This is a genomic window from Okeania sp. SIO2F5 (genome assembly GCF_010692685.1).
In the GTDB taxonomy this organism is placed as follows: Bacteria; Cyanobacteriota; Cyanobacteriia; order Cyanobacteriales; family Microcoleaceae; genus Okeania; species Okeania hirsuta.
On record NZ_JAAHGU010000044.1, the window covers coordinates 1 to 49,596 of the forward strand.

Below are 49,596 nucleotides of genomic sequence, written 5' to 3' on the forward strand. Positions count from 1 at the left end.
TTAAGAGGGAAGATTTGGGGAGAGATAATACAAAAAATTCAACACTCCTTCAACTGAATTTTCCTCAAAATTAATGCGCGAAAAGACTTGACTACCATAATTATATAGATCTCAAATGGGTTCTATAACGCTAAAGCTCAGTGATGTGGATTCTTTGAGTCCACTACAGCAACTTGTTATGTTTCAAGTTTCTTGTACATGACATAAGCATCAACAAATCCTTCCTTAGGATGTTTGAATGCTTCGGGAAGCGTGCCGATGATATCAAAGCCATGCTTTTGCCAAAGACGAACAGCACCAGTATTAATGGATACAACAAGGTTGTACTGCATGGCGTGGAAACCAAGCTCCACCGCTTCCTTCTGAGAATGCTCACACATAGCAGAGGCGACCCCTTTGCCACGAGTCGCTTCCCTGACCACATATCCGCAGTTGCATACATGAGACCCCTGACCAGGCTGATTAGGCTTGAGGTAGTAGGTGCCCAATATCAACCCTGAATCATCTTCAGCAACGTATGTTGCCTCTGGCACCTCAATCCAGGCATGAAAGGCATCCTGCTCAGGAATATTGGTGGGGAAGGTATAGGTCTCGCCAGCTCGAAATACTGGCTTGACAATCGCCCAAATTCTTGGCCAATCTTGCTCCTGAAAACGGCGGATTTTAATCATGCGTAAGTAACCTTTCTTGAAGTATAAACTTGTAAGTACATCGCAGTTGGGGTACAACATTTTATATAAAATGACTGTACTGCAAAACAATATAATTACGTCAATGTTCTAAAAATGTCTAGAACCCGTGGTTGTTCATGATTTATATCTTGTTGACGTAAAAGCCTCTGCTAGTCTATATTTGAGACTGTTTTTCGGTTCTATTTTATTTAAGTCCCAATAGCTCGCTTAACTGATAACTGATGACTGAACCTCATGCTGGATATACTCTACCTGTATTTGCTTGTGCTGCTGCTGTAGCTGCACTCCGTTGGGTACGTCAAAATATCTCGTCTTTGCCTACCGTATCAATTAATTTACTAGAACCAGCAAAAATTGTCGATATTCTTATCGAACAGGTAGCTTTACTGAAAAATAATACTGCCTTAGCTATTACCCGTTCCGACCCCGGTAATAATCTCGACCTAACTCGCAATACTCCTGTGTGGGCTATGATAGAATTGGCCAAAGTTTCCCCTACAGAGGCTTCAGAACAAATTGTAATTATAGGTGGAGCAGGAATTGGACATAATATTCATTCTGGGGAAGCAGCTATATATAGTTATGCGCGACGACTGCTGCAAGAAAATCTTCCACCCTTGCTCAACCAAAATGAACAAATTAAAGTCTCCATCATTTTACCAGAAGGTCGTCAATTAGCAACTCGGACTTCTAATTCTGCTTTTGGTATAGTTGAAGGTCTTTCTTTGTTAGGCACTACCGGGGTTTCTCAACCTTTAAGTGTGCCTGGGCAACTTGATGCTTATCGGGATGAGTTACAACAAAAGGCAGCACAGTTTAATTGTTTGGTGTTTTGTGTGGGAGAAAATGGTTTAGACCTAGCGAGGAAAATGGGAATACCACCACAGCAGACTATTAAAACAGCTAACTGGTTAGGCCCAATGTTAGTAGCTGCTGCTATTGCTGGATTAGAGTCTATTTTATTATTAGGCTATCATGGCAAATTAATTAAGTTGGCTGGTGGAATTTTTCATACTCATCACCATCTAGCTGACGGACGATTAGAAATTTTAACAGCTCACTGCGCAAATATAGGTTTGCCCACTCCTGTGCTACAAAAAATTTTTGCTTGTACTACTGCCGAGGCGGCCTTGAAAATCCTACGGAGTTTAGATAAAGATAATGAAAAGAATTGGGTGGGTCTAGTCTATGGGGCGATCGCCTCCCGTATAGAGGAACGTAGTCAAGCTTATATTTTTAATCATAGTCAAAAACAGGTCCAAGTAGGTTCGATGTTATTTGACCGCGATCGCCAAATTTTCTTAAAAACTGAAGTTGCCGATACACTTTTTGCAAAAATTTGTTATTCTATTAAAAATGTTGAAAAAAGACTCCCGTTATAATCGCGAGATTTAACAGTGAGACGGGGCGTATAAATTGCGCGGGAAACCCATGCACACAGCCCCTGAATTTCAACCAGAAAAATAATTGAGCAATACGCACGCATATTTTTGGCGTTATAATTTTATCAATAGCCGTGGGGCACACGGCACGATAAAAGGGCACCTCCTGGGCGGAAGTTTCCTTAGCGTACAGACGGAGCAAGAAAAAGCTTGTGGAGATGGTCTGACGGGGGTGCAACTCGACTAGTTTGATTTGTTATCTAGTTAAGAATCTATGTTCGTATAGCGTTGCGTCAGCAAAACAAGAATCTCCCGTTATAATAGCTCTTATTTAACGGCGAGAGTGTCAATAGGAATACCCTCAGCTAGAGTTACAGCGGTTTTCATTTCGGTAGACTACAGAGGGAATGGCCATTTCCCCCTACAGGGTTTTGGTTATGACGATGTGGTTGAGCAATCAGCAAAAGCGCTGTAGCGTATTGTAGGAAAAATAAACAATAGTGGATAGTGGATCAGGCGCGGGGGAAAATTAAAATAAATTGGTAAATTTCATAACTAGCTAGAGTGAGCAACTGGTTTAGAAGTAGACGCTCATTCTTTAGTCAGAATACCAAAACATTTTTAATAGAACTAGCCTTGATTAATAATTCGCTAGGAAGAGCGATCCCTATTGATAATTAATCAATTTAGCCTGTTAGTTTTTAGTTAGCCTGTTAGTTTTTAGGTTACCATTCAATCCAAGTATAAACCTTTTGTGGCAGTAGGCAAAATTTAGTTTGATACAAAAAGTGTGGAGAAAGAAATTTTCCTTACAAAAAACATATATTTATAGCTTATAAGCTCGGGCTGACAACTTAAAACTCAGGAAAATCAACCTCACAAGTAAAATATCATAGCACATTAACCGTGACTCTAACAAGACAGACAGAAAAAATTTCTGATTCCTCCACTCAGTTTAACCGTCAGATGATCGTGATTCTGGACTTCGGTTCTCAATATTCAGAACTAATTGCCCGCCGGATTCGCGAAACTCAAGTATACTCAGAAGTTATTTCTTATCGGACAACTGCTGAAAAACTGGTAACTCTCAATCCCAAGGGAATTATTCTTTCTGGAGGCCCTAACTCAGTTTACGATAAAGTGGCACCTCATTGCGATCCCGAAATTTGGCAGTTGGGAATACCAATTTTGGGCGTGTGTTACGGTATGCAGTTAATGGTACAGCAATTAGGGGGTGAAGTTCAACGCGCTCAATTAGCTGAATATGGCAAAGCATCTTTATCTATAGATAACCCCACAGATTTACTGACTAATGTGGAAGAGGGTACAATTATGTGGATGAGTCATGGAGATGCTGTGACAAAAATGCCCTCAGGTTTTGAAGTATTAGCTCATACGGATAATACTCCCTGTGCAGCGATCGCTCACCATGAGAAAAAGCTCTATGGGACTCAGTTTCACCCAGAGGTAGTTCACTCTCTTGGTGGTCAAGCGTTGATTCGGAATTTTGTCTACCATATTTGTAAGTGTGAACCAACTTGGACTACAGAAGCTTTTGTAGAAGAAGCGATTCGAGAAATTAGAGCTAAGGTAGGGGACAAACGAGTATTATTAGCATTGTCTGGAGGAGTTGACTCTTCAACTTTAGCATTTTTGCTGCATCGAGCGATCGGGGATAAATTAACTTGTATGTTTATTGACCAAGGGTTTATGCGGAAGTATGAACCAGAAAACTTGGTGAAAATATTTCAAGAATCTTTTCATATATCAGTTGAGTATGTAAATGCTCGCGAGCGCTTCTTGACTAAACTCAAAGGAGTCACAGACCCAGAACAAAAACGCAAATTAATTGGCCATGAGTTTATTCAAGTATTTGAAGAAGAGTCAAAACGTTTAGGGCCTTTTGATTATCTGGCTCAAGGTACTCTTTATCCAGACGTGATTGAATCTGCTGACACCAACGTTGACCCTAAAACGGGTGAGCGAGTAGCAGTTAAAATCAAGAGTCATCACAATGTCGGTGGTCTGCCAAAAGATTTAAGATTTAAGTTAGTAGAACCTTTGCGCAAGCTATTTAAAGATGAAGTGAGAAAATTAGCTCGCTCCATAGGTTTACCAGAAGAAATCGTGCGACGACATCCTTTTCCCGGTCCAGGGTTAGCAATTCGGATTTTAGGAGAAGTTACAGATAAACGGTTGAAAATTTTGCGAGATGCTGACTTTGTTGTGCGTGACGAAATCAAACAACAAGGGATGTATCACGATTTTTGGCAAGCGTTTGCGGTGTTGTTGCCTATTCGCAGTGTGGGGGTAATGGGAGACCAACGTACTTATGCTTACCCTATTGTTTTGCGGTTTGTTTCTAGTGAGGATGGGATGACTGCTGACTGGTCTCGGGTACCTTACGATTTGCTGGAAATTATTTCTAACCGCATTGTGAATGAGGTTAAGGGAGTTAATCGGGTGGTGTATGATATCACTTCTAAGCCTCCTGGTACTATTGAGTGGGAGTAATATAGTCTGCACTGTAGTAGACTGACACAGCTAAAATAGTGTATTAGAAAAATGCTCTAATCTTTACGGTTCATGTATTTGAATAAAAATCTATTGCACCATTTTAGGCGTGTCACGCCAGTAGGTTGGGTTAAGCGGCAGTGCAATCTAACATAACTAGGGTTTTTGAACCCATCCCACTATTCTTGAAACCTTTATATTGAGGTAATATAAAATTCGTTAAATTCCCAAAAATCATGTTAGTGGGATAGACTTATGGTTTTTGGTTTTCAAGCTACCTCAATTAAATCAACCTCGACAATTCGAGGGTGTTGGGTTTCGTACCTTAACCCAACCAACCTACAACTTTACTATTGAATAGGAGTAACATAGTGTGTACTGTAGTGCCGTGGCACACCTAAAATGTTACAAAAATAGGGGGGGTCTGCATTAAATTAATGGTGTGTCAAACGATCGGATGAACCCGTCCACGACCCAATAATAATTATGCACCCCTTATCGTTGAGAGAAAAAAAGAGAAGGGGTATTTCTCCTCTCTTTATCGTTTCAATCACTTTTTAGCCTTTAGTCTTTCTTCTGCTGCCTAGCATTAAGCCACCTAGTGCGATCAAACTCACTATAGATGCTGTTGGTTCAGGGGTTTAGGATGCCTGGGTTTCTCCACCACTCTGCTTAAAAGAGGAAGAAGACACTACAGTTTCGCTCGACACAAGTACTGTTGTGATATCCACTGGATATCGCTCAAAAGGCACATACATACTAACTATACTACTAATTGCCATATTATTCTAAATGAGAGGCCTTCATCCGTGTATGGGTTGGTAAACAACTTCACATCATCTGCGTCAATGTAATACAAAAAATCAAGATTTGCCTGCCACTCAGAGGCGAAGGCAGAATCTGAAGAATCCCACAACAGGACTCCAAGACCCAAGACGGAAGATAGCTCAACATACCAGGAGTCTAACTCCGAACTAAGAATCACGCTGTCAGAGTTGTCATCTTGAGCTGTCCAATCAAAGATCAACCGGTAATCATTAGAGAAGGTTAAGTTTGTCCTACCTGTGAAACTGGTTGCGGTTGCAGGCAGCAACCATGAGCAATCTTCTGCTCCGGCGACTAATATCCCTTTAGTCAATGTTTATGTAAAGATTTTAGCTATTGGTAGCCAAAAAAATCTTGGAATTATTGCTCTGTCTAGGTTGGAGCAATTTTTTACCTCTATTTAGCGATAACTCTAATTTATAATTTCGTTGTATCACAAATAGTAGTACTATTTAAGTAATGGCAAACCTATCTAAAGAATCATCATAAAAATTCGGTAAGTGGAAAACCACATTCCGAGTTTAATTTATGTGTAACTGGCGGATAAATAATTAAGTTTAAGACTCCACCAAATCTTTAATAATGGGAATTATCGCCACAATTAATTCTTTCTTAAACGAGCTGCTATAGGTCATCAATCCAAGTCTCCCCTAGCTAACTTTTTCTTCAATAGACCTCTCCGAATAATTAATTTAAAACCCTTGTAATGGTAGGATAAAAAGTTAGTTTCCGGAGGTGTCTAATGCTTCTAGAATTATCTAAACTGAGGACCGCCTACCCAACAAACTAGCGCCCATCTCTTACCTTGAGTAATAGGTGTTACTTCATGGAGTATTATAGAAGGAAACAAAACCATTGTTCCTCTTTCTTTTGGTAATTTTTCTGGTTCTCTGTTAGTATACAACTTCAATTCTGAACCTTCATAATCTTGAGGATTGGAAAGTTGGATCGAGATAGAAATTTTGCGATAATAATAAAGATCCCCATTATCTAGATGTTTATTGTAATGATCCTGAATATTTTCCTGATTGTTACTAGCTTCATAACATAAAAGGTTTAAAGAATCAATAATACCGTAAATATCATAATTCCACCACTTGTTATTGGCATATTTAACACTATTAGTTAACCTTTCCCACAGCCATCTGGTTGATGCCGAATAATTCACACCCCAGGCTTTTACTTGACGAAACTCTGGTTTCAATTTTCCATCTACAGTAGGGTTTGATGGCTTTATTTGTTTTGATAAAGAAATAACCGATTCACACTCTTTTGCTGTTAAAGCACCCCAGTTTTCACCTGGTTTACAGAAATGTTCTTTTTGAGAAGCATCATAGCAAGCGTATGTAATTTGACGATACTTTTGTTCAGGAGAAATCCAAACCATATTTTCTCAATCCTAACTTTATGAAAACCATTTATTTTTGCAAATTATCGGAATTGATGACCACTAATCCAACCAATAAGTTCCCATCTTTTACCTTCAATAATAGGCGTTACTTCATGCAAAATAAATGAAGGAAACATAATCATTGTTCCTTTATTTATAGGTAATATTTGGGGATTTTCTTGTAGATACAAATTTAGTTTCGCACCATCATAAGTATTGGGATCGGATAATTCTACAGAAAAAGAAATCTTCCTACAAGAAAAAGGATATTCATTATCTATATGTAAATCACAATTATCTTTAATCTGATTAGAATTATTTGTGCTGTCATAACAGAGGAGCTGTAAAGGCTCTATAATTCCCACAATATCATAGTTCCACCAACGATTATTTGCAGTTATAAGATTATTAATTAATCGTTGCCAAAGCCAATTTGTTGTTTCAGTTTGAGATATTTCCCAAGCATTAGCTTGACGATAGTTCTGGTGAAGACCTTCAAACCTATGGCTTTTATCCTTGAATAAATTTTGTGAAAATGAGATAATCAAGTCACACTCTTGTGTTGTAAAAGCTCCCCAATTTTCACCTTTTTGACAAAAATGACTTGGCTGACTACCATCGTAACAAGTGAATGGAGTTTGATTATATTTTTTCTCAGGATACATCCAAAACATCTTTAATGCGTTGTCTATGTAATCTAGTTAGCTTTTATAAATATCTAAGAAAATATTATACCAATTATTGCGTATGAATATTATAAAAAATAAATTTTAAACTTAGATTAAGGAGATATCTCCAATCCTAGAAGCTACCTATTATCATTGTTTCGGTTTTTTTATTCTTTCTTGATTTCTTCTTCTTTCTGCCTTGAAATTCTAAAATAACTTGTTCCCAATATAGTAATATCATGTCCGGTTGAATACTTATAAATAAGTAAACAGGGAGCAGAGGAGAAAAAGAATCTAAAGAAAGATCGGGCAGGAGAAATTTTTTTGATTGTGCTACTAAGCGGACATGATATAATACCAAGGGTGAAAAAAGAATGTTTTTGTTAGGTGAAACTTCAATTATTAAGTAATTAACATAGGCGCATCGGAGATTTTTGATAATTATTAGCTAGTAGCGTATTAATTAGGGTTTGCTGAAAAAGTCTTATGGGTGAGGGGAGGAGACAGGAGACAGGAGACAGGAGACAGGAGGGACGGGGAATGTAGAAGAGGTAGGAGCTAAGTTTTGTCCCTTAATTTTTCTGCCCAACTCTTGCACAAAATGCTAGTTTTTTGAGCTTTCTTGAGCGAAAACAGGCGCACTTTTTTCAACCTAAAACAGCTAAAACCTTGATATATCAATGCTTTTATCTTTGATCGGTAAGCCCTAATTATTCTTATGTTTACTTCTCACCCACTCCCCCTAATGGGATGGGTTAGGGGTGGGTTCCCCACTCCCCTACTCCCTTACTCAAGAAAATGTAGCAAACATTGATCAAATTGGTATAAAAGTGAATCTTCACGTCAGAGTAATGAAACTTTTTTATTCATCACATATACAATTTATTGGTGCTGCCATAAATATTCAGAAAATCTAGAAAAGCTATAAATATATATAGCGATCGCCTAAAATGAAAACTGTGATAAATATACATTTTCTAAAATCCTGAGTAAAGTCATTTCATGGAACATCTGTCTATACATTCTTTAAAAACATCAAAAACTCTGATGGAAAAATCACGATCAATATTCGCAGTTGTAATACCAGGTTAACTTTACTATCTAAAAACTAGACAACTCTTCGCCAAAAAATATACTTAAAAACCAGAGCTACTATAACGCTCTTCTGCCCAAGGTTCACCTCTTGTGTGATAACCATTCTTCTCCCAGAAACCTAACTCTTCATCTTTGAGGAATTCTAATCCATTAATCCATTTGGCACTTTTCCAAGCATAGAGGTGAGGAACTACCAATCGCACAGGGCCACCATGATCTGCTGGTAATGGCTCACCAAATAAAGTGTGGGCAAAGAAATTTTCTTCTCTGAGAAAATCAGTCACAGAAATATTAGTAGTGTAGCCTCCATAACAATGTTCCATAATATGGACAGCTCTAGGATCTACTTCTACATGACCCATCAAATCTGTAACTTTTACTCCTGTCCACTGAACATCTAGTTTTGACCAGCGAGTCACACAATGAAAATCTGCTGTGAAGTGATTTTGTGGCATGGCCATTAAGTCTGACCAAGTAAAGGTTAATGGTTTAGCCAAACCCCATACTTTCAATTCCCATGTATCTGTACTTATATTAGGAGTTTGGCCATAAGTTAGTACGGGAAAGCCTTTAGCCAAGTATTGACCGGGAGGAACGCGATCGCTATTTTCTGCTTCTGGTTTGTGGAAAAATTTACCTAACATGGTTAAAAACTTTTAGTAACTTACCTTGAATAATTGAAATTAACTACTTTAGTTTCTGCAAATGCCGATCTTCCTGAATTATTTCAGGAATTTATTCGTTTAATGATGAATAAAATTAATAAGTTTATGCTTTTACTTTTTTAGTTGAGGAACTCAAATTTCACCTAAAAACTTTGATAGTTTGGAGGTTTCCGTGCTTCCACTGAGGGCAGAAAACTTATCAGTAATTTTTCAGTGATTTCACTGTTATTCTCAACTCGCCAATTGCAAATAAAATATGGTAATTGCAACTATTATATATTTTTATTTTTGCACTAATTCTGTTTTGTGTGCAATCCCAAGGTCAAATTATACCTCAGATTGAAAGTCAATGAAGCCTTATTTATCCTTTTAATATTTACTTTATAAATCAGCTCTAAGATGGGAACTTATTCGATCTTTAGCTATACTGTTTATCTAGATCGCTCATTAATTTATAAATCACTCATAAATACCATGAATCTGAACTATATAATTCCCTTATGTATTTCTTGTCTGGCTATTTTTGTCAGTGTCAATTCTGATGTCAAAACTCTGGATGGGATTCCTCGCTTGCTCGCACCCTGTATAGGATTCATTGGATTAATATGGTTTTTTAACGTTATTCCTTGGTTATTGAAGGTTGCTTGTATAGTAATTTTACTTTCTATTCGTAAAAATTTTTTAATCCAATAACTAGATTTTTTTTATGTTAAAAAACTTTTTTTTGAGAAAAACTACCAATCTTTTCAGAATAGAATTTTACTGAATTAAGGTATAGTATTAGAACTTATAGGGTAGTTTTTCGCAGCTTATACTGTGAAAAATAGATCCCATTTTCTATGATCGCGGAGACTTGTTTATAGAAGACATTTGGTATCTATTTAAGAAGTTACAAGTTCAATACCCATCTGAGTTTTATGATTCTGGCAGTCATTTTTCATAATTTTTCGGTTTCCTGAACCCTTATAGTTGTTAGGAGCCTTAAAATGGCTTTCCTGAAGCTTTTGTATTTCAATAAAAGATACGGTTAGGGGTTCTATAACTTTCATTCATATTTTTTTGAAGTAGCACTCAGCACTCGGCGTTGGTGACAAGAGGTATGATATCTTGTCCGGATAAGAGCGCAAACAAAAAACTTTCTCCTTCTACTACTCTTTCTTCTTCTTTCTTTCTTTCCTCCTGACTCCTGACTCCTGACTCCTGACTCCTAAATAATTAAGATTAATATCATACATTAATTCACCAACGCCCAGCACTCAGCTATCAGCGATCAGCTTCTCAAGGTGTATAATGGGAGATTCAAACCCCCGTAAAAGTCCCACCACGCGCTTTTTCAAATATAGAGGGGGCTTTAAACCCTTGAATTTTTGGCGATACAGCTAAATGCTGTTGGCGAAGCATGACCTAAGGAAAAGCTGATAGGTAGTTAAATTCTCATCAAAATTAACAAAACCTAGAAAATTTTTTAGGATAAAAACATTCCAGGGGAATGTCTCTCTAGATTTAGGCATAATATTACAGCACTTTTTAAGATGGTAAGGTACAGCTACTCCCTACTTCTAGTTCCTGTGTTCTCTACTGCCAAGATGTACCTCATCAAATAGAAAATTTCTGCAAGTATAGCGCCCTAACTGCAAAATTTGACTTTTGTACTACCAATCTCGTTAATTTTGAGACTCATCCTGAATTGATAACCAATCTTTTCCTAACTGAATAGTCACATCTGACCTTAGATATCCCGTACTTTCTACAAAAACTTCTCCAAAACCTAGAGACTTTTGAACTTCCTGCGCAGCTTGCATATCTCCTTTCTGGGCAATAATTCGAGTCACTTCCAAAGGTGAATTCCAACGTTTAGCCACTTTGACATTCCAATAACCAGCATCGTTTAAGGAATTTACTAATTCATCAACAGAGTCCCAATCATCTGTACTATCTTGAATTGCTACTCTAACATAAGAAGACTCATAATTTTCTAATTGTTCGCGATCGTAACCAAAATCAAAGTGTTTAGCAATCATCGTATCTAGAGTTGTCAGATCGGGCAACCAGTAACTAGCATTATACTTTTCAGGGTTGCTAAACTCACCAGGTACCATCAACATCTGCACATTCGAGCGCTCAGTTTTAGCAGCAAAATTCATCAAAGCGACTAACTCCTCAACACTCAAATTTGTATCAATATGAGACTGAATTACCGAAAGAATTTTTGGTAGTCGTGATAAAGTTTTGACATTAACCAACTGTTCCATAAATGCTCGCATCAGAAGTTGCTGGCGTTGCACTCGCCCAATGTCTCCTAAATTATCGTAGCGGAATCTCAAAAATTGTAGAACCCGATCGCCATCGAGATGTTGTTCCCCAGCTTTGAGATTAATATACAAATGTTGACTATCATCTTGATATTTCATGTCTTTGGGCACATTAACTTTGACACCCCCAAGAGCATCTATTAATTTTTCTACTCCTTGTACATTGACTCGAATATAACGGTCAATTCCTACCCCACCAAGAAGTTCACTCACAGCTTTGGCACTTTTAGCAGGTCCACCATAATAGTTTGCAGCATTAATCTTGGTTAAGCCTCGATCTTCTACGTAAGTACGAGTATCTCTAGGAATAGAAAGCAAAGTTAACTTCTGATTTTTTGGGTCGAACCTTACTAGAAGCATCGTATCAGATAATCCTTTAAAAGAATTAACCAAAGCGTGATATCCTATATCATTATCATGGGGATATTCTTCTAAATCTGAGGTTAATACTTTTATTCCTAATAACAATATATTTACAGGTCGGGTTAACTCTGGCAATCTCATATTACTTTTGGCCAGGTCTTGTTGAGAAAATACTGCTGCTTCTTCTGGAGAGAGCTTTTGTTGCATTAGTGGAGTGCTGGAAAGAGATACGGCTAAGAGAGCGCCTGCTGTTGCAGATATCATTGCCACTCCGGCTAAACCTAGACCTAAACCAAACCAATGTCCTGGACCAAATTGGGTAGGTGGTCTCTGTAGATTTTCTGTTATTGAATATTTTCTAGAGGTTGAATGTAAAAATTTATTAGCGGGCACTGGCTTCCTCACACACTAAATATTAAAATAAGGTTTTATTGTCAGAAAAATTTTACTGAAAATTAGAATTTTCAATAGTTTAATAGAATCTTCGACTATCATAAATGTTTACCTACCACTTTTTCTGCTATCCGGCTAATTCCTGGTAGCCATAATGGTTGTCTTTTCCAAATACGAACCATTAGCCCTAAACTTATTATGAAGTAGCTAGTAGTTAGCAGGCTATTTATTAATAACAGTGTGATAGTCCCAGATGCCCCAACTTCAGTCCCTGGTTGTAATAAAATATTGCCCAAGATCCACATCATGGTTAAAGTAATAACTAATTTGCTGACTGCTCTATGTTGTGGACTACGGTGTTGACGATACAGAATCCACATTGCCATGAAGAAACCTAATACTGGAGTGACTAATAAATATAGTTGTAGGCGGTTAATGTTAGAGTTTTCTAGTTGCTGAGTATTTTTCATTTTGGTTATTAGCAAAAGTTCAGTTTTTGTTGGTATTTATATAACTTAAATCTGTCAGATTCTGGTAATCTCTTTTTTTTGAGGGTACAGAAAATCAAAGTCACTATAATAACAATAAGAATATTTGAATTAGAATAAGTATATCCCATTTTGGTTTCTTCGTTTAATTACCTTAAATTAACAACTGAAAAAATATATAGAGGTGATGATACATTTAATTCAATCTGAAAATATAAAATATATACCACATTTAATCAATGAAAAACTTGACTTAAACAAGTTGATTTTTTATCTACAAACTAATGCTTCTATAGAATAAGTTGAGAGATTCATTCTAGATTATAAAAAAAATAGAGGGTTTCAATGGAAGTTTGATATTAATTTTGAGTATGTACTTGAGGATGAAAAATATACATTTACAATCATGGTAGATAGCAAATTACCGATATTTATTGCGTATATATATCAAAATAATTTAAAAATTCATGTTTGTCAAAAAGTTAAAATAACTGATTTTTGTTATTTCACAAAGAAAAGTTATATGTTATTATTCAAAAGTTAATTTTTCTTATAATAAACTAATAAAAAATTCAGTATCAATGCAAGGATTTTTACCTGATATTGGTGAATTTTTTGGAGATTTTGATGATTATTCTGACCGGAATGATATATCTTTATTAGATTTTCCTAAAACAGATTTCTCTACTCACCATGTTACTGACTTTCTTGGTAAGTATTTTGTAAGTTATTAATTTTTTCTCCTCCTAAAAACCCTGTCAAACATTTGACTTTCCCCTGTTTCCTCAAACATTTAATTTTTTGTTTAGATCTCAAATTTCAATGCTACATATATATTCTGACAATAAATTATTAAATTAGTGTTAAAATTTACGCAACAGAGAATAGTAGGAGAACATTCACTCTTATGACCACTATGCAGAAAAAACCTATTGTTATTGCCCCATCTATACTATCAGCAGATTTTAGCCGTCTTGGAGATGAAGTACGAGCTGTAGACCAAGCTGGTGCTGACTGGATTCATGTTGATGTAATGGATGGCCGTTTTGTACCTAACATTACTATCGGTCCATTAATCGTCCAAGCACTTCGCCCTGTCACTGAAAAAACTCTTGATGTCCACTTAATGATTGTGGAGCCAGAGAAATATGTTGAAGATTTTGCTAAGGCAGGTGCTGATATTATATCTGTTCATGCTGAACATAATGCTTCACCCCATTTGCACCGAACTCTAGGCCAAATCAAAGAGTTGGGTAAGCAAGCTGGTGTAGTTCTTAATCCTTCTACACCATTAGAATTAATTGAATATACTTTAGATTTGTGTGACTTGGTGTTGATTATGAGTGTCAACCCTGGTTTTGGAGGCCAGAGTTTTATTCCTGGAGTAGTATCTAAGATTCGTAAGCTTCGTGAAATGTGTGATGAACGAGGACTCGATCCTTGGATTGAAGTTGATGGTGGCCTTAAGACTAATAATACTTGGCAGGTGTTAGAAGCTGGTGCTAATGCTATTGTTGCAGGTTCTGCCGTGTTTAAAGCTGATGATTATGCAGAAGCAATTAATGGTATTCGTAACAGTAAGCGTCCTGTTTCTGCACCTGAGTTAGTTACTGTTTAATAACAAAAAATACAGTTTAATAAAAAATTATTAAAATTAAAAATGGATATACAATCCATTTTTAATTTTCTTTTGGTTGAGATTGATTTAAAGCTCTCGCAAAAGTCAAAATTCAATTTTTTTTTACGCTTTTTGCCTCTTACAAAACTAGGCAAAATATCTACCGACTAATACAGCGCTTCCCGTTGTTATGAGATACACCTATGGCGGGCAAGATGCCCACACTACAATATCTTTATCATTTACCAAATAATTAATAATTAATAATTAAATAACTCTGGTTTAAAGCCTTCCCTTTTGAGGGCAAAAAAGCGGTCGTTTCGGCTATCGCCGACATGAAAAGCGGAGCTTCCCGAAGGGTGGGATGGATGGGTTTCCTAACCATATCCAATCGACCAAGAGAAGAAATAATATTTCCTTATATTCAATTCGGTAACGGTTTTAACCAGAGGTAATTATCAATTATCCACGATCAATTATCAATTAATTAACCTGTACCTCGTTTGCCCGAAATACGCTGTATCATGTCCGGATAATAGGGTGATAAAAAAAACTTTCTCCTTTTGAACCTTTCTTTCCCTTCTGCCTTCTGCCTTCTGCCTTCTGCCTTTTTCAATTACTAACTTTAGCCAAAAGTTTCTCCATATCTGATACTTTTACTGCACCAGAAAAAGTTTCTCCATTCATCACAAAGAAAGGTGTACCAGAAGCACCAATTTCTTGAGCTAGTTGAAAATCTTGTTGAATTGAGTCAGTTGCTTCCTGAGACTTTCGATCGCTATTAAACTTCTCTATATCTAAGTTCAAATTATTAGCAATTTCTATATAGAACTCTTCACCTAATTTGTCCTGTTGTTCAAATAAAGCATCGTGATATTCCCAAAATTTACCTTGTTGTTGAGCTGCCCAAGATGCTTTAGCTGCTGGAATTGCTTGAGGGTGAATTCTTACTAGAGGTAAATGCTTAAATACTAAAGTTACTCTATCTTGATGTTTATCCATAAATTCTTTAAGATTTACTTGCACTTTAGAGCAGAAAGGACATTGAAAATCTGAGAATTCAAACAACACGATTTTTTGCTCGGTAGAACCAAAAGTTGGAGAATTACCAATTTTTGCTTGAGGATTGGTTTTAAACTGTTTTAATACTTCCTGCTTACTAGCTTGTTGTTGTTCCTGTTGTTGTTGTTGGTAAGCTTGTACTGATTCTATAATTGCTTCTGGATTATTACGAATAATCTGTAATACTTGCTGTTCTAATTCTTCTGAATTTACTTGAGTACCAGTTGATTGAGCTGATGGAGTACAACCACTAATGGCAATAACTATACTGAATATTGCTATGAAGTATAAAACTTTCAAATTATATAGATTAAATCTAGTAGAAAAATTACTCATAGTCCTCCATTTAAAGTCAAAAAAATCATGAATATAATATAGTATAAATTTTATTTGAGTTGTTTCAAAAATCTGGCAAATTTTAGGAAAAAGGCGAAAGGCAAGAGGCAAAAGGTAAGATGGTTTACCGGACTTTTTAATGTTAGTAAATAACTAACTATTGTTTGACATTGCAAATAAAAATGCTATATAGCGCTGTGCGCAGGCAACAGGCAACAGGCAACAGCGGTCAGACCCCGCGACGACGCCAGCTCGCTTGCGGAATGCTGACCAAGAGAGACAACAGGGGGAATAAAAAACCGATAATATCAGGCTTTTAGCTATTGGACAGTTACTGTAATTTGTAAATATGCCAGCGCACATTGCTATACATGGTAGTCCTATTTTAGTTGTGAATAAAATCTAGGAATTACGAAAATTTTTAATTAGGGGTTAGAGATAAAGTTTTTTGATTTTCTATCTATAAGTTCTGGATTTTTCACAAATCATTATCAGACTGCTTAAATTAAATAATAAACAAAACCTTTCTCCGTTCGAGTAGCTATAAGGTTTAAAATTATATGTAACTAGAGAGAGAATAGTAAAAAATAAAATTAGGGAAATCAATAAAATTTTTGAGAAAAATTATTTAACAGAATTATTCCGCAAAAAAATTTAGTATATCTTTCAGTATTTACCGAATAATTCATAGTTAAAGCATCTTTATCATCTGAATAAACAAACAACAAACAAAAAAATATTTTACTTTTTGTCAATCCTATCTACTTCAAGGAGAGGTAATAATGAATAGTGAATTATTTATTGGATATCTCCAATAATCAAAAATAAAATCAATTATCCCACAGAAATTATTAATTATTTCTCCCTTTTCCCTACTCCCTACTCCCTACTCCCTACTCCCTCTTTTATAGTTACAGTTTGCCAAAATAATCTAAATTTTGACAAACAAACGTAATTAATAATCTATAGACACACTTTCTAAATTAGAAGAAAATGGTTAAATTCTAATCTAAAAAACCCATCAAACCTTCATTATCAACCTGATTAGAAGCAACTGGACGATTCATCAAAGTTTGACTAACTTCTAAATGATTAGTACCTATAGGGCGAACTCCAGAAGCAGTAATAGTACTATTAAATTCTAATCCACTAGAAACAACTGGACGAATTCCAGAAGCGGACATTGTATGATGTACTTCAAGACCTGTTGAAACTACAGGACGATTAGAAATTGTTTGAGTATACTTAAGATTAGTTGTGCCAATAGGACGATTTCCAGGTAAGGCTAATTTTCCAGAGACTTGAGACTCTTGTGCTTGCTTTTCTTGGACTGGTTTAGTCTCAACTTGTAAAGTGGTACGCTGTTGAGACCCTTGATCCAATTTTGTTGGCTGATTACTTTGAGTAGTAGTTTTACTACTACTATCAGTAGTTTTATTAGTTTCTGTCATAGTTCCATTAGTGCTCATAATTTTACATCTCCATTATTAAAATTGGTTGACCACTTGATAATTAGAACCACCAATTTTTATGATTGGTCTTTGTTTGTTTATTGAATTCTTAAATTTTAATAAACCTGTAGTTATTGTAACCATACTTAAAGTCAAAAACATAGTTTTGTTAAAAAATACAACATCTCAGGGAGTGTGGGGAAATGGGGAGATGGGGAGATGGAAACCCACCCCTAACCCCTCCCAGGAGGGGAATTTGGGGAGATGGGGAGGTGGGGAGATTTGTATAGTATATTTGTACAACTAAATGTATTTTATATTAGTATTTTCTGGCGACAAAAAATTAGCCCTGGGGGGATGGGGCAGTAGGAGAAATTAAAAAATATATAATAAATATCCTTACCATTACTATGCAGGACTACTGAAGAAGGTTGTTGGTTCAGGGTTTTAGGTTTAATCAGCCTGAAGTTGACGATAAAATTTATTTAGAGTAGGCAACAGCGACCGAGCAGTCTTACTTTTAATTTTTGATTTTGAACTTTTAAATTATGCAAACAACAATTCCTACTCTTCTAGCTCTTGACTTTGATGGCGTTTTATGCAATGGACTGGTTGAATATTTTCAAACGGCCTGGCGCACCTACTGTCAAATTTGGCAACCATTAGAGCAAAAACCAAATAATGATTTGGCAGAACAGTTTTATCGATTACGTCCCGTAATTGAAATTGGCTGGGAAATGCCTGTTTTGATTCGGGCATTAATATTAGGTATTGAAGAAGAAAGTATTTTACGAGAATGGCAAGCGATCGCTACAAAAATTGTGACTGAAGAGAATCAAAATCCAGGAGAAATTGGTAGTTGTCTAGATACTACTAGAGATGAATGGATAGCAAAAGATTTAGAAGGATGGTTGTCTTTACATGAGTTTTATCCAGGAGTAGTGGAAAAATTAAAGCAGTTAATAGTATCAGAAGTTAAACCAGTTATTGTGACAACTAAAGAGGGGCGGTTTGTACGATCGCTCCTGCAAAAACAAGGTGTGAATTTACCAGAAACGGATATTATTGGTAAAGAATGTAAACGTCCTAAATATGAAACTCTGAGAATGTTATTAGCAGCATCAGGAGCAGGAACAATTATTTGGTTTGTTGAAGATAGATTGAAAACTTTACTATCTGTACAAAAACAATCGGATTTAAAAGAAGTAGAATTATTTTTAGCAGATTGGGGTTACAATACTCAGAAAGAACGAGAATCTGTAACTCAACATCCACCTATTCATTTATTATCTTCTACTCAGTTTTGCCAGAATTTTTCCCTATGGAAATAAGGAAGAGGGAAGAAGGAAGAAGGAAGAAGTTAAAAAGGAAGAAGGAAGAGGGAAGAAGGAAGAGGGAAGAGGGAAGAGGGAAGGAAGAGGAAGACCCCTTGAAGGTTAGGAAAAAATCGACCAATAGAAAATAGAATATTCCAGATTTAAAGCCTCCTGATTACAGATGTAATGTTAACGCAGTTCCAATCTTAGGAGGCTAACTGATAACTGAAATGACCAAGTTACTCAAAGTTTAATACCAGCTTGAAAAAAAAATGCGACAAAAAGCTGTATTTTGTTAGATTATCTTAGATAGATATAGCAATATAGCTATTATTTTTACCTTTTTTTCTTCAATGTCACTATTGATTCTTTCCTTCTTTCTTCCCTCTTCCTTCTTCCCTCTTACTTCTTCCTTCTTCCTGATTAATTAACTACTTAAATCTATAAAAATTAGGAAATAAAAACAATGCTAGACCTAACAAAACTAGCGAAACAAATGCAAGGGATGAGCCAACATCTCACAGCAGAAGCAATGGCAGCACAAAATAGATTAGAAATAGCTCAACAATTATTAGAAGAGGCAAAAACTGAACAAGAAGAATTATTAGAATTAGAAGAAAGTTGGAGCGATCGCATACTTTTTAATCCAGCTATTCCTATAGAATCTTTAGATACTTATCCCTTAATTAATCCTCCGCCAAAAAATCATACAGTATTTGCCACAGACGGTTCTCAAATAGCACCAAGTCACCATGAAATAGCCTATTGTTATTTGCTAAATATTGGGCGAGTAATGTTGAATTATGGTGAAAGTATTTATCCACTTTTAGATAGTATTCCAGAAATTTTTTATCAAGCAGATGACCTTTATATTTCTCGACAATGGGGAATTAAAACTGAAGAATGGATGGGTTATCGACGGACTATTTCTGAAGCTTTGGTTTTGGCAGAATTGGGTTGTGAATGGAGGAAAAATAATTCGGATAATTTAGATTCCCCAATATTAGCAATGGTTGATGGTTCTCTGATTTATTGGTTCTTAGAATCTTTGCCTTCTGAAGCACGGGATAGAATTTTAAATCCGATTTTAGATGCTTGGAATAAATTAAAGTTAGCTGGTATTCCTTTGATTGGTTATTTGAGCGCTTCTCGGAGTAGTGAAAGTTTATCTTTTTTACGCTTAAAGGCTTGTATTTATGATGAACCTGATTGTATAAGTAATTGCCCGAATGTTGGATTAGGGGGATTTGGTTTTACTGAAAAAGCTCCTTGTCAGTCATTTGAACCCTTGCGAGATGTGGTATTTTGGGGTTCAATATTGCAACCTGGGCAAAGAAGTCCTTTATGGCAATCTTCGGCTAGAATTTTAGATTTATATGGGGATAATATTATCTATTTTTGTTATGTGAATGTTGGTACGGAAGTTGCCAGAATTGATATGCCAGAATGGGTGGCTGAGGATGAAGAAATGTTGGAGTTAGTGTTAGGAATGATGTTGGCTCAAGTGCAAAAAGGTTATGGTTATCCGGTGGTATTAGCGGAAGCTCATAATCAGGCGGTGGTTAGGGGAGGCGACCGGGCGAGTTTCTTTGCTTTATTGGAACAGGAAATGATTAAAGCTGGTTTGAAAAATGTGGGGACTTCTTATAAAGAGACTCGGAAGAGAGGTAGTATTGCTTGATGAAGTTAAAAGTCAAAAGTCAAAAGTCAAAAGTAAGACTTTATAGTAGGTTGGGTTGAGTGCGACTCATTGGGTCAAAGAAGCCATGACTACAATATGACTCTTTAACCAAAAGCTTAAAAAATCATAGCCTATGGAGGTTCAATTCCTCCCCTCTCAGCTAGGGAGTGACTTCGTAGCTCAGGTTTAATGGGTTAACAACCATTACTCGAGAGTGCATGGGCTAAAAGCGGATAAGCTTGAAGGACTAAGGACGATGCTGCCAGAGAAGTAAGTCTTGGTGAAGAACATGAATCCTGTCATTGGTAGCCTCCAAGTGCCAACCCCTTCTCTAAAAATGATGATCATTATTATTGAGGAAAAATCCAGATTTTATACAGAGGTATAATCCTTGAAACTATTGCCCATCAATAGTTTTGAGGTGCTTGTTACCCCGTGATAATCGGTTATTAGGCTGGATTTTGGGGGATAATGTTTTAATTAGATTACAACTTCCTATTAGACTTAATAATTTTCGGAACCTGAACCAGATATTGCGGTAGTTAAAAGTGATATTTGGAATTATGAGGAAGCTCATCCTACCTTTAATGATGTATACTTAATTATGGAAATTGCTGATACTACTTTGAATAGCGATCGGGAGGTGACAGGAACAGTTTATGCTAGGTCAGGTATTGAGGATTATTGGGTATTAGATATTAAAAATCGTCAATTGTATGTTGATCGAGAACCAACTGAAGAAGGTTATCAAAGAGAAATGATTTTGACAGAAAATGATTCTATCATCCCTCTAAGATTTTCTGATTGTGTGGTTCAGGTTTCTCAAATGTTGCACCCTGAGAGTTGACAATTCTTTTAAATTATCAGTTTAAATTAGAGGAAAAAGCTCCTGTTGCTCCAGCCCGTCGAGGTTTTTTATTAGGTCCTAAAGGTGGGGTAAAAATGAGTCTTGTGGTTAATACTGCTCATTCCTAAACCTACTTGCAAATGAGGAAACTCAAGCTGAAAGTTGTACATAGTGTTGTTTTTCTAAAAAAATATGAAACTAGCTCACATTATTAATCCTGTCGCTGTACAAGAGTCTTCAGATTTATTTATTGCTCAACCAATTACATTTCAAACAATGAAATCTGCTCAGGAAATTGCTCGTGGATATGGTGTGGATGTTACGCTATATTCAGCGCAGTTTCCCGAAGATCATTCTATAGTTCCTGAAGGATTTTTCAAAACTCCAGATTTAGAACGTTCAGTTCTTGATATTGCTAATTTCAAAACCAAACGAAAACTTCCTTTAATTCAGGATATTTTGAACCGTCTAGACAATGCAACTGATGCAGAGTACCTAATCTATACGAATGTTGATATTGCTCTTATGCCAAACTTCTATGTCTTTGTTTGCAAGATAATCGATCAAGGATATGACGCATTCATTATTAATCGACGTACCATTTCAAAAGCTTATACAAAAGTCGAAGATATTCCGTTAATGTATGCTGAATTAGGGGAAAATCATCCAGGTCATGATTGCTTTGTTTTTAAGAAAAGTGCTTACTCAAAATATAAACTATATAAGGAGTGTATTGGAGCTCCACCTATTGGAAAAGCTTTAGCCATAAATTTAATATCTAATGCAGAAAATTTTAAGGAATTCAAAGATTTACACTTGACATTTCACCTTGGAGCCGATATGGCTTGGGCGAGAGATTTACTTAAGGATTATACACTTTATAATTTAAGAGAGTTTGACAAAATAGTAACATACTATACAGAAATCGGTAAACCAGCAGAGCATCCTCTAATTGCAAGTTTTTCAGAGCATATTCGCAAACTACTTTTATGATACGTCAGTCTTTGACAACATTCAAAATATTTTATTTCTACTAATATCTTATACAAAAATGTTGTATCAAAGGGATGATTCTACCTAATAAATGTAGACTTGAAACCGATATTTTCTAAAAAAAAAAGGTAGGGTTTGTTAATGCTATTATTGATATTGGTAGCTCTCTGTTGATGTTTATCCATATTATCTAATTAAATCAAAATGAATACCAAAATCCTTAACATTCAGAGCAAAAATCGAACCCCTGCTAATACAGTTGCTAAACTAGAGGATTTTGATTATCAAGAAGGGGAAACAATTGACCCCAAAACAGTCATTACAAATCCTAATATTAGTTTATATTGTCTCGACGCACAAAATCAACGAGCAATTTTTGTACAAACTCCCTTAGATATCGATCTTTCTCAGGCAGCCTTTTTTTATCATGCTCAATATGACCATGCTCAGAAATTAATTGCTGTTCCTTTGGCTGAAATTCCACAATTAATAGAAGAAATAGAACCAATTAAAAATCTAGTAATAATTTATTCTGTAGGGCGTTGTGGTTCTACTTTACTTAGTAAAGTATTTAATCAAGTGGATAACGTGCTTAGTTTATCTGAACCTGATGTTTTTTCCCAAATAGTAGGAATGCGAAATCCTGATGGTAGTAATGATGATGAAATAGCGGAATTACTCAAGTTTTGTATTTATCTTATAGGCAAGTCTAATGTGACAGGAAAATCGTCATGCTGTGTCATAAAATTGCGGAGTTTTTGTATTGAATTAGGAGAATTAATACACAATGTACTTCCTAATTATAAGGCAATTTTCTTATATCGAAATGCTGAAGATTATGTAAAATCTGCTATGCGTGCTTTTGCCTTTATGAGTTCGATACTTCCAACTATCAAAGAAAACATAGAACGTTACAGTAAAGCTATCCCATTGCTCAAGGATTATTCTAATTATATTGATTTTACAGACCTTAATGCAATTGATTTATATACAACTATGTGGTTATCCGTGATGCAACGTTATCTATACCTCTACAAAAAAGGTGTTCCTGCTTGTGCCATTCGTTACGAAGATTTAGTAGCAAATCCACAATCAATAGTGACATCTATTGTTCAGTATTGTGGATTACCTATTTCTGAAGTTGATAATGCTTGTAAAGCCTTTACTAAAGATTCTCAAAGTGGCTCTAATTTGTCACAAGAAAATACTCGTAATAATCAAATAGATAAACCAAATATTGTAGATATTCGCCAAAAAATTTATAGGTTATTAGAGAAACATCCAGAGATTCAAACACCAGATTTTATTGTTCCTGGTACTTTAGGTTATGACAAATAAAATCACAAATCATGATCGCCTCAGTATTGCCCAAAAGATTTCCCCCAATCTTAAGTAAATATAGAACTAATTTCAGCAATTAACAATTAACAATTAATAATTACCTCTTCTTAAAACGGATAGGATTGAGTCAAAGGACTTTTTTTATTTTATCCCCTATCCAAGGGGATGCTTCAAGGCGTGAATTGTTGAATGAATAATTATTAACTATCAACTCTTAATTATTAATTAGGGCTTGCTGATTAAATCTAAAAGCATTGACATATAAAGGTTGAGCGCATTTTTGGGTCTAGCAATTGTACAAGGTTTTCGTTCTAGGGAACTCAAAAAGCTAGGATGTAGGGTTGACGCGAGGCAGAAAAATCAAGGGATAATTCTTCCTACTACCTCCTTTAAATCCCCCATTTCTCCTGTCTCCTGTCTCCTGTCTCCTGTCTCCTACCTCAGCAAAAAGACTTTTTCAGCAAACCCTAATTATTAATTATTCGGTAATTTATGATTCATCTAACTAAAATTAAATGAAATATAATTTTATACCTGCTCCAAGGCCATAAATAATACAAAAAGATGAATCTGACCAAAAAAACTATCGCAGCTTTTGTCTCTCCCGCAATACCTCTTTCCGCTCTTGGTCTTCCTCTTTTGGTCTACCTCCCCCCTTTTTATGCAGAAGAAATGGGACTTGGCCTTTCTCTGGTGGGCACAATTTTTATGATTACCCGTTTCTGGGACGTTTTTACCGATCCAGTTCTTGGTATTCTCAGTGATAAAGTGACAACTCCCCTTGGACGCCGCCGTCATTGGATTATATTATCTGTTCCCATTTTAATGATTTGCGTTTACAAAGTGTTTATTCCCGAAGCTCCTATCACAGGAAATTATCTTCTGTGTTGGATGTTGCTGCTCTATGTGGGTTGGACTCTGTTAAGTATCTCTCATATGTCTTGGGGTGCAGAATTATCGTCTGATTATTATGAGCGATCGCGAATTCAAGGTTGGCGAGAATTTGCTCTAGTCTTTGGAATGTTAGCTGTCTTGATACTTCCAACGATTCTTGAGCAGACTGGGAGTGTTGATGCTGGGAATAAAGTTGCTGCTATGGGTTGGTTTACTATTGTACTACTGCCTATTACTGTAGCGATCGCTGTTTGTCATGTTGAAGAAAGACTTGTGACACCACCACCTCAACTTGGTTTGCTCAAGTCAACTTCTCTGCTGTTGAAAAACAAGCTACTAATGCGAGTTCTGCTGGCAAATGTTATGATTGGTCTTGCTCCTGGAATTATTGGTTCAATCTACATTTTTTTTGTTACTTATGCCATGGATCTAGGTCAATGGTCTAGTCTCATGCTTTTACTCTATTTCATTGCTAGTTTTTGTGGCATTCCTTTCTGGATGCGTCTTAGTTATAGCTTGGAGAAGCATCGAACTTTTGGTGTTGCTAAAATTTATGGTTGTATAATTCTCATTACTTTATTGCTAGTTCAACCAGGGAATTTATGGTTGTATGGTTTAGTTAATATTCTTTTTGGCATCGAATCTGGTGCGGGAGCATTTTTGTTACGCTCGATCATGGCAGATGTTACAGACCATGATAATCTGGAATCAGGTACACAGCGTACAGGTCTTTACTATTCTTTGTTGACCATGACTAACAAAGTTGGTTCTGCTTTAGGAGTTGGTCTGGTTTACCCTATTCTAGATTGGATTGGTTTTGTTCCTGGAGGTACAAATACTCCCGCAGCAATTGAGGCGCTTAAATATATATTTATTTGTGTTCCTATCCCAATTAGTCTTTTAGCAGCGATCGCTATCTGGAATTTTCCACTTGATAGCGCTCGACAACAAGAATTACGTCGTCTACTAGCGGAACGTGATTCTGTGCTTAGTTCAGAATAATTTGAGCAGAATTCTATAGAACCCATTTGAGATCTATATAATTATGGTAGTCAAGTCTTTTCGCGCATTAATTTTGAGGAAAATTCAGTTGAAGGAGTGTTGAATTTTTTGTATTATCTCTCCCCAAATCTTCCCTCTTAACCTTTTCTCTCTTACCTTCTGTCTCCTGTCTCCAGTATAGCTGTCTCCTAGTCAAAAAAACTTGATATTTATATGAAGATACGGTTAGGGGTTCTATAGAACAGGTAATAATTGGTGCGTGAATGCAGACTGTAACGGGGCTGCAAATATAATTGCAAAAGTAAGCAGAAAGCTAAGTTTAGACTTAAGCCAACTGTGTAGGGGCACTTTGACTTGTCCCCAAAGAGTATATCTTTGGTCAGCTAAGAAAAAACGAGGCAACATGGATTTATCCTGTTGCGTAGTATCAACTTAGAATCCCCGTGACTTAAGTCCGGGGAGCAGTCAAACAGGCGTATTCAGTCATGAATTTAGAAGATATTGACAGTGCTAAATCTCCAATTGCCTGGCAAATATATGAAGAGTTTTTAGGCAATATAGCTAATCGACAGAAGCAGCAAATAGCTTCTATGTTTGATGATTACTGTAGACAAAATCCTGATGCTATTGAGTGCAGTATTTACTAATCGTAATTCTCTTTTTTTCAACTATCTATCATCATTGCAATTAATTCAAAATAATAGGAGTAAAAAGATGCAAACTACTACCAATAATTATCCCCAAAACCCCATTGATGTTTTGCTACAACCAGGCCGTAACTTTATAGAAAATATAGATATTAATAATCCTGGATTTGCCAGAAAATTATGTCAATTAATTCCGGCTCAATGCCCCTTTGCCAGAGACATTAAATTCTTTGGTCATACAGTTTTGCATATTCCACCTCTATGTAAATTAAACCCTTTTTACTATGAACTAATTAGTTTACGTTTTCGTGCCCTAACTTTCTTAGCTGATGTTTGTTTAGAAGATATTACTCGTTATTGTTAAGGAGAAGGAAGAAGGAAGAAGGAAGAGGGAAGAGGGAAGATGGAAAAATATTGCTTTGTCTAAATTTTAATAATCTTTCTTTCGACTACTATAACTACTCCAGAAGAGACAAAATAGCTAAAACTTAATTACTAATAACGATTAGCACCATAAATCATTTCAAAACTCAGAGCTAATATCTGACTTTTTCCAGATACAATCTTCTACTACGGAAGTTATAACTTTGTTGTTTTCTATATTGTCAGGGGTTTTATACTCTTGACCAGGTGCAATATTTAAACTGAATTCGCCTTGGATAATTCCTGTGTACCTGCCAATAAATTCACCCAACCAAATATTTCCTTCAGTTTTAAAATCGCCTTTGATTTGATTACCTATTTTTTCTAAATTACCTTCAGTAATGGTGCTATTTCCAATCCATATATTATAGGGAGGAAGAAATTGACCTATAAAATTATTTCCATCATCATTCAAACGGATAATTTTTTTGACGATAAACTGAACAGGTTTATTATCAACTAATGGTTCCAGCAAATACATTTCTACTAATCTACCATTAACTTCAAGCGTCAGTTGATTATTGTTAGGATTGTAGCCTCCAATAACCTGATTCATTTCTAGATTTTCAGGGATTAATTGAGGATACTTACTGTAGGTTATTTTACCACTACCATCAGTTATTTTGAAATAATTACTAATAACTTGATCGGGTTTTTTATTTATATTGTCACTCAAAGATTGTTGAACATCGAAAATAGTTTTACTGACACATTTACTACTCTGTGGATTAGGAAATCGAGAATATTGCATAACCTTTTCAAGGTATTTTTGTGCATCATTTGGTCAATAAAAAATTAAACTGCTCAAGCTAGCTCCATTTAAGAGTTGGCACTCCGGAGCTTTCAAATTGTCTTTTTCTCCAAACCACCCGCACTTATTCTGTGTATTTTCACGCCATAATTATTCTATTTTTAGCAAAATTTCTCTTGGCATTATTTCTGCTTCTTTTTGATTACCTATATAACCACTTTTATTAATATCTGCACCCAAGTAAATGATGAGAATTTTATATGTTTCTTGCAAGGCTCCTTCAGTGAACTGATATTCAAAATCGCTAGGTTTAGATTCTACTTTTTTCTTCCCATATTTTTTCTCTTTTAAATAGCTTTCAAGTTTTGGTATACTATCTTTAGATAGTATGTTCACAAGTAAATCATTAACCTGTTCTTTAATTGCTTTAAATTCAGCTAAACGCTTTTTATATTTAGAATATCTACTGATATCTTGATATTTTTGAATATTTTGATATTTGTTTGGATTGATAGGAAAATCATCATTAATTTTTTTTTGAGCTAGGCTAGTTATACTCCGTACATTGTTATAAGAAGAAATAGCATTTTGTATATTTCCCTTTTTCTCGGATTCTTTTGCTCTTTCAATAAATTTAGTTAAGATCGGTAAATCAATTTTTTCAATTTCAAGCTCATCTCTATGAATATCTATGATTACTTGAAGCATTCTTTCTTGTTGTTTTCCTTGCCAAACTAACCATCCTAATACTCCTGCTAAGAAAATTAGAATAGTAGCTATAACTAATGTGAACAAAAACTTACTTTTTGTTTTCTCTTTCTCTAGCAATTGGTTAGCTAATTCTCGCTCTGTTCTTTCAATTTTTAACTCTTGTTGTCTCTTTTCCTCCTTTTCATTATCTAATTGTTTTTGTCGCTCATCACTTGCTTGAATAAACTTCTTACTTTCTTCATTAAAACTACTAAATTCCTCTTGATCAATCAATCCATGAAATCTTTCCAGTTTGTATCCTACCCATAATTCATCTTCAGCTTTACTATTATTTTCCTCTTTTAATCTCTGCCACTGTTGAGCATCACTAAACAATCTATTTCTCAGAATAATAACTTCTTCTTTTTCGTGAATTAACTCTTGAAAAACTTGCCAAGAACGAAGCAACTCTTCATGGGCAACTTCAACAGTTGACCTATACCTTCCACTAACTAATAGCCGATTATCAATTAGTTTTCCTAAAACTTTCTTGATAGTTTCATTATTTCTAAATTGAGACTGATTTACCCTTCTACTAATTGGTTCTTTAACCTTCAAATCTATTAACTCAATAAAAATTTTTTCGGCAGCTTTTCTTTCTACATCATTAAGCTCTTTATTGTATATATTATTAGCTTGCTTTTGCAACGCACCAGAAACTCCACCAATATTCTGATAAGTTGCAATATTTAAAACTCGATTATTTTCAGATGGTTTATCTTCTCTCCAAAGCAAATCTAAAGTATATTGTAATAGAGGAAGAGAACCTGCTTGTTGATAAAAATCATGAATAATTTGCTCAACTAGACCCTTTTCAAAAGTTACCCCATTTCTAGCAGCAGGTTCAGCGATCGCTAATCTTAATTCTATTTCGGTCATCTCTCTCGTTAACCGAATCTGTTTTTCTACTTCATTAGTTAAATCAGCATATTCTTGAAGCTCGTCTAAAAAATCATAGCGCATAGCAAGAATTAGCTTAGTAGATTCATCCTGTTGCTGAATTAAGGGAATCAGACTAGCAATAAATTTATCTCTTTCTAACTTAGGTGTTCTTGTAAATAATTCTTCAAACTGATCGATAAAAATTATCCATTTTAACGACTCTTATTGACACCTTTTAATAACATCAATTAGAGTCAAATTATTTGGCGAATTAAAAAAATCAGACGCTTTATTCTGATATTTTTTAGGAAAATTATCAGAGAAAGATGTAAAAGGATTATTATCAGGAACAAAAATTATTGTTACTAGCTGAGATGCTCCCCATTGATCTGATAAATAAGGAATTAACCCGGCTTGAACTAAGGAAGATTTACCACTACCCGAAGCTCCTACTAATAGGAGTAAATTACTTTTTTCTAAGTCATTACTTAATTCAATAATCCACCGTTCTCTACCAAAAAACTTGTCTTTATCTCCAGGTTGAAATTTATTTAGCCCCAAATAAGGAGAACCTGGTTTCAAATTTCGACTATGAATTTCAGCTTCAGAATACTGTGCGATGATGTATTGATTAACAACTCCTCCTTTAATATCACCAATAATTCCTTTAATATCCCCATCACCAATAATTCCTTTAACATCACCACCAATATCATTTATATAAGCAGAACTTGGCTCACTCATATTTTTCTCCAGTTATTAAGAACTAAAAAGTCTGATTAATTTCTCCACCACTAACATCTCCAATAACACCCCCCCTTAATATTAGTCTTATCTCCTATAGAACCCTTGACATCCCGATAAACCTTAAGATTTAAGCCTGTTGCTGCTGCTTCTGGTTTTAACTTTTCTAGTAACTCCTGAGCTTTCTTGATAACTTCTTCGTCTTTATCAATACCCCCTTCAATTAATTTCTTTTTCAGGGGTGCTTCATAAGTTTCAGGATCTTTTTCGTGTTCTTCTAGAACCATATTTGCTGCTGAGTTGTCGGCAAATTTACGCCTAATTAACCCCTTTAAGTTCTGATAAATATCTTGAACTAAACTACCAGCAGTTGCTTCACCAGCGCCAGTAACTAGAGCGGTAAGAATCAAATAAATAGGTTCCATAAGCTTAAGTTTTCTCAAATTATTTACGTCTTTATTATCTTTATTATATTGTCTAATAATTAGACAGTAATCACTACTTTATTCCAAGAGAGCACATCTACTCATATTACTATTGATTTTGACATAATAATTAACATTTTCTACTGCCGTAAAATACCTCCAACTTCCGGCAAAGATAACAACTTTTCATACAAAATATTAGCAAAAAAATCATTGCCAAATACATAATAATGCCAATTATCTCCACCCTAGAAAGTTCTTTCTAGTTATTCATTTGGTATTTTATCTCTAAATTCGGGAATTAAATCAATAGACATCTCGGATAATCAAAAATAAAATCAATTATCACCAAGAAATAATCAATTATTTCCCCTCCTGGGAGGGGTTAGGGGTGGGTATCCCTACTCCCTACTCCCTACTCCCTACTCCCTACTCCCTCTTTTCCACCAGAGGTCTAATATAGATTATGTTTCGTTTCTGTAATTCTGCCTGTAGATATTCTCGCCAAAAATTAGAGTCATTATTATATAGCGCTACGCGCTAGGGAATAGGTCAGAGGGAATAGTAGACTAATAAAGAGTTTCAGGATTTAGAAATGTCAAACACCTTAATGCGTAGCGCTATAATAGTCCGAACGACTAGGTAAATAAACCACGAATAACTTACTATTTTTCTCTTGATTTATTGCTGCCAAATTATCAAATATTTTTATAGCTATAGCAGGAGGAATAAATATGGTAAAATTGAAGCTTAACGGAATAAGTAAACATGAATTATCAACACCTTTTTAAACTTATAAAAACCATTGAGAGCAAATATTTATATTTGCTCTTTGGTAGAATTATTCGTATTTTATCGGTGGCATAGTCAAGTTAGTTCAGTTTAATTTCAGTGAGCGATAGCCTTCATCTTAAGTGAGCTATCATAACTCAGCTATCAAGTTTATTCACACGCCATTATTACCTAATAATAAAGAAACCTAGAAACTTATTCTACTGCTCTAAAATACCTCCAACTTCCGGCAAAGATAACAACTTTTCATACAAAATATTAGCAATAAATTCATTGCCAAATACAGAATAATGCCCATCACCACCCAGGAATACTGTTTCTACTTTTTCATTAGGCATTCTCTTTCTAAATTCAGTAATTAGATCGATATAAATTATGTTACGTTTCTCTAACTCCACCTGTAGATATTGTCGCCAAAAATCAGATTCATTTCCATAATAATCAGAACGAATAGGTAAATAAACTACCACTAACTTACTATTTTTTTCTCTATTTATTTCCGCCAAATCCTCAAATATTTTCATAGCTATAGCAGGAGTTTTAGCAACATATTGATTATCAGTTTCCAACTTTCTCGGAAATAATGTTTGCCAGAAACCCACAAACCTTAACTCTTGAATATATTTGCTACCTTCTGTGATTTTTGGAAGTAAAAAAGAACCTCTAGACACAGGAAAACTATGATTAACTAACTCCCAATTTTCTAAAGACAATAATGGTTTCCCATAACCCAAAAACTTTGCACGCTGCATCCGGAAAAAATCATCAGTAATAAAAGCAAATATTTGAATATTATGCTCAAACTTAGTACCATCACGTTTGTACCATAAATAAGCTTGGTCAACACCATATCCTCCTTGACCCATATTAATAGTTTGTAAACGCTGATTTATAGATGTTAATAATTGACACCATGTTCGATCATTACTAACTCCCCATCCCATTGTGAAAGAATCCCCAGAACAAATTATCCTAACTTTATTAGGGGGAATATTAATAGTAAAGTCTTGATTATTTCTGAATGATTGAGAATTTGTCCGAAAATATATCCCCTCACCATACATATTTGGAATATTTACATCAGGAATATTTACCCATTATTTCCGCTGATTCCTCAAATATTTTCATGCCGATCGCAGTAATTTGAGCAACATATTTATTACAGTAGTTTCTGCGCGTTATCAGGTACATAATATTTGTAGTTTTAGGGAATAGGTATAGAGGCAATAGGCACAAAATATTCATTTTGTTATTATTTTTTTTCCACAGAAAATAGAAATTGCTTACTGTACCTTGTAAGAACGAAAAGCGCTGTATGAGTTTCCAACTTTCTCGGAAACAATGTTTGCCAGAAACCTACAAACCTTAAATATTGAATATATCTGCTAGCTTCTGTGATTTTTGGAACCAAAGATAATTTTGCCATCAGATATGAGGGTGACGGCACTATCGTGATAATAAGCTGAAATTCCCAGGATGTTCATATTCTATTAATTTTTTCTCCTCACATAGGGCTTTTTATCTAGTATTGGCCAATATTTAGTCAAATATCCTCAGATTATAGTTCATTTTCTTCGGCTTCAGTAGTTAGCCCTATTCAGAGATATTCACCTGATTCGGATGTTTGAATAACTCAAAAATGCGATTAATTAGGATCTTGAATTTTACTTGATGTTCAATCTGAGGAGTCGATAGACCAATAAACGTCCAATCTTCTGTAGAAAACTCCCACTGCTGGTCTGTAAACATATAACCACAGGCATAGACACTCCGCAATTGGCAGGTAGATAGCAATAGATTTTCAGAAAAATACACCTGCACTAAAAAACATTGACAAGCTAGCATTTTAACGTATTTTGGACAATAGATATTCAAATCAATTGAGTGAGGATCGAGTTGAGACTGAGTTTCCTCGTCCGTAAGCCATGGACTTAGATCGATAGTGGAGCCAGGAAACTCTGCTCGAAAAAGGACACCTAGGTGAGCAATTTTACTGGCTAGTTCTAGAGTAATCGCTTGACTGCTTGCATTCATAGAGCTTTGTACAGGTTAAACCTTAATCCTAAATTCTTAAATTAATATATAAAGATTCTTAATAAGAGAAGTAATAAAAATCTTTCATAAGGTAACATATATTTTCCCAACAGGCGATAAGATGGAAAAATTTTTGAGTAAAAAGCTTATTAACCAAAGAATTGAGGAAATTTATAAAAAAAAAAGCCCAGCAAAGAATTCTCGTTCATAGGTAGCATATTGAAAAAATATTTTATTTGACAAAAATTTTAATTGAGATAAAATGTCAATAATTAATAACTATGCAATTACCCTTTAGGAAGTTTATGAGCAAATATGCAGAAGAGCTGAAAGCAACAGCTCAGGCAATGGTGGCCAAAGGCAAAGGTATTTTGGCCATGGATGAAAGTAATGGAACTTGCAATAAGCGGTTTGACAAGCTTGGTATTCCTACGACTGAGGAATATCGACAAGCCTATCGGCAACTCATTCTCACAACGCCAGATTTATCCAATTACATCAGTGGACCTATTCTCTTTGATGAGACTATCCGACAATCGACAAAAGAGGGTGTCCCCTTCTTGAGAGTCATTGCTGATGCTGGAATGATCCCTGGTATAAAAGTAGATACTGGGGCTAAAGATTTGGCAGGTCACCCTAATGAGAAAGTAACAGAAGGGTTAGATGGTCTGCGAGAGCGCATCGCCGAGTATTATCAAATGGGGGCACGTTTCGCCAAATGGCGAGCCGTCATTACTATCGGTAACGGTATCCCTAGTCGTGCTTGTATTGAAGCTAATGCTCATGGCCTCGCTCGCTATGCTGCTCTATGTCAAGAAGGAGGAGTTGTCCCGATTGTAGAACCTGAAGTGCTTATTGATGGTAATCACACCCTAGAGCGCTGCTTTGAGGTAACAGATGAAACACTTCATACAGTTTTTAATCATCTCTATACTCAAGGCATTGCTTTTGACCAGATGGTTTTGAAACCTAGTATGGTGATTCCTGGTAAAGACTGCCCAACCCAAGTCAGTGTTGAGGCTGTCGCTGAAGCAACGATTAACTGTCTCCTCAAAAATGTTCCTGCAACTGTAGCAGGTGTTGCTTTCCTTTCAGGAGGTCAATCTATAGAGCAGTCTTCGGAGCATTTAAACGCAATGAATAAATTGTTTGGCAGTCAGTGTCCTTGGCCTGTTACTTTCTCTTATGCTCGTGCCATTCAACAACCTGCACTCGATCATTGGAGTGGTGATAGTAGTCGGATAGCTGAGGCTCAACAAAAGCTTTTAGTCCGTGCTAAGTGTAATGGTGCGGCTAGTCTTGGCGAATATTCTGCTAGCATGGGTGAAGTTCCAGCTCTCGTCTAATTTTTAATTTTCCTGAAAGTAGTAGATATTGTTTTGTGTAGAGTATTTCTGGGGACAGCATTGTTCCCAGAACCTTTTTGATTACAGCTAAATAGTATCGGTTACATTATGAAAATTTCACACTATACCGATCTCCGCTGTGCAATTCGTGGGGTTTGCCATGCTTGGTGTGAAGAGCAAGGCTACACCGACCCTTTTTGTCGTAATGGGGAGTGGTGGGCATATCCTCCTAATGGTGTGATGCCTGTGCAAATCAAAACAGTAATGGGAACAAATTGTCAACGGCCAGTTCAAATTGGAATATTAACCCTGTTTCTCTATCCCGATGGCTTGTTAGCCCCTGAACCTGAGTCAGCTCCCGATTGAAAAATCTCAGCGCTTTTGAGATTAATAAAGTACATCATTAAATAAGCAAAACTTTGTAGAAACCTTTTAAAGAAAATAGCTTGCTGGAGCCTTCATTCACATCCTCACAATCCACTAAGGTATTTGGCATAAAGTATCAGCATTTTTGGAATAGCTCTCAACCCAGAAAATTCAAACCCGTCACCTTTTAGCACAATCTCACCCTTTGTGATTTGGGTTAGGTCTAATAATCTCCAAGAAACAATTCTTGCCCAAGTTAAGTGCTGCACTCCAATACCATTGGTCTGGTTCCGGCTCGACTAAAGATGGTTTCACCCCTGTAAGTTCTGTAATTCATTCTACACCTTTCTCCGTATCTTTAACGCCTACTGCAATGTGGTCAACGCAATGACCATTATCGAAACTGATTATTGAATTCATTTTTATTTCCCTATATCTTATTTCTGCGTAAGTCCTGAATCAATTACACAAAGGATAGTCCAGAGCAACAATCAAATAAGCCTCAACCTGCCTACAATCCTCACAGCAAAGGTATTGAAAATAAACTCCTGACGGATTTGCTTCCACAAAAATTGGTAAAGATTCATTATCTTTACCTAAATACTGATTAGTAAGACTGCTTTTTAGACAGCGATCAGCTCTTCCCACATAAAGCATTGAAAATGGTTTCAGCTTTTTCGGATCGTCTCGATAACGAATTAGGTAAACCCCACGAAGAGAATCTGGCATCCGATCGATTTCCCTAGGATGGAACTGAAACAGAGAACTCCATCCTAGCGCTTCTAGAGGTTTTCCTAAGATTTCCTGGATTGACAAAGATTCAGGGCGTTGATAATTGTCCATAATCCTAAACATATCAATACTTCAGAGAAAGATTATAGCAGTTACGAATGATCCCAATCTCGCTTAATACCTTTACGTTGATTGAGAAACCGATCTATCGCCATCGCTGCAATACACCCATCTGATGCTGCGACTACTGCCTGCTGAAACGGTGTATTCCGAATATCGCCAATCGCCCAAACTCCCTCTACATTGGTTGCCATCATTTCATCTACTTTAACACCGCCATTCTCACAATATGCGATTTGAGGACCAATGTAGTCTGTAATCGGTTTCGAGCCACTTTGATACACAAAAACCCCCTCAACTGGCAAAGAAGTTGCTTCTGATTTTCCTCTGCTTTTCATCAAAATACTTGTTACCCCTGACTCATTGCCCTCGATCGCACTCAGACGGGTAAAATTCCAATGCTTTACGTTTGGTTTACTCAGCAATACCTGAACATGGGCATCTTCCTGCTGTGGTTCATTATTTGTCAGCCAGTGAACAGTAGACGCGAATTTGGTTAGGAACTGGGCCTCTTCAACTGCCTCTGGATTAAGTCCATAAACGGCGACCTCTTTTTGGCGATAAAATGCACCATCGCAAGTTGCACAGTAGCTTACGCCCCTACCTAGAAATTCTGATTCGCCTTGAAGAGAAGATGTGCGACCCATCGCCCCTGTAGCTAAGACAAGCGATCGCCCTACAAAGGTTCCTTCTGGAGTATAAACCTTTTTGGATGACCCTTCTACATCAATGCCAAACACTTGTGCTCGTTGATATGTAGTTCCGAAAGAGATAGCCTGCTCTCGCATCACATCTAGTAATGCATTCCCACTAATATCACCTGCTACTCCAGGATAGTTGGCAATTTTATGGGTAATCGCCAGTGCCCCCACGGCTGGATTCTTGTCCAGAATTACTGTCTTTAAATCTGCACGAGATGTATACAGGGCACAACTACAGCCAGCCGGGCCACCGCCAATGATAACCACATCAAATTCATAAGTTTCCAAAATCTATAGTCCTCGAAAATAATACTTCTGAGATTAAAATACATCTTAATGACACCCCTAGTCCAGATGTTATAGGAATTTGAAAAAAGAATGTTACGAATAGTAAGGTCGATAAAAAGACTTGACAGGAGATGTCCTTTTGAGAAAAAAGATGATTTATGACCTAAAAAATGGTATTGAGGCTATTCTCATGCGACTCCTGACTTCTGACTTCTGACTCCTAATAAACAGCCTAGCCATGTGTAACAAAAATTTATCAAATTGGTATTACTCCTTATTATTAAATGGAATTAATAATTATTAATTATTTGGTAAAGTATAGCTTTGTTCCCTGTTCCCTCAAACCTAAAATTTTGTACTTCATCAGTATGGGAATTGCTGTAACATTTTCTACTGCTGCAAAGTAGCTGCAACTTCTGGCAAAGATAACAACTTTTCATACAAAATATTAGCAAAAAATTCATTGCCAAATACAGAATAATGCCCATCACCTCCCAAGAATACTATTTCTACTTTTTCATTAGATATTCTCTTTCTAAATTCAGCAATTAGATAGATATAAATTATGTTGCGTTTCTCTAACTCTACTTGTAGATATTGTCGCCAAAAATTAGATTCATTTCCATAATAGTCAGAACGAATAGGTAAATAAACTACTACCAATTTACTATTTTTTTTTCTATTTATTTGTGCTAACTCCTCAAATATTTTCATGGCTATAGCAGGAGTTTGAGCAACATATTGATTATTAGTTTCCAACTTTCTCGGAAACAATGTTTGCCATAGATCTAAAAATCTTAACTCTTGAATATATCTGCTGCCTTCTCTAATTTTTGGAAATAAAAAACCACCTCTAGACACAGGAAAATTATGATTAACTAACTCCCCATTTTCTAAAGACAATAATGGTTTCCCATAACCCAAAGACTTTGCAGGTTGCATCCGCACAAAATCATCAGTAATAAAAGCAAATATCTGAATGTTATGCTCAAACTTAGTACCATCACGTTTGTACCATAAATAAACTTGGTCAACACCATTTAAAGTGTGTGAGTCTACTAGGAGGAATTACTACCTTAAATTAGTTTTTGAAAATAAAAATTAATTACTGAAATAAAATCTGGTTATACAGCGATCACGCAACTACATTATCAAATATTCTTTCTCTTCAAACTATTAACTCTTCATTTAAAGACATTTGGTTGAGAAGATAAGCTCTGCCTATAATTGATAAATATTTTTTATATAAAAGCTATCTTGTCATCCGTTTTGATGATGTTTATATTAAAAGTATGAAGTAAAGCAGAGCAAAAGATATGTTTAGTAGCAGTTCAAAAAAGTCAACGATAACAACATTTACACGGACATATTCAGCCACGAATTTACAAGATATAGACAGTGCTAAATCTCCAATTGCTTGGCAAATATATGAAGAGTTTTTAGGCAGCATAGCTAATCAGCAGAAACATCAAATAGCTTCTATGTTTAATGATTACTGTAGACAAAATCCTCATGCTATTGAGTGCAGCATTTACTCATCATAATTCTCTTGGTTTTAACTATATATCATCATTACAATTAATTCAAAATAATAGGAGTAAAAAAATGCAAACTACTACTAATAATTGTCCCCAAAACCCCATTGATGTTTTGCTACAAACTTGCCGTAATTTTATAGAAAATATAGATATTAATAATCCTGAATTTGCCAGAAAATTATGTCAATTGATTCCGGCTCAATGCCCATTTGCCAGAGATATTAAATTCTTTGGTCGTACAGTTTTGCATATTCCACCTCTATGTAAACTAAATCCTTTTTACTATGAACTAATTAGTTTACGTTTTCGCGCCCTAACTTTCTTAGCTGATGTTTGTTTAGAAGATGTTACTCCTTATTGTTAAGCAGAGGGAAGAAGGAAGAAGGAAGAGGGAAGAAGGAAGAGGGAAAAGGGAAAATATTGCTTTGTCTGAATTTTCAGCTTTTGATCTGTTCTAACCTTTTCTTCGACTGCTATAACTACTAGACTGCTATAACTACTAGACATCTCCAAAAATCAAAAATCAAATCAATTCTTATCCATAAATTATCAATTATTTCTCCCTGTTACCCGTTGCCTGTTGCCTCTTTTCTGGAGATGTCTACTCTAGAAGAGACAAAATAGCTAAAATCTAATTACTAATAACTATTAACACCATAAATCATTCCAAAACTCAGAGCTAATACCAAAATGAGGTACACCTATCTTTATTTTTTCTTTCCTGTTCCCTGTTCCCTGTTCCCTGTTCCCTAAAACAAATGAATTTTGTACCTCACCATTATGGAAACTGCTATAACATTTTCTACTGCTGTAAAATAACTGCAACTTCAGGCATAGATAATAACTTTTCATACAAAAGATTAGCAAAAAATTCATTACCAGATACAGAATAATGCCCATTACCACCTAAGAAAGCAGTTTCTACTTGTTCATTTGGCATTCTCTTTCTAAATTCAGCAATCAAATCAATATAAACTATGTTTCGTTTTTCTAATTCAGTCTGTAGATATTGTCGCCAAAAACTAGATTCATTCAGATAATAATCAGAATATATTGGTAAATAAACAACCACTAACTTACTATTTTTCCCTTGATTAATCTTCGCCAACTGTTCAAAGATTTTGATAGCTATAGCAGGAGTTTGAGCAACATATTTATTGTCAGTTTCCATTTTTCTAGGAAACAATGTTTGCCATAGATTTAAAAATCTTAACTCCTGAATATATCTGCCACCTTCTGTAATTTTTGGAACTAAAAAAGAACCTCTAGGCACAGGAAAATTATGATTAACTAACTCCCCATTTTCTAAATACAATAATGGTTTCCCATAACCCAAAGACCTTGCCAACTGCATCCGCACAAAATCATCAGTAATAAAAGCAAATATCTGAATATGATGGTCAAACTTAGTACCATCACGTTTGTACCATAAATAAGCTTGGTCAATACCATATCCCCCTTGACCCATATTAATAGTTTGTAAACGTTGATTGATAGATGTTAATAGTTGACACCATGTTTGGTCATTACTAACACCCCATCCCATTGTAAAAGAATCCCCAGAACAAATTATCCTAACTTTATTAGGGGGGATATTAATACTAAAGTCTTCGCTATTTCTCAAAGATTGAGAATTTGTTCGAAAATATATCCCCGGAGCATACATATTTGGAATATAAACATTAGGAAGATTCACCCATCCTAATAATTCATCATATTGAGTGTGGCGTATTTCGCTAATTGGTTGAACTTTACTGATTTTATAAAACAGTAAAATAATGCTAGATAGACCTTCAACCAAACTTAATATAGACAAACATGAAATTAGATTAATTGAGACAATTTTGAGGATTTTTTTTGTCTGACTTAAATAATTTTTGACCATCAATGTTAGAGTTTTGGAAATCGGGAGATGTGAGGAGCTTAAGAAATAACTCAATTAAAACTTCATTCAGTCAAAAAATTTTCTTGACAATCTACTGGACCGACACAATTAAAATAGTTCATCATATCACTGGGGGGATTCATCTAATTGGCTAAGACTCATTAATTTAACGTGGAAACCGCCCCTACTATTACAAAATTTTATTGGATGTTGAATACCCTTGACATTAATGAAGGTGGCAACCATGCTTGCGGTCGTTTGCGATTGAGAAAGCGAGGTTTACGATAACGAGTCTTGCGACTACGTCTTGATCTTCTTTTTACCCGACGATCGCTTAAGTTATCTCTGACTTGAAACCCTCGATGCCCCAATTCTGCACACCAAACTATGTTGGTATCAGAAACTATTGCCAATCCTGTTGTTTTAGCTCCAGGGTCTATTTTGATTCTCAACTGCTTTATTTCATCTGTTGATTTATCCTTAAGAATAATAGTGAATGGATATTGTCTAAACACTGCTGCTTTGCCTTCAGTTAATAACTTTCTGGCAGCAGCGGGATGCACTGGATTGCATTGCTTTTCGTTCTTATCAAGTACAAAAACCGAATTTTTATTCATTGAAAAAACTCCTGCAAGCAGGGTAATGTTTGCCTCGCCAATGTTGCATTCCTGCACGTCCAAATAGCACCGCTTTACCCCTCGTAAACTTTTAACTATCTAGTTTCAGAGCATGGAACTGACAAGCATCCCAAGGTGAGAACTTTGGCTCTTAAATGCAACGTAGCCTTCAAAAGGCTTAGGCTGGTCAGCTACCTAATTCAACGAGGCACGAAGCCCCGTCTCTTTAGAGCGGGGTGTTGACTTAACTACTACGATGCTCATTATTGTACTTAATTCTAGCACCAGCCCATTGTAGTTTTTCTCTAAGAGTCTGGAAAAATGAATAATTTTCCCGCAAAATAATAAACTTAGCCTGACAATCTGCCATACGCACATCCACCCGTTGTCCCGGCCAAATAGCAGTAGATAGAACTCCATCTGCCCAAAGTTTAGTAGTTAGATCGTGCTCCTGTAGAGGCCAAACACTAACTATACAACCAGGAGGAAGTACAATAGGACGACTAGAAAGACTTAAAGGACAAATTGGAGTAACAGAAATAGAAGCCATACCAGCGTGCATAATTGGTCCATTAGCAGAAGCAGTATAGCAAGTAGAACCAGTCGGACTAGCAACAATAAGTCCATCCCCTTGATATTGGTCTACTACTTCACCATCAACTTCTACTTCCAAAATAGAAGTGGGCATCCTGTCAGCAGAAGCAGGTTTAATACAAAATTCATTCAAAGCTAAAAAGCGATCGCTTGATGGTTCGAGGTTAGTGCGATCGCCATTAAACACTGCTGACTGTAACATCATTCGCAGTTGTACAGCATAGCGGTCTTCAAATAACCTATCCCATACCTTCTCTGTATCCTTAAAATCTTCAAAACTTTCTGTCAAAAATCCCAAATGTCCTCCCACATTAACTGCCAACATTGGAATACCTAGAGCTGCTAAATGTCTTGCAGCAGCTAAAGCACTACCATCTCCTCCTAAAACCACTGCTAAGTCAATTTTATGAGTGCTAGAAGCAAGAAAAACTGGATATGGATTATCTTGTGGTCCACTAGGCCCCATTAACACTTGACAGCCTCTATCTTCCAACTGTCTAGCACATTGTTCTGCATAATGCTGACTCACATCATCTTTGGCCTTATGAGCAATAATTACTCGTTTAATGTCCATAGTTAATATTCTAGATTTTAGATAGAGATTGGCAAAATCTCTGCACCACTGAATCATTGTATAGCAATAACTACGGCCTTTAGGAGTTGGATAATTGCTCTGTTATGGCAGAAGGAAAAAAGAAGAAGGAATCAGGAAGAAGGCGTTTAGTTATCTAGGGGAGAAGGAAAAATCTTGTATTATCTGAGTTTGATTAAATCTAATATAACTACTGTAGAAGGCTCATAGGTAAAAGATGTGTGAAGATTTGCATGAGTTTGATAAAGGTTAGACAAATAATACTGTAAGTATTTGCCTGCTTGACTTTCATATGTTTTTGAAGTGGTAAAATTTATGTTTACTCTGTAAATGCAACTAGAAATTATAACTTTTCTGGCAAAATCATCTGCTTAAATCTGGTTAATTTGTCACTTCCGCAATATTTTATATAAAAATAATTGCCAGAAAAAAAGCCTGAAAGCTATATACAGAGAAGTTTTATTTGGCGTTAAAATCAAAAAAACTAGCAGATTAAATACGTGCGAGCACTTACGCTATTTCCGCTATAAATATATTATCAATTCAGTGCGATCACTGAAGCTATTTCTAGAAGTAGTGCAACAAAGTGGAAGCAGCGATCGTAAATTCTCATAAATTGCACGAATTTAAAGCAAATATGGCCAATTATAGCGCTGCACGCAAGTCAGAAGTCAGAAGTCATATCAAATCCGGTAGCATCGGTGTAATTATTTGGGGATGGGGAGATGGGGAGATCGAGAAATATTTGGTAATGGTTGAAGATGAAACATTTTTTTATACCGAATTAAACGGATTTGAGATCAGAAGTAATCCCTGACGCTCGTTTGAGGATTTATCAATGTCCTAACCTATTTGCGTAGTGCTATAGTATACTAAAAATTATTTCAAGTAAAAAGAAATTCCATAGAACATCCCTAATATTATGTTTGTAGTTGGGCTTTAGCCCTTTAAATACTTACAGTGTGTTTCGTATCAGTGAGATACACCCGTAGCGGGCAAGATGCGCGCACTACAAAGACTTTATCATTAATATTTGTATCTCATATACCAGCAATCTGCTGTATCTTATTGCTCAAACCCAACTACAAGCTTAATTTAACTTTTCTACCGTAAACGTAGCTCCCCCGAAGGGAGAACATGATATAAAACCTAAAAAGCGTCGGGAGGAAGTTAGCCAGCCTGTTTTAACGGCTGGTTGAATAACGACACGCAACGACACGCGGGTAATAAAGCGAAGTAAAAATCTGCTATACTAGAAATGGCAAGTAAGAACAAGGTTTGTCGCCATGACAAGACCGCACTTTGCGGTGAAATTCCGGTGGACAGGAGACGGGGAATTAACTTCCTACGACGGCTGTTTGCGCAGCATTCCGCAGGAAAAGCAAGTAGGCAGCTAGAGCAGCGAGAAGATTGCTCCAACCAGTGCGAGTAAAACCACTCGTGAAAGCTAACAAAAAAAAGTAAACTCACAGCTAGATTTCGATCTATGCCGAGGAGTTTAGGAGTCTGCCCTTCAGGCTTTAAGCAAATGTGGATTTATCATCCCATTTGCGGTGGATTTGCCACAGAATCCAGGGTGTTTCAACCCCTGGAGATGTCAACTAATATCATGTATGGTTGAATTATCCAGACTTGATGAACCTATCCCACTAATAGGATTTTTGCTAAAAAACCTAAATATTTTGAGAGTTAAAAACGAAAAATTAAGCTTTTCAAGAACATTTTACTTAAACAAATAAGCTTGTTAAAAATAGTGGAATAGGTCCAGATCAAGCCTAAAACCTATCACCTTCTTCATAGTAGGGACATTCCATAGAATATCCGGCGTTGGTAAAGCGCATGTATGATATTAATCTTAATTCTTTAGGAGTCAACCCACCCGCGCGCCCCTCCCAAGAGGGGGAGTCAGGAGGACCGAGTCAGGAGGGAAGAAAGAAGAAGAAACCCCGAGTAAAAGGAGAAAGTTTTTTGGTCGCGTAAAGGTCACGGAGTTCTATCGCGATCTTATCCAGACATGATATCATACCTCAAATTACCAACGCCGAATATCCCTACAACCTACGACCTACTTCAACGTGGCCAATAAATTCTAGTACTAGCAGCAATATAACGAGCTACAGCAGCAGCACCATAACGATTTAGATGACTGGGGTCAAAGAAATATTCATTTTTGGCGAGTTGAGGCTGATATAAATTGAAATTTAGGAATGTAAAACTATTTTCTCTTGCTCGACTCTGCATCCACTGATGAAAGTCTTCTTCAGCAGACCAACGCACAGAATCTAAATAACTATCAGAAAGAGGTAAATTAACAAAAACTAAAGGAATATTGCGAGATTTAGTAAAATTAACAACAGAAGTTAAAGCTGTAGCTTGAGTACCCCCAAGATAAAAACTAGCATAGTCGCCATCGTAAAGCCCTGCTACATAAGGTCGTCGCTGATAATAATAAGAAGGATTAAATTGCCCATCCATTGGCAGAAACCCATTAGCATCAATAGCATTGGCAACATCGGCGATCGCTACTGCTTGTACAAATTGAGTAGAATATTGAGGATGAGATGTTAAGTTTGAGGAGTTTTGCGATAGAGGTTTATAAGAATATTTAGTAGTCTTAAAATAGTCAGGATAAAGAGTATTAGAACTATTCCCTACTTCGGTATTTCCTCTGTTGCTGCGCGTTCCCTCTGTTGGTCGGCGTTCCCATCGCAAGGTTTCCTCCCCTAGTTTCCACTGCTTGCTTCTGTCACCGACGCGGGGTCGCACCGCTGTTGTCTGTTCCCTATAATTAATTTCCATTGCTTCCCCTCCCGATATTTCAAAAGGAGAGTAGGGAGGTGCAAATACATTATAAGGTTTGGGAAACTGATAACAGGTAGAAGCAAAGTTAGACTGACCTTGAGGTAACTGGGGACGAACACCAGAAAGTAATTTTCTTTTTCCCTCAGAAGTAACAATTGAATTATAAGTTCGATCTACCCTTCCACTATTAAAAGCTCGTACTCCATCCGCCCAAATAATTAATTTTGGCAGTTGATTATTGTTCAAAAGTTGTCGCAATTGAAAGTCTACTACTTGAGCAGTGGCTCCATTGATACTGAAGTTAAATATGTTTAACGGACGATTGCCTTTAGCTACTAAATATTGTTGTAGTTGTTGCGGATCGACCCCGTATAAGGCGCGGGAACTACCCACAATTAAAACATCTGGCGGACCCACAGTAGCAACAAAAGACAGATAAAGCTCTAACTGGGTGTCGAGAACATCACTATTGAAAGAAACAGGATTATACTGAGAACGTGCAGAAGCTGCTTGTTGTTGGGAGTAAGCTAAATTTCTCATATACTCAGCAACTTTTTTCTCAGCAAAAGCACGTCTGGGGTTTCCTGGTGGTACAGCTTGCATCCAAGCTACTGCCTGTACCCACTCTTGGGCGACCTTATCCCACTGTTGTTTAGTTCTCGCGGTCTGAGCTAACTGTGAGGCTTTTGTGGCAAACCTAACTGCTTGACTGAACGGGTCTACAGAAGCACATTGAGTAGCATTGGAATTTTGAGAAACTAGAGAAATTTGTGAGTTATTTTCTTTGGCGGAAGTTAAATCACAGTTATTAACTGATATAAGATTTTTCTGTGAGGTTGGAGATATTTTGCTCTGAAAATGTTGAGTGGGAATACATCCAACAGTTAGGGTTAGCAAAATAGTTGCCGTCAAAGATTTAAGTAAGCTAGATGAAAGTCTAGCATTATGGAATTGATTTTCTATATTTTGTTGCCAACTACGTTCAGGAGTGGCATCGGATGAATGGATTCTAGTCATAAAAATTTAGGGACGTGGGAAACCAGTCCGTTTTAACGCCTGGATGAAAACTAACTGACAGGTTTTAATCTGTCGTCTAAGTATTGCCTTTCATAACTATTTTCGCTATACTTATATTATATGGCGATAATAGTTGAAATGTATCTTACCCAAAAAAACAAAATTAGGAACTTGTCCATTCAAGAGTTTAAAACTCTCAGACAGTTGTGCAGATTATCTAAAAATATGTACAATGTAGGGGTTTACTCTGTGAGACAGTTTTATTTTGCAGAAGGTGGGTATCTCAGATACGAATCCAACTATCATTACTGCAAAGATAATGAAAATTACCAGCTACTTCAAACCGATATTGCACAACAAACATTAAAAGTTGTTGATAGGTCTTTTAGAGCTTTTTTCAACTTAATAAAAGCTGCCAATGAGAGGCTGTATCGCTTTGAACAAATACGAATGCCTAGATACTTAAATAAAGAGGGGTATTTTCCTTTAATTATACCTCGAATTATCGTCAAAGATGGATATTTTAAAATCCCAATGTCTAGGAAATTTAAGGCTGAGTATGGGGAAGTAAAAATCCCTTTTCCGGAGCGATTAATAGATAAAAACCTAAAGGAAGTTAGGGTAATTCCTAGATATGATGCTAGGTTTTTTGAAGTTGAATTTATTACTGAAGTTGAACCACAACCAGCAAAAAAAACTGACAAAGCTTTAGCTATAGACCTTGGTTTAAATAATTTAGCTACCTGTGTATCAAATACTGGGTCGTCGTTCATTTTGGACGGCAGAAAACTTAAATCAATCAACCAGTGGTACAACAAGGAAAATGCTAGATTACAGTCATTAAAGGATAAACAAGGTATCAAAGGGTTGACAAAGAAACAGGTTAACATCACAGTCAATCGAAACAATAAAGTTAGGGATTATCTGAATAAAGCAGTTAGATATCTCATTAACTGGTGTAGTAAAAGTCAAATATCTACAATTGTTGTAGGTGTTAATCCCGGAATCAAAAAAGATATCAACTTAGGCAAAAAAACTAATCAAAAATTTGTACAGATACCACACTATAGTTTGAGATTAAAGTTAAAAGCTATGTGTGAAAGATATGGATTAACTTATTTGGAACAAGAGGAGTCTTACACATCCAAGGCTAGTTTTTTGGATAGAGACAATATACCTGTTTATCATGCTCATAATTCAACTGAATATAGGTTTAGTGGCAAAAGAATCAAACGTGGTTTGTACAAAACTAAGCAAAATAAATTGATTAATGCTGACTGCAATGGAGCAGCAAATATTGGATTAAAAAGTAACCTGAATGGCTTTATCCCAGACAGACTAGAGGCATCTTTGGCTATGCCATTAAGGGTTAAATTTGACGTGGATTGATCCCGGCAAATTTATTCGGCTTAAGAATTCGCGTGGATTTATCCTGCGGAGTGTCAACTAGACTCCTCTCCATATCTATAGATAATATTTGTGATAGATTATAGTTCCTTTTTTGGCAAGTTTATTTGCCAAGAAGAAACTGGAAACAGGTTTGATATTAAACTGCTAAAAATCTTTGGATTACTTCTTGACTTAAATCTGTAGTATTTCCTGATGCCACAATTCCTCCTTTTTGCATTGCATAATATCGGTCTGCTTTACGCACAAAATGGAGATGTTGTTCTACTAATAAAACAGAAATACCTCTACTTTGAATAATATTTCTCACCGCTGTTTCTATCTCTAAAATAATAGAAGGTTGAATACCCTCAGTCGGTTCATCTAACAAAAGTAAATTAGGCTTACCTATCAATGCACGAGCGATCGCTAATTGTTGTTGTTGACCACCACTCAAATTTCCTCCCATCCTAGATAACATTGTTTTTAGAACAGGAAATAATTCAAATATTTCTTCGAGTATTTCATTTTTTCCTTTTCTATCTTCTTTTCTTGCTTCTAAACCAAGCAATAAATTTTCTTTGACTGTTAACCTAGGTATAATTTCTCTACCTTGGGGTACATAACCAATACCTAGGCAAGCGCGTTGGTCTGGTCGGAGAGTGGCGATCGCTTTACCCCATAAATTAATTTTTCCTGTCTGTGGTCTGAGTAGTCCCATTACTGTTTTTAGTAATGTTGTTTTGCCCACTCCATTTCTACCGATTAAACATACCATTTCTCCAGGTTTCACGGTTAAATCAACATTGCGCAAAATATGACTTTCTCCATAAAATACATTTATATTAGATATTTGTAAGGTGGTATAATCAATTTGATTTTGTCCAGCTTGATTGGGTAGATTAAAATTCATAATTTTTTGATGTTTTTTGATTTTCTATTTTAATAAAGTAAAAACTATAGTGCTAGAGTAAAAATGACTATCATTGGAACTAGAGAAGCAGCTTTTTTGTTGGGTATTTGTTGTCAACGAGTGAGAGTACTTCTTGCTCAAGGTAGAATCAAAGGGGCTTACAAGCGTAAAGGATTCTGGCAGATTCCTCTATATAATAGAATGCCTGTTGTTATACCAGGAAAAAGAGGTCCTCAAGGTGTTTGGTGTAAGGGGCTACGACAAGCACCAACGAGGATTCATGTAAATCAAAGGAAAATTAAAGCTAATGGTAAGAGAATCAAAAACGATCCTCTGATGACTCCTGAACAACTGGTACCAGTAATCACTATGAAAGCAGGAGAGCGTAATGATTTGGGTTATCAAATGGAAATTCATGGTGAATGCCGTATAGTATATCAGCCTTATAATCCTTTATCCTGTGGGGCACGTTTGTGGATCGAGACTTATTCTCCGGTGCAATTTGTGGATACTAAGTTTAATCCTTCAAAAGCAAGGCGACCTTATAGATATACCTGATATTTCAACTTTAAACATTTCAAGTTTTCAGTAAAACCAAGCACGATAAAATGTTTGGTAAAAATTCCTGTTGCTTTTTGCCTGTAAGCATAGTTTTGTAACATTATTTGTTCGGGCATAGTATTAGCGATTGGTTTTTATACTATCAAAACAATGCAATCAATGGATGAAAGATAAATAAAATAGTCAAACAATGAGGTTGAACAACGGAAAAATAGCTTTTTGTTAGCATCTTATATCATACCCGGATAATTGGTGATAAAAAACTTTCTCTTTCGATGTAGTCGATGGGGATATTGCTATCCCTCACCTCTACTACAAAACCGTACATGAGAGTTTCGCTCCTCATACGGCTCCTAAATCGCAGGATTCTTCAAGGTTGGTTATACTTAATTTCGCACCTATATTTCAAGGGTCGCGCAACCTCGCCTTTTAAAGGGAAATATTTTTGGAACGAAGCTCAAATCCCCCTTAAAAAAATAACTTCAGACTTCAGAATTCAGACTTCAGACTTCGTTAACGCGCCTCAGATTTTTTCAACAGCTCCTAAATAAACTTCGATAACTCTTGCATCATTCTGCACCTCATCCATAGTTCCTTGACAAAGTACAGAACCTTGATGTAAAACAGTTACTGTTTTGGCTATTTGACGCACAAATTCCATGTCATGTTCAATCACAATAATTGAATGACTGGCAGCCAAGTTTAACAAAAGAGAACCTATATTTTCTGTTTCTTCATCAGTCAAACCAGCTACGGGTTCATCTACTAATAATAGTTCGGGAGATTGAGCAACTAACATACCTATTTCTAAACGTTGTTTTTCACCATGAGATAAAAAAGCTGCTTTAATATTTGCTTTTCCAACTAAATTTATAGTTTCCAATAAACCAGCAACACTTCTAATTTCTGCGGAAGGAACTTTACGAAATAAAGTAGCAATTACTCCTTTATGGCGATTAATAACTAAATCTAAATTTTCTCTGACAGTTAAATTCAAATAAATCCTTGGTGTTTGAAATTTACGCCCAATTCCCATACAAGCTATTTTATGTTCGGGAATTTTAATTAAATTTTCACCTCTAAATAATACTTTTCCTATTGTTGGTTGAACTTTGCCAGTAATTACATCTAAAAAAGTAGTCTTTCCAGCTCCATTCGGACCGATAATAACTCGCAATTCACCAACATTCATCGTGAAATTGAGATTATTCAGAGCCTTAAAACCATCAAAGCTAACTGTTAAATTTTGAATTTCTAAAATTTTTTCTACCATTTTTTTACTTCATCTGAACCTAATTATTCGTAAGCATTTCCTGGGGAATGCTGCGCAAACAGCGGTCAATTATCAGCTATTGGTACTTA

The 49,596-nt window shown here is 36.0% G+C and carries 44 protein-coding genes and 3 pseudogenes; 23 read left to right on the forward strand and 24 right to left on the reverse strand.

The features are described from left to right. Positions 1 to 176: 176 nt before the first annotated feature. Positions 177 to 671: a GNAT family N-acetyltransferase gene (locus F6K27_RS15735; protein ID WP_287278832.1), complete on the reverse strand. Its 495-nt coding sequence runs from the start codon at positions 669 to 671 to the stop codon at positions 177 to 179. 242 nt (positions 672 to 913) lie between these two features. Between F6K27_RS15735 and cbiD the strand changes: the two genes are divergently transcribed. Continuing rightward, on the forward strand, positions 914 to 2,074 hold the full coding sequence (gene cbiD / locus F6K27_RS15740) for a cobalt-precorrin-5B (C(1))-methyltransferase CbiD (RefSeq protein ID WP_124144326.1): 1,161 nt from the start codon (positions 914 to 916) through the stop codon (positions 2,072 to 2,074). Positions 2,075 to 3,040: 966 nt separating this feature from the next. Continuing rightward, the gene (gene guaA, locus F6K27_RS15745) at positions 3,041 to 4,588 is read left to right on the forward strand and encodes a glutamine-hydrolyzing GMP synthase (RefSeq protein WP_287278858.1); all 1,548 of its coding nucleotides are present in this window, start codon (positions 3,041 to 3,043) and stop codon (positions 4,586 to 4,588) included. 641 nt (positions 4,589 to 5,229) lie between these two features. On the opposite strand, the gene F6K27_RS15750 is transcribed toward guaA, so the two are convergent. Then, positions 5,230 to 5,370: a hypothetical protein gene (locus F6K27_RS15750; RefSeq protein ID WP_287278834.1), complete on the reverse strand. Its 141-nt coding sequence runs from the start codon at positions 5,368 to 5,370 to the stop codon at positions 5,230 to 5,232. A 282-nt stretch (positions 5,371 to 5,652) separates the two neighbouring features. Here F6K27_RS15750 and F6K27_RS15755 point away from each other — a divergent pair, with 282 nt between their 5' ends. Then, positions 5,653 to 5,817: a hypothetical protein gene (locus F6K27_RS15755; RefSeq protein ID WP_287284606.1), complete on the forward strand. Its 165-nt coding sequence runs from the start codon at positions 5,653 to 5,655 to the stop codon at positions 5,815 to 5,817. 350 nt (positions 5,818 to 6,167) lie between these two features. On the opposite strand, the gene F6K27_RS15760 is transcribed toward F6K27_RS15755, so the two are convergent. From F6K27_RS15760 to F6K27_RS15780, 5 genes are all read right to left on the reverse strand, one after another. Beyond that, positions 6,168 to 6,800, reverse strand: coding sequence for a 2OG-Fe(II) oxygenase (locus F6K27_RS15760; protein ID WP_287278837.1), 633 nt, complete (start codon positions 6,798 to 6,800; stop codon positions 6,168 to 6,170). Between the two features lie 44 nt (positions 6,801 to 6,844). Continuing rightward, entirely contained in the window at positions 6,845 to 7,477 is a 633-nt protein-coding gene (locus F6K27_RS15765; protein WP_287278839.1) for a 2OG-Fe(II) oxygenase, read from the reverse strand. A 1,130-nt stretch (positions 7,478 to 8,607) separates the two neighbouring features. Beyond that, positions 8,608 to 9,210 (reverse strand): sulfite oxidase-like oxidoreductase, encoded by a 603-nt coding sequence (locus F6K27_RS15770; RefSeq protein ID WP_287278840.1) that lies wholly within the window; start codon positions 9,208 to 9,210, stop codon positions 8,608 to 8,610. 1,685 nt (positions 9,211 to 10,895) lie between these two features. After that, a complete protein-coding gene (locus tag F6K27_RS15775) occupies positions 10,896 to 12,299 on the reverse strand; it encodes an LCP family protein (RefSeq protein ID WP_287278841.1) in 1,404 nt (467 codons plus the stop codon). Between the two features lie 98 nt (positions 12,300 to 12,397). Further along, positions 12,398 to 12,769 (reverse strand): hypothetical protein, encoded by a 372-nt coding sequence (locus F6K27_RS15780; protein WP_287278842.1) that lies wholly within the window; start codon positions 12,767 to 12,769, stop codon positions 12,398 to 12,400. Positions 12,770 to 13,368: 599 nt separating this feature from the next. Between F6K27_RS15780 and F6K27_RS15785 the strand changes: the two genes are divergently transcribed. Together F6K27_RS15785 and rpe are read left to right on the forward strand one after the other, a co-directional pair. Then, the gene (locus F6K27_RS15785) at positions 13,369 to 13,521 is read left to right on the forward strand and encodes a hypothetical protein (protein WP_287278843.1); all 153 of its coding nucleotides are present in this window, start codon (positions 13,369 to 13,371) and stop codon (positions 13,519 to 13,521) included. Between the two features lie 173 nt (positions 13,522 to 13,694). Further along, positions 13,695 to 14,405, forward strand: a complete 711-nt coding sequence (rpe, locus tag F6K27_RS15790; protein WP_287278844.1) for a ribulose-phosphate 3-epimerase — start codon at positions 13,695 to 13,697, stop codon at positions 14,403 to 14,405. Positions 14,406 to 15,017: 612 nt separating this feature from the next. On the opposite strand, the gene F6K27_RS15795 is transcribed toward rpe, so the two are convergent. Both F6K27_RS15795 and F6K27_RS15800 read right to left on the reverse strand, forming a co-directional pair. Then, a complete protein-coding gene (locus tag F6K27_RS15795) occupies positions 15,018 to 15,803 on the reverse strand; it encodes a DsbA family protein (RefSeq protein ID WP_287278845.1) in 786 nt (261 codons plus the stop codon). A gap of 1,004 nt (positions 15,804 to 16,807) precedes the next feature. After that, on the reverse strand, positions 16,808 to 17,272 hold the full coding sequence (locus F6K27_RS15800) for a hypothetical protein (RefSeq protein WP_124144318.1): 465 nt from the start codon (positions 17,270 to 17,272) through the stop codon (positions 16,808 to 16,810). 61 nt (positions 17,273 to 17,333) lie between these two features. Between F6K27_RS15800 and F6K27_RS15805 the strand changes: the two genes are divergently transcribed. The 11 genes and pseudogenes from F6K27_RS15805 to F6K27_RS15855 all read left to right on the forward strand — a co-directional run bounded on the left by F6K27_RS15805 (position 17,334) and on the right by F6K27_RS15855 (position 26,339). Further along, the gene (locus F6K27_RS15805; protein WP_287284609.1) at positions 17,334 to 17,561 is read left to right on the forward strand and encodes a hypothetical protein; all 228 of its coding nucleotides are present in this window, start codon (positions 17,334 to 17,336) and stop codon (positions 17,559 to 17,561) included. A 241-nt stretch (positions 17,562 to 17,802) separates the two neighbouring features. Next, a complete protein-coding gene (locus F6K27_RS15810) occupies positions 17,803 to 18,585 on the forward strand; it encodes an HAD family hydrolase (RefSeq protein ID WP_287278848.1) in 783 nt (260 codons plus the stop codon). Then, positions 18,558 to 18,719: a hypothetical protein gene (locus F6K27_RS15815; protein ID WP_287284610.1), complete on the forward strand. Its 162-nt coding sequence runs from the start codon at positions 18,558 to 18,560 to the stop codon at positions 18,717 to 18,719. Before F6K27_RS15810 ends, F6K27_RS15815 begins: the two co-directional genes overlap by 28 nt. Before the next feature lie 317 nt (positions 18,720 to 19,036). After that, the gene (locus tag F6K27_RS15820) at positions 19,037 to 20,251 is read left to right on the forward strand and encodes a DNA double-strand break repair nuclease NurA (protein ID WP_287278850.1); all 1,215 of its coding nucleotides are present in this window, start codon (positions 19,037 to 19,039) and stop codon (positions 20,249 to 20,251) included. 526 nt (positions 20,252 to 20,777) lie between these two features. Next, positions 20,778 to 21,098, forward strand: a pseudogene (locus F6K27_RS15825) (Uma2 family endonuclease); the annotation flags it as partial. Then, a complete protein-coding gene (locus F6K27_RS15830) occupies positions 21,095 to 21,226 on the forward strand; it encodes a hypothetical protein (RefSeq protein ID WP_287278851.1) in 132 nt (43 codons plus the stop codon). The pseudogene F6K27_RS15825 and the gene F6K27_RS15830, both read left to right, overlap by 4 nt. 64 nt (positions 21,227 to 21,290) lie before the next feature. Continuing rightward, positions 21,291 to 22,091 carry a hypothetical protein gene (locus F6K27_RS15835; RefSeq protein WP_287278853.1) on the forward strand — a complete coding sequence of 267 codons (801 nt, stop codon included), beginning with the start codon at positions 21,291 to 21,293 and terminating at the stop codon, positions 22,089 to 22,091. A 204-nt stretch (positions 22,092 to 22,295) separates the two neighbouring features. After that, on the forward strand, positions 22,296 to 23,429 hold the full coding sequence (locus F6K27_RS15840) for a sulfotransferase (RefSeq protein ID WP_287278854.1): 1,134 nt from the start codon (positions 22,296 to 22,298) through the stop codon (positions 23,427 to 23,429). A gap of 567 nt (positions 23,430 to 23,996) precedes the next feature. Continuing rightward, complete coding sequence (locus tag F6K27_RS15845; protein WP_287278856.1) at positions 23,997 to 25,328, forward strand: MFS transporter; 1,332 nt, start codon at positions 23,997 to 23,999, stop codon at positions 25,326 to 25,328. 473 nt (positions 25,329 to 25,801) lie between these two features. Then, positions 25,802 to 25,975: pseudogene (locus F6K27_RS15850) on the forward strand (CP12 domain-containing protein); the annotation flags it as partial. Between the two features lie 67 nt (positions 25,976 to 26,042). Then, a complete protein-coding gene (locus F6K27_RS15855; protein ID WP_287275654.1) occupies positions 26,043 to 26,339 on the forward strand; it encodes a Mo-dependent nitrogenase C-terminal domain-containing protein in 297 nt (98 codons plus the stop codon). A gap of 159 nt (positions 26,340 to 26,498) precedes the next feature. On the opposite strand, the gene F6K27_RS15860 is transcribed toward F6K27_RS15855, so the two are convergent. From F6K27_RS15860 to F6K27_RS15890, 6 genes and pseudogenes are all read right to left on the reverse strand, one after another. Then, a complete protein-coding gene (locus F6K27_RS15860; RefSeq protein ID WP_287275652.1) occupies positions 26,499 to 27,149 on the reverse strand; it encodes a hypothetical protein in 651 nt (216 codons plus the stop codon). 150 nt (positions 27,150 to 27,299) lie between these two features. Then, positions 27,300 to 29,525: pseudogene (locus F6K27_RS15865) on the reverse strand (hypothetical protein). A gap of 50 nt (positions 29,526 to 29,575) precedes the next feature. Beyond that, the gene (locus tag F6K27_RS15875; RefSeq protein WP_287275647.1) at positions 29,576 to 29,950 is read right to left on the reverse strand and encodes a hypothetical protein; all 375 of its coding nucleotides are present in this window, start codon (positions 29,948 to 29,950) and stop codon (positions 29,576 to 29,578) included. Positions 29,951 to 30,942: 992 nt separating this feature from the next. After that, positions 30,943 to 31,806 (reverse strand): hypothetical protein, encoded by an 864-nt coding sequence (locus F6K27_RS15880; protein ID WP_287275645.1) that lies wholly within the window; start codon positions 31,804 to 31,806, stop codon positions 30,943 to 30,945. Positions 31,807 to 32,127: 321 nt separating this feature from the next. Next, positions 32,128 to 32,226 (reverse strand): carbamoyltransferase N-terminal domain-containing protein, encoded by a 99-nt coding sequence (locus tag F6K27_RS15885; protein WP_287275643.1) that lies wholly within the window; start codon positions 32,224 to 32,226, stop codon positions 32,128 to 32,130. Positions 32,227 to 32,335: 109 nt separating this feature from the next. Next, entirely contained in the window at positions 32,336 to 32,776 is a 441-nt protein-coding gene (locus F6K27_RS15890) for a hypothetical protein (protein ID WP_287275640.1), read from the reverse strand. A 281-nt stretch (positions 32,777 to 33,057) separates the two neighbouring features. Between F6K27_RS15890 and F6K27_RS15895 the strand changes: the two genes are divergently transcribed. Together F6K27_RS15895 and F6K27_RS15900 are read left to right on the forward strand one after the other, a co-directional pair. Beyond that, positions 33,058 to 34,122: a class I fructose-bisphosphate aldolase gene (locus F6K27_RS15895; protein WP_287275637.1), complete on the forward strand. Its 1,065-nt coding sequence runs from the start codon at positions 33,058 to 33,060 to the stop codon at positions 34,120 to 34,122. Between the two features lie 108 nt (positions 34,123 to 34,230). Beyond that, entirely contained in the window at positions 34,231 to 34,488 is a 258-nt protein-coding gene (locus tag F6K27_RS15900; protein ID WP_287275634.1) for a hypothetical protein, read from the forward strand. 459 nt (positions 34,489 to 34,947) lie between these two features. Here the strand turns inward: F6K27_RS15900 and F6K27_RS15905 are convergent, their stop codons facing one another. The 3 genes from F6K27_RS15905 to F6K27_RS15915 all read right to left on the reverse strand — a co-directional run bounded on the left by F6K27_RS15905 (position 34,948) and on the right by F6K27_RS15915 (position 37,277). Beyond that, positions 34,948 to 35,331, reverse strand: a complete 384-nt coding sequence (locus F6K27_RS15905; protein WP_287275633.1) for a hypothetical protein — start codon at positions 35,329 to 35,331, stop codon at positions 34,948 to 34,950. A gap of 41 nt (positions 35,332 to 35,372) precedes the next feature. Beyond that, positions 35,373 to 36,329 carry an NAD(P)/FAD-dependent oxidoreductase gene (locus F6K27_RS15910; RefSeq protein WP_287275630.1) on the reverse strand — a complete coding sequence of 319 codons (957 nt, stop codon included), beginning with the start codon at positions 36,327 to 36,329 and terminating at the stop codon, positions 35,373 to 35,375. A gap of 390 nt (positions 36,330 to 36,719) precedes the next feature. Further along, positions 36,720 to 37,277, reverse strand: a complete 558-nt coding sequence (locus F6K27_RS15915) for a hypothetical protein (RefSeq protein WP_287284212.1) — start codon at positions 37,275 to 37,277, stop codon at positions 36,720 to 36,722. A 368-nt stretch (positions 37,278 to 37,645) separates the two neighbouring features. Between F6K27_RS15915 and F6K27_RS15920 the strand changes: the two genes are divergently transcribed. Beyond that, entirely contained in the window at positions 37,646 to 37,873 is a 228-nt protein-coding gene (locus tag F6K27_RS15920) for a CP12 domain-containing protein (protein WP_124146034.1), read from the forward strand. A 61-nt stretch (positions 37,874 to 37,934) separates the two neighbouring features. Beyond that, on the forward strand, positions 37,935 to 38,231 hold the full coding sequence (locus F6K27_RS15925; protein WP_124146035.1) for a Mo-dependent nitrogenase C-terminal domain-containing protein: 297 nt from the start codon (positions 37,935 to 37,937) through the stop codon (positions 38,229 to 38,231). Between the two features lie 438 nt (positions 38,232 to 38,669). On the opposite strand, the gene F6K27_RS15930 is transcribed toward F6K27_RS15925, so the two are convergent. The 3 genes from F6K27_RS15930 to F6K27_RS15940 form a co-directional block, all read right to left on the reverse strand. Further along, positions 38,670 to 39,752 (reverse strand): hypothetical protein, encoded by a 1,083-nt coding sequence (locus F6K27_RS15930; protein ID WP_287275627.1) that lies wholly within the window; start codon positions 39,750 to 39,752, stop codon positions 38,670 to 38,672. A gap of 200 nt (positions 39,753 to 39,952) precedes the next feature. Then, positions 39,953 to 40,369 (reverse strand): RNA-guided endonuclease IscB, encoded by a 417-nt coding sequence (iscB, locus tag F6K27_RS15935; RefSeq protein ID WP_287275624.1) that lies wholly within the window; start codon positions 40,367 to 40,369, stop codon positions 39,953 to 39,955. Positions 40,370 to 40,613: 244 nt separating this feature from the next. After that, on the reverse strand, positions 40,614 to 41,537 hold the full coding sequence (locus tag F6K27_RS15940; RefSeq protein ID WP_124146038.1) for an NAD(+) kinase: 924 nt from the start codon (positions 41,535 to 41,537) through the stop codon (positions 40,614 to 40,616). A gap of 655 nt (positions 41,538 to 42,192) precedes the next feature. On the opposite strand from F6K27_RS15940, the gene F6K27_RS15945 reads away from it, so the two are divergent. Next, positions 42,193 to 42,372, forward strand: coding sequence for a hypothetical protein (locus tag F6K27_RS15945; protein ID WP_287275621.1), 180 nt, complete (start codon positions 42,193 to 42,195; stop codon positions 42,370 to 42,372). A gap of 1,253 nt (positions 42,373 to 43,625) precedes the next feature. Here F6K27_RS15945 and F6K27_RS15950 read toward each other — a convergent pair. After that, complete coding sequence (locus tag F6K27_RS15950) at positions 43,626 to 45,374, reverse strand: hypothetical protein (RefSeq protein WP_287275620.1); 1,749 nt, start codon at positions 45,372 to 45,374, stop codon at positions 43,626 to 43,628. Positions 45,375 to 45,512: 138 nt separating this feature from the next. Between F6K27_RS15950 and F6K27_RS15955 the strand changes: the two genes are divergently transcribed. Continuing rightward, the gene (locus F6K27_RS15955; RefSeq protein ID WP_287275661.1) at positions 45,513 to 46,763 is read left to right on the forward strand and encodes a transposase; all 1,251 of its coding nucleotides are present in this window, start codon (positions 45,513 to 45,515) and stop codon (positions 46,761 to 46,763) included. Positions 46,764 to 46,920: 157 nt separating this feature from the next. Here F6K27_RS15955 and urtE read toward each other — a convergent pair whose 3' ends face one another. Continuing rightward, positions 46,921 to 47,673 carry an urea ABC transporter ATP-binding subunit UrtE gene (gene urtE / locus F6K27_RS15960; protein ID WP_287275618.1) on the reverse strand — a complete coding sequence of 251 codons (753 nt, stop codon included), beginning with the start codon at positions 47,671 to 47,673 and terminating at the stop codon, positions 46,921 to 46,923. Between the two features lie 63 nt (positions 47,674 to 47,736). Here urtE and F6K27_RS15965 point away from each other — a divergent pair, with 63 nt between their 5' ends. After that, positions 47,737 to 48,231 (forward strand): hypothetical protein, encoded by a 495-nt coding sequence (locus F6K27_RS15965; RefSeq protein WP_287275616.1) that lies wholly within the window; start codon positions 47,737 to 47,739, stop codon positions 48,229 to 48,231. 526 nt (positions 48,232 to 48,757) lie between these two features. On the opposite strand, the gene urtD is transcribed toward F6K27_RS15965, so the two are convergent. Next, positions 48,758 to 49,507, reverse strand: coding sequence for an urea ABC transporter ATP-binding protein UrtD (gene urtD / locus F6K27_RS15970; RefSeq protein WP_287275614.1), 750 nt, complete (start codon positions 49,505 to 49,507; stop codon positions 48,758 to 48,760). Between the last annotated feature and the right edge of the window lie 89 nt (positions 49,508 to 49,596).

Bases quoted from the DNA above. Each gene is read 5' to 3' on its own strand.
- F6K27_RS15735 (WP_287278832.1), bottom strand. From the start codon at position 671: ATGATTAAAATCCGCCGTTTTCAGGAGCAAGATTGGCCAAGAATTTGG.
- cbiD (WP_124144326.1), top strand. From the start codon at position 914: ATGACTGAACCTCATGCTGGATATACTCTACCTGTATTTGCTTGTGCT.
- guaA (WP_287278858.1), top strand. From the start codon at position 3,041: ATGATCGTGATTCTGGACTTCGGTTCTCAATATTCAGAACTAATTGCC.
- F6K27_RS15750 (WP_287278834.1), bottom strand. From the start codon at position 5,370: ATGGCAATTAGTAGTATAGTTAGTATGTATGTGCCTTTTGAGCGATAT.
- F6K27_RS15760 (WP_287278837.1), bottom strand. From the start codon at position 6,800: ATGGTTTGGATTTCTCCTGAACAAAAGTATCGTCAAATTACATACGCT.
- F6K27_RS15765 (WP_287278839.1), bottom strand. From the start codon at position 7,477: ATGTTTTGGATGTATCCTGAGAAAAAATATAATCAAACTCCATTCACT.
- F6K27_RS15770 (WP_287278840.1), bottom strand. From the start codon at position 9,210: ATGTTAGGTAAATTTTTCCACAAACCAGAAGCAGAAAATAGCGATCGC.
- F6K27_RS15780 (WP_287278842.1), bottom strand. From the start codon at position 12,769: ATGAAAAATACTCAGCAACTAGAAAACTCTAACATTAACCGCCTACAA.
- F6K27_RS15785 (WP_287278843.1), top strand. From the start codon at position 13,369: ATGCAAGGATTTTTACCTGATATTGGTGAATTTTTTGGAGATTTTGAT.
- rpe (WP_287278844.1), top strand. From the start codon at position 13,695: ATGACCACTATGCAGAAAAAACCTATTGTTATTGCCCCATCTATACTA.
- F6K27_RS15795 (WP_287278845.1), bottom strand. From the start codon at position 15,803: ATGAGTAATTTTTCTACTAGATTTAATCTATATAATTTGAAAGTTTTA.
- F6K27_RS15800 (WP_124144318.1), bottom strand. From the start codon at position 17,272: ATGAGCACTAATGGAACTATGACAGAAACTAATAAAACTACTGATAGT.
- F6K27_RS15805 (WP_287284609.1), top strand. From the start codon at position 17,334: ATGATTGGTCTTTGTTTGTTTATTGAATTCTTAAATTTTAATAAACCT.
- F6K27_RS15810 (WP_287278848.1), top strand. From the start codon at position 17,803: ATGCAAACAACAATTCCTACTCTTCTAGCTCTTGACTTTGATGGCGTT.
- F6K27_RS15820 (WP_287278850.1), top strand. From the start codon at position 19,037: ATGCTAGACCTAACAAAACTAGCGAAACAAATGCAAGGGATGAGCCAA.
- F6K27_RS15835 (WP_287278853.1), top strand. From the start codon at position 21,291: ATGAAACTAGCTCACATTATTAATCCTGTCGCTGTACAAGAGTCTTCA.
- F6K27_RS15840 (WP_287278854.1), top strand. From the start codon at position 22,296: ATGAATACCAAAATCCTTAACATTCAGAGCAAAAATCGAACCCCTGCT.
- F6K27_RS15845 (WP_287278856.1), top strand. From the start codon at position 23,997: ATGAATCTGACCAAAAAAACTATCGCAGCTTTTGTCTCTCCCGCAATA.
- F6K27_RS15855 (WP_287275654.1), top strand. From the start codon at position 26,043: ATGCAAACTACTACCAATAATTATCCCCAAAACCCCATTGATGTTTTG.
- F6K27_RS15860 (WP_287275652.1), bottom strand. From the start codon at position 27,149: ATGCAATATTCTCGATTTCCTAATCCACAGAGTAGTAAATGTGTCAGT.
- F6K27_RS15875 (WP_287275647.1), bottom strand. From the start codon at position 29,950: ATGGAACCTATTTATTTGATTCTTACCGCTCTAGTTACTGGCGCTGGT.
- F6K27_RS15880 (WP_287275645.1), bottom strand. From the start codon at position 31,806: ATGTATGGTGAGGGGATATATTTTCGGACAAATTCTCAATCATTCAGA.
- F6K27_RS15885 (WP_287275643.1), bottom strand. From the start codon at position 32,226: ATGAACATCCTGGGAATTTCAGCTTATTATCACGATAGTGCCGTCACC.
- F6K27_RS15890 (WP_287275640.1), bottom strand. From the start codon at position 32,776: ATGAATGCAAGCAGTCAAGCGATTACTCTAGAACTAGCCAGTAAAATT.
- F6K27_RS15895 (WP_287275637.1), top strand. From the start codon at position 33,058: ATGCAATTACCCTTTAGGAAGTTTATGAGCAAATATGCAGAAGAGCTG.
- F6K27_RS15900 (WP_287275634.1), top strand. From the start codon at position 34,231: ATGAAAATTTCACACTATACCGATCTCCGCTGTGCAATTCGTGGGGTT.
- F6K27_RS15905 (WP_287275633.1), bottom strand. From the start codon at position 35,331: ATGGACAATTATCAACGCCCTGAATCTTTGTCAATCCAGGAAATCTTA.
- F6K27_RS15920 (WP_124146034.1), top strand. From the start codon at position 37,646: ATGTTTAGTAGCAGTTCAAAAAAGTCAACGATAACAACATTTACACGG.
- F6K27_RS15925 (WP_124146035.1), top strand. From the start codon at position 37,935: ATGCAAACTACTACTAATAATTGTCCCCAAAACCCCATTGATGTTTTG.
- F6K27_RS15930 (WP_287275627.1), bottom strand. From the start codon at position 39,752: ATGGTCAAAAATTATTTAAGTCAGACAAAAAAAATCCTCAAAATTGTC.
- iscB (WP_287275624.1), bottom strand. From the start codon at position 40,369: ATGAATAAAAATTCGGTTTTTGTACTTGATAAGAACGAAAAGCAATGC.
- F6K27_RS15940 (WP_124146038.1), bottom strand. From the start codon at position 41,537: ATGGACATTAAACGAGTAATTATTGCTCATAAGGCCAAAGATGATGTG.
- F6K27_RS15945 (WP_287275621.1), top strand. From the start codon at position 42,193: ATGGCCAATTATAGCGCTGCACGCAAGTCAGAAGTCAGAAGTCATATC.
- F6K27_RS15950 (WP_287275620.1), bottom strand. From the start codon at position 45,374: ATGACTAGAATCCATTCATCCGATGCCACTCCTGAACGTAGTTGGCAA.
- F6K27_RS15955 (WP_287275661.1), top strand. From the start codon at position 45,513: ATGTATCTTACCCAAAAAAACAAAATTAGGAACTTGTCCATTCAAGAG.
- urtE (WP_287275618.1), bottom strand. From the start codon at position 47,673: ATGAATTTTAATCTACCCAATCAAGCTGGACAAAATCAAATTGATTAT.
- F6K27_RS15965 (WP_287275616.1), top strand. From the start codon at position 47,737: ATGACTATCATTGGAACTAGAGAAGCAGCTTTTTTGTTGGGTATTTGT.
- urtD (WP_287275614.1), bottom strand. From the start codon at position 49,507: ATGGTAGAAAAAATTTTAGAAATTCAAAATTTAACAGTTAGCTTTGAT.